Annotated in this window: 52 protein-coding genes (1 of these 52 running past the window's edge); 23 read left to right on the forward strand and 29 right to left on the reverse strand. The window is 72.9% G+C overall.

Going from position 1 to position 56,414, the window contains the following annotated elements; translation table 11 throughout:
• From ABT297_RS02070 to ABT297_RS02085, 4 genes are all read left to right on the forward strand, one after another.
• Positions 1-736, forward strand: a 736-nt coding sequence (locus ABT297_RS02070; protein ID WP_350543592.1) for an ABC transporter ATP-binding protein, incomplete at its 5' end; no start/stop codon positions are given.
• A gap of 11 nt (positions 737-747) precedes the next feature.
• Positions 748-1,449, forward strand: a complete 702-nt coding sequence (locus tag ABT297_RS02075; RefSeq protein ID WP_350543594.1) for an ABC transporter ATP-binding protein — start codon at positions 748-750, stop codon at positions 1,447-1,449.
• 142 nt (positions 1,450-1,591) lie between these two features.
• Complete coding sequence (locus ABT297_RS02080; protein ID WP_350543596.1) at positions 1,592-2,446, forward strand: helix-turn-helix domain-containing protein; 855 nt, start codon at positions 1,592-1,594, stop codon at positions 2,444-2,446.
• A 10-nt stretch (positions 2,447-2,456) separates the two neighbouring features.
• The gene (locus tag ABT297_RS02085) at positions 2,457-3,362 is read left to right on the forward strand and encodes a DMT family transporter (RefSeq protein WP_350543598.1); all 906 of its coding nucleotides are present in this window, start codon (positions 2,457-2,459) and stop codon (positions 3,360-3,362) included.
• A 33-nt stretch (positions 3,363-3,395) separates the two neighbouring features.
• On the opposite strand, the gene ABT297_RS02090 is transcribed toward ABT297_RS02085, so the two are convergent.
• Complete coding sequence (locus tag ABT297_RS02090) at positions 3,396-3,977, reverse strand: hypothetical protein (protein ID WP_350543600.1); 582 nt, start codon at positions 3,975-3,977, stop codon at positions 3,396-3,398.
• A 161-nt stretch (positions 3,978-4,138) separates the two neighbouring features.
• On the opposite strand from ABT297_RS02090, the gene ABT297_RS02095 reads away from it, so the two are divergent.
• Positions 4,139-4,492, forward strand: a complete 354-nt coding sequence (locus ABT297_RS02095; protein WP_350543602.1) for a DUF2795 domain-containing protein — start codon at positions 4,139-4,141, stop codon at positions 4,490-4,492.
• Between the two features lie 144 nt (positions 4,493-4,636).
• On the opposite strand, the gene ABT297_RS02100 is transcribed toward ABT297_RS02095, so the two are convergent.
• Together ABT297_RS02100 and ABT297_RS02105 are read right to left on the reverse strand one after the other, a co-directional pair.
• Positions 4,637-5,203: a PadR family transcriptional regulator gene (locus ABT297_RS02100; RefSeq protein WP_350543604.1), complete on the reverse strand. Its 567-nt coding sequence runs from the start codon at positions 5,201-5,203 to the stop codon at positions 4,637-4,639.
• 140 nt (positions 5,204-5,343) lie between these two features.
• Positions 5,344-6,432 carry an S-(hydroxymethyl)mycothiol dehydrogenase gene (locus ABT297_RS02105; protein WP_350543606.1) on the reverse strand — a complete coding sequence of 363 codons (1,089 nt, stop codon included), beginning with the start codon at positions 6,430-6,432 and terminating at the stop codon, positions 5,344-5,346.
• 167 nt (positions 6,433-6,599) lie between these two features.
• Between ABT297_RS02105 and ABT297_RS02110 the strand changes: the two genes are divergently transcribed.
• The 4 genes from ABT297_RS02110 to ABT297_RS02125 all read left to right on the forward strand — a co-directional run bounded on the left by ABT297_RS02110 (position 6,600) and on the right by ABT297_RS02125 (position 11,572).
• On the forward strand, positions 6,600-8,231 hold the full coding sequence (locus tag ABT297_RS02110) for a RecQ family ATP-dependent DNA helicase (protein WP_350543608.1): 1,632 nt from the start codon (positions 6,600-6,602) through the stop codon (positions 8,229-8,231).
• A gap of 92 nt (positions 8,232-8,323) precedes the next feature.
• Positions 8,324-9,325, forward strand: coding sequence for a glycosyltransferase family 4 protein (locus tag ABT297_RS02115; RefSeq protein WP_350543610.1), 1,002 nt, complete (start codon positions 8,324-8,326; stop codon positions 9,323-9,325).
• A 219-nt stretch (positions 9,326-9,544) separates the two neighbouring features.
• Entirely contained in the window at positions 9,545-10,912 is a 1,368-nt protein-coding gene (locus ABT297_RS02120; protein WP_350543612.1) for a tetratricopeptide repeat-containing protein, read from the forward strand.
• An 81-nt stretch (positions 10,913-10,993) separates the two neighbouring features.
• Entirely contained in the window at positions 10,994-11,572 is a 579-nt protein-coding gene (locus ABT297_RS02125) for a GtrA family protein (protein WP_350543614.1), read from the forward strand.
• 350 nt (positions 11,573-11,922) lie between these two features.
• Here ABT297_RS02125 and ABT297_RS02130 read toward each other — a convergent pair whose 3' ends face one another.
• Both ABT297_RS02130 and ABT297_RS02135 read right to left on the reverse strand, forming a co-directional pair.
• Positions 11,923-12,267 (reverse strand): STAS domain-containing protein, encoded by a 345-nt coding sequence (locus tag ABT297_RS02130; protein ID WP_350543616.1) that lies wholly within the window; start codon positions 12,265-12,267, stop codon positions 11,923-11,925.
• Positions 12,268-12,370: 103 nt separating this feature from the next.
• A complete protein-coding gene (locus ABT297_RS02135) occupies positions 12,371-12,976 on the reverse strand; it encodes a winged helix DNA-binding protein (RefSeq protein ID WP_350543618.1) in 606 nt (201 codons plus the stop codon).
• 202 nt (positions 12,977-13,178) lie between these two features.
• Here ABT297_RS02135 and ABT297_RS02140 point away from each other — a divergent pair, with 202 nt between their 5' ends.
• The gene (locus ABT297_RS02140) at positions 13,179-13,592 is read left to right on the forward strand and encodes a subtilase-type protease inhibitor (RefSeq protein ID WP_350543620.1); all 414 of its coding nucleotides are present in this window, start codon (positions 13,179-13,181) and stop codon (positions 13,590-13,592) included.
• On the opposite strand, the gene ABT297_RS02145 is transcribed toward ABT297_RS02140, so the two are convergent.
• The gene (locus tag ABT297_RS02145) at positions 13,582-14,976 is read right to left on the reverse strand and encodes a DUF1501 domain-containing protein (RefSeq protein WP_350543622.1); all 1,395 of its coding nucleotides are present in this window, start codon (positions 14,974-14,976) and stop codon (positions 13,582-13,584) included. The genes ABT297_RS02140 and ABT297_RS02145 overlap by 11 nt on opposite strands.
• 5 nt (positions 14,977-14,981) lie before the next feature.
• Positions 14,982-16,910, reverse strand: a complete 1,929-nt coding sequence (locus ABT297_RS02150) for a DUF1800 domain-containing protein (RefSeq protein WP_350543624.1) — start codon at positions 16,908-16,910, stop codon at positions 14,982-14,984.
• Between the two features lie 222 nt (positions 16,911-17,132).
• Between ABT297_RS02150 and ABT297_RS02155 the strand changes: the two genes are divergently transcribed.
• Entirely contained in the window at positions 17,133-19,088 is a 1,956-nt protein-coding gene (locus ABT297_RS02155; RefSeq protein ID WP_350543626.1) for a sensor histidine kinase, read from the forward strand.
• A 14-nt stretch (positions 19,089-19,102) separates the two neighbouring features.
• Here ABT297_RS02155 and ABT297_RS02160 read toward each other — a convergent pair whose 3' ends face one another.
• Positions 19,103-19,561, reverse strand: coding sequence for a helix-turn-helix domain-containing protein (locus ABT297_RS02160; protein ID WP_350543628.1), 459 nt, complete (start codon positions 19,559-19,561; stop codon positions 19,103-19,105).
• Between the two features lie 155 nt (positions 19,562-19,716).
• Between ABT297_RS02160 and ABT297_RS02165 the strand changes: the two genes are divergently transcribed.
• A complete protein-coding gene (locus tag ABT297_RS02165; protein ID WP_350543630.1) occupies positions 19,717-20,109 on the forward strand; it encodes a roadblock/LC7 domain-containing protein in 393 nt (130 codons plus the stop codon).
• A gap of 168 nt (positions 20,110-20,277) precedes the next feature.
• Here the strand turns inward: ABT297_RS02165 and ABT297_RS02170 are convergent, their stop codons facing one another.
• The 3 genes from ABT297_RS02170 to ABT297_RS02180 form a co-directional block, all read right to left on the reverse strand.
• On the reverse strand, positions 20,278-21,513 hold the full coding sequence (locus ABT297_RS02170) for an MFS transporter (protein ID WP_350543632.1): 1,236 nt from the start codon (positions 21,511-21,513) through the stop codon (positions 20,278-20,280).
• A 122-nt stretch (positions 21,514-21,635) separates the two neighbouring features.
• Complete coding sequence (locus ABT297_RS02175) at positions 21,636-23,486, reverse strand: anthranilate synthase family protein (RefSeq protein WP_350543634.1); 1,851 nt, start codon at positions 23,484-23,486, stop codon at positions 21,636-21,638.
• Between the two features lie 228 nt (positions 23,487-23,714).
• Positions 23,715-24,683, reverse strand: a complete 969-nt coding sequence (locus tag ABT297_RS02180) for an aldo/keto reductase (protein WP_350543636.1) — start codon at positions 24,681-24,683, stop codon at positions 23,715-23,717.
• 205 nt (positions 24,684-24,888) lie between these two features.
• Between ABT297_RS02180 and ABT297_RS02185 the strand changes: the two genes are divergently transcribed.
• The gene (locus ABT297_RS02185; protein ID WP_350543638.1) at positions 24,889-25,284 is read left to right on the forward strand and encodes a response regulator; all 396 of its coding nucleotides are present in this window, start codon (positions 24,889-24,891) and stop codon (positions 25,282-25,284) included.
• Positions 25,285-25,344: 60 nt separating this feature from the next.
• Positions 25,345-26,352, forward strand: a complete 1,008-nt coding sequence (locus ABT297_RS02190) for a YihY/virulence factor BrkB family protein (RefSeq protein WP_350543640.1) — start codon at positions 25,345-25,347, stop codon at positions 26,350-26,352.
• 7 nt (positions 26,353-26,359) lie between these two features.
• On the opposite strand, the gene ABT297_RS02195 is transcribed toward ABT297_RS02190, so the two are convergent.
• Complete coding sequence (locus ABT297_RS02195; RefSeq protein WP_350543642.1) at positions 26,360-27,358, reverse strand: GlxA family transcriptional regulator; 999 nt, start codon at positions 27,356-27,358, stop codon at positions 26,360-26,362.
• 71 nt (positions 27,359-27,429) lie between these two features.
• Here ABT297_RS02195 and ABT297_RS02200 point away from each other — a divergent pair, with 71 nt between their 5' ends.
• Positions 27,430-28,383 carry an NADP-dependent oxidoreductase gene (locus ABT297_RS02200; protein WP_350543644.1) on the forward strand — a complete coding sequence of 318 codons (954 nt, stop codon included), beginning with the start codon at positions 27,430-27,432 and terminating at the stop codon, positions 28,381-28,383.
• A gap of 47 nt (positions 28,384-28,430) precedes the next feature.
• Here ABT297_RS02200 and ABT297_RS02205 read toward each other — a convergent pair whose 3' ends face one another.
• From ABT297_RS02205 to ABT297_RS02215, 3 genes are all read right to left on the reverse strand, one after another.
• On the reverse strand, positions 28,431-29,720 hold the full coding sequence (locus ABT297_RS02205; protein ID WP_350543646.1) for a methyl-accepting chemotaxis protein: 1,290 nt from the start codon (positions 29,718-29,720) through the stop codon (positions 28,431-28,433).
• Between the two features lie 206 nt (positions 29,721-29,926).
• Complete coding sequence (locus ABT297_RS02210; RefSeq protein ID WP_350543648.1) at positions 29,927-31,471, reverse strand: MFS transporter; 1,545 nt, start codon at positions 31,469-31,471, stop codon at positions 29,927-29,929.
• Positions 31,472-31,573: 102 nt separating this feature from the next.
• Entirely contained in the window at positions 31,574-32,146 is a 573-nt protein-coding gene (locus tag ABT297_RS02215) for a TetR/AcrR family transcriptional regulator (RefSeq protein ID WP_350543650.1), read from the reverse strand.
• Between the two features lie 191 nt (positions 32,147-32,337).
• On the opposite strand from ABT297_RS02215, the gene ABT297_RS02220 reads away from it, so the two are divergent.
• Complete coding sequence (locus tag ABT297_RS02220; protein ID WP_350543652.1) at positions 32,338-33,204, forward strand: SCO6745 family protein; 867 nt, start codon at positions 32,338-32,340, stop codon at positions 33,202-33,204.
• On the opposite strand, the gene ABT297_RS02225 is transcribed toward ABT297_RS02220, so the two are convergent.
• The 7 genes from ABT297_RS02225 to ABT297_RS02255 all read right to left on the reverse strand — a co-directional run bounded on the left by ABT297_RS02225 (position 33,179) and on the right by ABT297_RS02255 (position 43,865).
• The gene (locus tag ABT297_RS02225; protein ID WP_350543654.1) at positions 33,179-33,463 is read right to left on the reverse strand and encodes a GNAT family N-acetyltransferase; all 285 of its coding nucleotides are present in this window, start codon (positions 33,461-33,463) and stop codon (positions 33,179-33,181) included. The genes ABT297_RS02220 and ABT297_RS02225 overlap by 26 nt on opposite strands.
• The gene (locus ABT297_RS02230; protein ID WP_350543656.1) at positions 33,464-34,444 is read right to left on the reverse strand and encodes a pirin family protein; all 981 of its coding nucleotides are present in this window, start codon (positions 34,442-34,444) and stop codon (positions 33,464-33,466) included. It lies immediately after the preceding gene.
• A 225-nt stretch (positions 34,445-34,669) separates the two neighbouring features.
• A complete protein-coding gene (locus tag ABT297_RS02235; protein ID WP_350543659.1) occupies positions 34,670-35,716 on the reverse strand; it encodes a LacI family DNA-binding transcriptional regulator in 1,047 nt (348 codons plus the stop codon).
• 48 nt (positions 35,717-35,764) lie between these two features.
• Positions 35,765-36,010 (reverse strand): hypothetical protein, encoded by a 246-nt coding sequence (locus ABT297_RS02240; RefSeq protein WP_350543661.1) that lies wholly within the window; start codon positions 36,008-36,010, stop codon positions 35,765-35,767.
• A 302-nt stretch (positions 36,011-36,312) separates the two neighbouring features.
• Positions 36,313-37,725 carry a sensor histidine kinase gene (locus ABT297_RS02245; RefSeq protein WP_350543663.1) on the reverse strand — a complete coding sequence of 471 codons (1,413 nt, stop codon included), beginning with the start codon at positions 37,723-37,725 and terminating at the stop codon, positions 36,313-36,315.
• A gap of 38 nt (positions 37,726-37,763) precedes the next feature.
• A complete protein-coding gene (locus ABT297_RS02250) occupies positions 37,764-38,450 on the reverse strand; it encodes a response regulator transcription factor (protein ID WP_350543665.1) in 687 nt (228 codons plus the stop codon).
• Positions 38,451-38,531: 81 nt separating this feature from the next.
• Positions 38,532-43,865 carry an AAA family ATPase gene (locus ABT297_RS02255; RefSeq protein ID WP_350543667.1) on the reverse strand — a complete coding sequence of 1,778 codons (5,334 nt, stop codon included), beginning with the start codon at positions 43,863-43,865 and terminating at the stop codon, positions 38,532-38,534.
• A gap of 311 nt (positions 43,866-44,176) precedes the next feature.
• Here ABT297_RS02255 and ABT297_RS02260 point away from each other — a divergent pair, with 311 nt between their 5' ends.
• The 3 genes from ABT297_RS02260 (at position 44,177) to ABT297_RS02270 (ending at position 47,118) form a co-directional block, all read left to right on the forward strand.
• Positions 44,177-44,941 (forward strand): crotonase/enoyl-CoA hydratase family protein, encoded by a 765-nt coding sequence (locus ABT297_RS02260; protein WP_350543669.1) that lies wholly within the window; start codon positions 44,177-44,179, stop codon positions 44,939-44,941.
• A gap of 5 nt (positions 44,942-44,946) precedes the next feature.
• Positions 44,947-45,837, forward strand: a complete 891-nt coding sequence (locus ABT297_RS02265) for a threonine/serine dehydratase (protein WP_350543671.1) — start codon at positions 44,947-44,949, stop codon at positions 45,835-45,837.
• Between the two features lie 96 nt (positions 45,838-45,933).
• Positions 45,934-47,118, forward strand: a complete 1,185-nt coding sequence (locus tag ABT297_RS02270) for an FAD-dependent oxidoreductase (RefSeq protein ID WP_350543673.1) — start codon at positions 45,934-45,936, stop codon at positions 47,116-47,118.
• Here the strand turns inward: ABT297_RS02270 and ABT297_RS02275 are convergent.
• The 4 genes from ABT297_RS02275 to ABT297_RS02290 all read right to left on the reverse strand — a co-directional run bounded on the left by ABT297_RS02275 (position 47,084) and on the right by ABT297_RS02290 (position 49,433).
• Positions 47,084-47,329: a hypothetical protein gene (locus tag ABT297_RS02275; RefSeq protein WP_350543675.1), complete on the reverse strand. Its 246-nt coding sequence runs from the start codon at positions 47,327-47,329 to the stop codon at positions 47,084-47,086. The two genes, ABT297_RS02270 and ABT297_RS02275, sit on opposite strands and share 35 nt — an antisense overlap.
• Before the next feature lie 90 nt (positions 47,330-47,419).
• On the reverse strand, positions 47,420-47,617 hold the full coding sequence (locus ABT297_RS02280) for a hypothetical protein (RefSeq protein WP_350543677.1): 198 nt from the start codon (positions 47,615-47,617) through the stop codon (positions 47,420-47,422).
• Between the two features lie 57 nt (positions 47,618-47,674).
• Positions 47,675-48,367: an ArsR/SmtB family transcription factor gene (locus ABT297_RS02285; RefSeq protein WP_350543679.1), complete on the reverse strand. Its 693-nt coding sequence runs from the start codon at positions 48,365-48,367 to the stop codon at positions 47,675-47,677.
• A 46-nt stretch (positions 48,368-48,413) separates the two neighbouring features.
• Complete coding sequence (locus tag ABT297_RS02290) at positions 48,414-49,433, reverse strand: LacI family DNA-binding transcriptional regulator (RefSeq protein WP_350543681.1); 1,020 nt, start codon at positions 49,431-49,433, stop codon at positions 48,414-48,416.
• 79 nt (positions 49,434-49,512) lie between these two features.
• Between ABT297_RS02290 and ABT297_RS02295 the strand changes: the two genes are divergently transcribed.
• The 3 genes from ABT297_RS02295 (at position 49,513) to ABT297_RS02305 (ending at position 52,227) form a co-directional block, all read left to right on the forward strand.
• Positions 49,513-50,211, forward strand: coding sequence for a cupin domain-containing protein (locus ABT297_RS02295; protein ID WP_350543683.1), 699 nt, complete (start codon positions 49,513-49,515; stop codon positions 50,209-50,211).
• A gap of 8 nt (positions 50,212-50,219) precedes the next feature.
• The gene (locus ABT297_RS02300; protein ID WP_350543685.1) at positions 50,220-51,371 is read left to right on the forward strand and encodes a Gfo/Idh/MocA family protein; all 1,152 of its coding nucleotides are present in this window, start codon (positions 50,220-50,222) and stop codon (positions 51,369-51,371) included.
• Positions 51,372-51,468: 97 nt separating this feature from the next.
• Complete coding sequence (locus ABT297_RS02305) at positions 51,469-52,227, forward strand: sugar phosphate isomerase/epimerase family protein (RefSeq protein ID WP_350544098.1); 759 nt, start codon at positions 51,469-51,471, stop codon at positions 52,225-52,227.
• Between the two features lie 7 nt (positions 52,228-52,234).
• On the opposite strand, the gene ABT297_RS02310 is transcribed toward ABT297_RS02305, so the two are convergent.
• The 3 genes from ABT297_RS02310 to ABT297_RS02320 form a co-directional block, all read right to left on the reverse strand.
• The gene (locus ABT297_RS02310; protein ID WP_350543687.1) at positions 52,235-53,620 is read right to left on the reverse strand and encodes a serine/threonine-protein kinase; all 1,386 of its coding nucleotides are present in this window, start codon (positions 53,618-53,620) and stop codon (positions 52,235-52,237) included.
• Positions 53,621-53,940: 320 nt separating this feature from the next.
• Positions 53,941-54,405, reverse strand: coding sequence for a MarR family winged helix-turn-helix transcriptional regulator (locus ABT297_RS02315; protein WP_350543689.1), 465 nt, complete (start codon positions 54,403-54,405; stop codon positions 53,941-53,943).
• 722 nt (positions 54,406-55,127) lie between these two features.
• The gene (locus tag ABT297_RS02320) at positions 55,128-55,895 is read right to left on the reverse strand and encodes a DUF72 domain-containing protein (protein ID WP_350543691.1); all 768 of its coding nucleotides are present in this window, start codon (positions 55,893-55,895) and stop codon (positions 55,128-55,130) included.
• A 496-nt stretch (positions 55,896-56,391) separates the two neighbouring features.
• Here ABT297_RS02320 and ABT297_RS02325 point away from each other — a divergent pair, with 496 nt between their 5' ends.
• Positions 56,392-56,414 carry the 5' end (the start) of a hypothetical protein gene (locus tag ABT297_RS02325; protein ID WP_350543693.1) on the forward strand. 109 nt of this gene lie beyond the right edge of the window, so the window shows 23 of its 132 coding nt (coding positions 1-23); the start codon lies at positions 56,392-56,394; its stop codon lies beyond the right edge, outside the window.

The raw sequence follows: 56,414 nt of genomic DNA on the forward strand, positions 1-56,414 counted from the left end.
ATTCCGGGCAGCATTCCGAGCGGGGAGCGGCGCGATGATCCTGCGCGTGCAGGGCCTCGGCCGCCGCTACGGCGACCTGGCCGCCCTCGACGGTGTCGGCCTGGAGCTCGCGCCCGGCGAGCGACGGGCCCTGATCGGCCCGAACGGCGCCGGCAAGACGACGCTGCTCAGCCTCGTCGCCGGCGCGCTGCGCCCGACCGCCGGGCGGATCCACTTCGCCGGACGCGACGTCACCCGCCTGTCCCCGGCGCGCCGGGCGCGGCTGGGCATCGGGCGCACCCACCAGCACCCGGCCGTCTGGCCGACGCTGTCCGCCCTCGACAACGTGCTCGTCGCGGCCCGCCGGCCGTGGGGCCGGCTGCGCGCGGGCGCCCGCGACCGCCTCGTCGCGGTCGGGCTCGCCGACCTGGCGGGCGTGCCGGCCGGCGCGCTGTCGCACGGCCAGCGCCGGCAGCTCGAGCTCGCGATGGCCCTGGCCGGCGAGCCGTCGCTGCTGCTGCTCGACGAGCCGGCCGCCGGCCTCGCCCCGCCGGAGGTCGAGCTGCTGGCCGGGCTGCTCGCCGAGCTGCCGGACGGGGTCGCCGTGCTGCTCGTGGAGCACCACCTGGACCTGGTGTACGGGTTCGCCGACCACGTGACGGTCCTGCACTCCGGCCGCCACGTCCACACCGGCACCGTGGCCGAGACGCGGCGCTCGCCCGAGGTCGCCGCCGCCTACGCGGGGGTGAAGCCTTGACCGGTTCCGGCATGACGCTCACGGTGGAGCGGCTGCAGGCCGGCTACGGCGGCGGGACCGTGCTGCACGGCGTCGACCTCACCGTGCCGGCCGGCACGGCGCTGGCCGTGCTCGGGCGCAACGGGGCCGGCAAGACCACGCTCGTGCACGCCGTCTGCGGGCTGCTCAAGCCGAAGGGCGGCAGCGTCCGCCTCGACGGCGAGGAGCTCGCGGGGCGGCCCGCGCACCGGGTGGCCCGCGCCGGGGTGGCGCTGGTGCCGCAGGGCCGCCGGGTGTTCCCGAGCCTGACCGTCGCCGAGCACCTGCGGCTGTCGCGGCGGCGGGGGGAGTGGACGGTACCGCGCGTCCTGGAGCTCCTGCCCCGCCTCGGCGAGCGCCGGCGCAACCGCGGCGACCAGCTCTCCGGCGGCGAGGCGCAGATGCTCGCCATCGCCCGGGCGCTGCTGACCCAGCCCCGGCTGCTGCTGCTCGACGAGCCGTGCGAGGGGCTGGCGGTCGGCCTGGCCGAGCGGGTCCGCGCGGTCGTCGCCGAGCTGACCCGCGGCGGGCTCACCGTGCTGCTCGTGGAGCAGCAGCCCGAGCACGCGCTGGCCGTGGCGGACCGGGTCGTCCTGCTCGCCGCGGGGGTCGTGGCCGGTACGCACACCGCGGACGAGCTGCGCGCCGACCCGTCGCTGACCGACCACGTGCTGCGGGTCGCCACCCACGCCTGACGTGACCGGTCCGGAGCGGAGCGGAGGGGCCGGTCACCATGGGCTCAGGTTCAAGTCATGCCGCTGCCGGAGCGAAGCGGAGGTTTCGGCGTGACCCAGCGGACGTTTCGGTCGCGGGTCCGGCCGGGTTACGTTTGCGCACATGGGGGAGTCGGCGGAATGGACGCGGTTCGACGACGGGCGGCACGCTCTCGACCTGCTGACCGCGAGCTATCGGCGGCACCAGTTCGCCCGGCACAGCCACGTCACCTACGCGATCGGCGTCGTCACCCGCGGGGAGGAGCAGTTCCACTACCGCGGCGAGCTGCGCCGGGCCGGCGTGGGCAGCCTCGCCATCCTCGAGCCGGGCGAGCCGCACGACGGCATGGCCGCGCGTCCCGAGGGCTGGGCCTACCGGGTGCTGTACCCCACCGAGGCCATGCTCTTCGACGGCCGCACCGACCGCGGCGGGTTCCGCGAGCCGATTGTCCAGGACCCGCGCACCGTGCAGCTGGTCCGCGCCGCCCACGAGGAGCTCACCGCCGGCCTCGACCCGCTCGCCGCGCACTCCCGGCTCGTCTGGGCGTTCGAGGCCATGATCCAGCGGCACGGCACGCGCACGCGCTCCCGGGATGCCGCGAGTTTGCGGCCCGGCGCCCCGCGCGCCTCCGACGCCGCGGCCGCGCGCAAGGTCGCCGAGATCCGCGACCGGCTGCTGGCCGACCTGCGCTGCGCCCCGAGCCTGCGCGAGCTCGCCGCCGGCGTGGAGCTGTCCCCGTTCCACCTGCTGCGCGTGTTCCGCGAGGCGACCGGCTTCCCGCCGCACGCCTGGCTGGTGCTCGAGCGGGTCTGCCACGCCCGGCACCTGCTCGCCGCGGGCCGCACCCCGGCCGAGGTGGCCGGCGCCGCCGGCTTCGCCGATCAGGCCCACCTCACCCGCTGGTTCAAGCGAGTGACGGGCGTCACCCCGGCCGCATTTCGCAACAGCGTTCAAGACGCCGCCCGCCAGCCGGCGTGAAATCGGGGGCATGAGTCGTCGTGGCTGGATCCTCTTCGGCGCCATGTGCGTGGTGTGGGGGATCCCCTATCTGCTGATCAAGGTCGCGGTCCGTGAGATCGGCCCCGCCGAGCTGGTGTTCCTCCGTACCGCCCTGGGCGCCGTCCTGCTGCTGCCGATCGCTCTCGCCCGCCGCGAGTTGCGCGCGTCGCTGCGCCCCTGGCTGCCCCTGCTCGTGTACACCGTCGTGGAGATCGGCCTGCCATGGCTGCTGCTCTCCGACGCCGAACGGCACGTCGACAGCTCGTTCACCGGTCTCGTCATCGCCGGCGTGCCGCTCGTCGCCGCCGTTCTGGCCCGGCTGACCAACCGCGACGAGCGGCTGACCGCCGCCCGAGTCGGCGGCCTGCTGGTCGGCTTTGCCGGCGTCGCCGTCCTGCTGGGCTTCCACGCGGGCGGCGGCGGCCTCGCGCCGATGCTCGAGCTCGGCGGAGTCGTCGTGTGCTACGCCGTCGGCCCGCTCATCATCGAGCGCTGGCTGTCCGACGTGCCCCGCTACGGCGTCGCGGCCGCGTCCCTGGTGGTCGGCGCGCTCATGTTCGCACCGGTCGTGGTGCCCGATCTGCCGAACCTGGCCCGGCGCGTGACCCTGGGCCCGGCGCTGGCCGCGCTCGGCCTGGCCGTCATCTGCACCGCGTTGGCGTTCGTGCTGTTCTTCGCGCTGATCGCCGAGGTCGGCGGGGTGCGCGCCACGGTCATCACGTTCGTCAACCCGGCGGTCGCGGTACTGCTCGGCGCGCTCGTGCTCGGCGAGGACGTGACGCCCCTGACCGGCGTGGCGTTCGCCCTGATCCTGGCGGGCTCGATCCTCTCGACGCGGCGCCGGGCCCCCGCCCCGGCCCCGCAGCCCGCGCCGGCGGAACCGGTCAGCTCATGATGACTCGGGATGAGTCGGACGGAGATTTCGCTGTCACCAGTCCTTCATCCAGGGCAACTGGGTGTCGAGCCAGTCCTTGAGGCGCGCGACCTGGTCGGTGTGGCTGTCGAGCCAGCTGACCTGCCCGGTCATCGCGAGGATGGCGAAGACGACGGCCGTACCGCTGAACAGCACGCCCAGCGTTCCCGGCCCGCGCCCGGCCACGTTGGGCCGCACGCCGGCGATGATCCCGCCGAACGAGAACAGCAGGCCGAGCGCGCCGATCGCGATCGCCCACGGCGCGAGCAGCCCGGTCAGCGCGACCGCGACGCCGGCGGCGCCGAGTATCAGGCCGAACATCGCGAGCAGGCTGACCCGGGCGGGTGCCTGGCGAACCGGCACCGGCGCGGTGACCGGCTCGGTGGCGGGCGGCGCAGGCGGGCTGATCGGCTCGTGGTCGATGGCGGGGCGCATGGTGGTCGCGTCACCGGCACCGTCGCGGACGGCGATCCGATCGGTGGTGCGTTCGTCGATCCCGCCACGGCTGTGGCCGGTCCGCTCGGTTCGGTCGTCGACGCCGTCGCCGTCGCGGTCGATCACGCCGCGACCGCCGAACAGTTGCCCGATGCGTGCCACTGTGTGCTCACCTCCTGCGGATCGCCCGGGCCGGCACGCCGGGGGACGGAGTGCGGTGAATCGGGCTGATGGCCATCTGCCTACCCGTGCGCGCGGGTTCTCAACCGCGGGTGAGCCGTTTGGGGGAGCTGTGGCCGGGTAACTCCGCGTTCATGGATGCCATGCAGCGAGGGAGCACCAAGCACGGGGCGGCCCTTGACGAGCGGCTGCGGATCGAGGCGAGGCTCGAGGCCCGCCAGGTCGATCTGGGGGGCGAGGGCGCGCGTCCGGGCGGCGCGCCGCTTGGCATGACCGCCGACGAGGTCGACGCGCGCAGCAATCTGGGCCGGTACATCCCGAAGGCGAGCCTGCCGGGCGACCGCGACGACCTGATCGCCGGGGCGTCCGAGATGAACGCGCCGGACGAGGTGCTCGATGCCCTGGAGGCACTGCCGGAGCACGTGGTGTTCGAGACCGTCAACCAGGTCTGGGCGGCGCTGGGCGGCCGGAACGAGGATCCGGCGCGGCGGCCGTAGCCGGCCGCGGGCCGGCCTCGGTCCCGGGCGGCGCCGGCGGCGGCGCGGGGCGAATGGTCCACCATCGCATGGCGGGTGCCTTCTGCTTCCTTCTGCGCGGCCGGTCCCGGGGCCGGACACCCCGGGACCGCGTCTGTGGGTGAGTCAGTCGGCCAGGATGGCGTACAGCTTGCGGCGGGTCTCGGTCAGCACCTCGAGCGCCTGTGCGCGCTGCTCGTTCGTGCCGTTGAAACCGACCTGCCGCAGCGCGTCCATGATCCCGAACGCGGCGTCGCGGAACTCCTGCGCCTGCGAGACGTTCTCGTCGTCGTACTCCTGCCAGGGCGCGTTCTGCGCCGCGGCCTCGGCCTCGGGCCGCCCGGTCTCGGTGAGCACGAACCGCTTGCGCCCCCCGCTCTCCTCGGCGGCGATGAGCCCCTCGTCCTCGAGCATCTGCAGGGTCGGGTAGACCGACCCGGGGCTGGGTCGCCAGATGCCGCCGGTGCGCTGCTCGATCTCCTGGATCATCTCGTATCCGTGCATGGGCCGCTCGTGCAGCAGCGCGAGGACGGCCTGGCGGACGTTCGGCCGGCCGCCGCGAGAGCGCCCCCGCCCGTGTCCGTGCCCTTGGTGACCCCAGCCGCGCCCGCCCCCGGGCGGAAACGGCGGGATGAAGCTGCCGAACCCGCGTTGCCACGCGCCGGCGTCAAAGAAACCGTGTCGCGACCTCATGATCGCATCCCCCATTCGTCGGACCATCGTTTGATAGTTCGACGATATATCGGAAACCTATCGCCGACAACCCCTCCCGATAGTCAAACGGACGTGGCGCGCCGCGTCGGTGGGGACGGGCGCGCCACGAAGGAGTGCTGTCAGCTCAGGACGATGACCGAGCGCAGCACCTCGCCGCGCTCCATCTTGTGGAAGGCCTCCTCCACGTCGCCGAGGTCGCCGGTCTCCGTCACGAACCTCTCCAGCGGCAGGCGGCCCCGCAGGTGCAGGTCGATGAGCATTGGAAAGTCGCGGCTGGGCAGGCAGTCGCCGTACCAGCTGGACTTGAGCGCGCCGCCACGGCCGAAGACCTCCAGGAACGGCAGCGTCAGCCGCATCTCCGGGCGGGGCACGCCGACGAGCACGAGCGTTCCGGCCAGGTCGCGGGCGTAGAACGCCTGCTCGTAGACCTCCGGCAGGCCCACCGCCTCGATGACCACGTCGGCGCCGAAGCCGCCGGTCAGGGCGCGGATCGCCTCGACCGGGTCGGTCTCGCGGGAGTTGACCACGTGGGTGGCGCCGAACTCGCCGGCCCAGGCCAGCTTGCGCACGTCCACGTCGACGCCGATGATCGTGGTCGCGCCGGCCAGGAGCGCGCCGGCGATGGCCGCGTTGCCGACGCCGCCGCAGCCGAAGACGGCCACGGAGTCGCCGCGGGTGACGTTGCCGGTGTTCACGGCGGCGCCGATGCCGGCCATCACTCCGCAGCCGAGCAGGCCGGCGACCGTGGCGGGGGCCTGCGGGTCAACCTTGGTGCACTGGCCGGCGGCGACCAGCGTGTGCTTGAGGAACGCGCCGATGCCCAGGGCGGGGGAGAGCGGGGTCCCGTCGGCGAGCGTCATCTTCTGTTTCGCGTTGTGGGTGTTGAAGCAGTACCACGGGCGCCCGCGCAGGCACGCCCGGCACCGGCCGCACACGGCGCGCCAGTTGAGGATCACGAAGTCACCGGGGGCCACCTCGGTGACGCCCGGGCCGACGGACTCCACGATGCCCGCCGCCTCGTGGCCGAGCAGGAACGGGAAGTCGTCGCTGATACCGCCCTCGCGGTAGTGCAGGTCGGTGTGGCAGACGCCGCACGCCTGGACCTCGACCCGGGCCTCGCCGGGGCCGGGCTCGGGTACGACGACGGTCTCGAGGCTGACTGGGCGGCCCTTGCCCAGTGCGACCACGCCTTGCGTCTCGATAGGCATACCTGTCGTCCTATCAGACAATCGGCCCGCGCCGACGCGGCTGCGCCGGTCCGGGTGCCGCCAATCTTCCGGCTCGCGAGGCGCGGCACCCGGCGGTACCGTTGCGGGCTCCTGGGATGCGCGACCGGCGATCCGCGTTCGTGGCCGAGGATGACAGGAGGGCGCGCATGACGACGGACGATCTGCGCCGGGTCGCGCGCGAACGCTTCGGCTGGGAGCGGCTGCGCGACGAGCAGCTGCGCGCGATGGAGGCGCTCATGGCCGGGCGCGACGCGCTGGCCGTGCTGCCGACCGGGGCCGGAAAGTCCGCGATCTACCAGGTGCCGGCGCCCTTGCTGCCCGGGCCGACCATCGTCGTGTCGCCGCTGCTGGCGCTGCAACGGGACCAGATCGCCTCGCTGACCGCCCGGCACCACGAGTCGCTGGTCGCGGTGCGGCTGTCCTCGGCGGAGGGCCGCGGCGAGCGCGAGGAGGCGCTGGAGGCACTGCGGGCCGGCGACGCCGAGTTCGTCTTCCTGACCCCCGAGCAGTTCGCCGACCCGGCCCGGGTGGCGCAGATCAAGGCGCTCGAGCCGAGCCTGGTCGCGGTCGACGAGGCGCACTGCGTCTCGGCGTGGGGCCACGACTTCCGCCCCGACTACCTGCAGCTGGGGCAGTTCATCCGTGAGCTGGGCCGCCCGCCGGTGGTGGCGCTGACCGCGACCGCCTCGCCGCCGGTGCGCGAGGACATCGTCGAGCGGCTCGGGATGCGCGATCCGGAGGTCGTGGTGACCGGCCTGGATCGGCCCAACCTGTACCTAGAGTCGGTGCACTGCCCGGACGAGGAGACCCGCTGGCGGCGCCTCGTCGCCCGGCTGCGCGAGTCGACGCCGCCCGGGATCGTGTACGCCCCGACCCGCCGCGCCACCGAGGAGCTCGCCGAGCGACTCGGGCGGGAGGGTTTCGACGCCGTCGTGTACCACGGCGGCTTGAGCGCCGGCGAGCGCGAGCGCGCCCACGAGGCGTTCCTCGCCGACGAGGTGCCGATCATGGTGGCCACCACGGCGTTCGGCATGGGCATCGACAAACCGAACATCCGCTGGGTCAACCACGTGTCGCTGCCCGACTCGCCCGACTCCTACCTGCAGGAGATCGGCCGTGCGGGCCGCGACGGGAAGCCGGCGAGCGTGCTGCTGCTGCACCGCACCGAGGACAGCGGCCTGCGCAAGTTCTTCACCAACGTCTCGGTCGACCGCGAGGAGGTCGCCTCCCTGGCCGCGCTGCTGCGCGCCGCGGAAAAGCCGCCGACCCGCGACGAGCTCGAGGAGCGCACGGGGCTGGGCAACCGCCGGCTGGGCCAGCTGCTGACGCTGCTGGAGGAGGTCGGCGGCGCGCGCATGCTCACCGGCGGCCGGGTGAAGGCGCCGCGTTGGGCCCCGACCCCGGCCCGGGCGGCCGAACTCGCCGAGGAGCAGGCCGAGCGGCAGCAGACCGTGTCCCGCTCGCGGCTGGACATGATGCGCAACTTCGCCGAGACCGAGCAGTGCCGCGGCCGGACGCTGCTGGCGTACTTCGGCGAGCACCTCGAGGGCACCTGCGGCCACTGCGACAACTGCTCCGACGGCAGCGCCGCCGCGGGCCTGGCCGCCGCCGCGGACGCGCCCTTCCCGGTGCACAGCGAGGTCCGCCACGGCGAGTGGGGCAAGGGCGTCGTGCTGTCCTACGCCGGTGAGCAGATGACGGTGCTGTTCGAGCAGGTGGGGTACAAGACCCTGTCCGTGCCGGTGGTCAGGCGGCACCGGCTGCTTCGCAAGGCGTAGCCCCGGAGGATCGCTGAATCGGCTGACCTCGTCGGCGGCCCGGCACCATGATGGGAGGGATTCGCGCGATGGCGCGTGGGTAGGGGGCTCCCATGAAGGTCGCACTGCTCGGCCCGATCGCCTGGCGCACGCCGCCGCGGGCGTACGGGCCGTGGGAACAGGTCGTGTCCCTGCTCGCCGAGGGGCTTGTCGCCCGCGGCGTGGACGTCACGCTCTTCGCCAGCCTCGACTCGATCACCTCCGCGCGCCTCGACGGCGTCGTGGAGCGCCCGTACAACGAGGACACGAGCTACGACGGCCGGGTCTGGGAGGCCATCCACGTCGCGCACTGCTACTCCCGCAGCGGCGAGTTCGACCTGGTGCACAACAACCTCGACTGGCTGCCGCTGGCGATGAGCGACTTCTGCCGCACCCGCCTGCTCACCACCGTGCACGGGTTCTGCTCGACGTCGATCCTGCCGGCCTACCAGCGGGCACGCTCGGCGTACGTGTCCATCTCCGATGCCGACCGCGGCCCGGGCCTCGACTACGCCGCGACGATCTACCACGGCATCGACGCGCGGCAGTTCCCGTTCCGCGGCGAGCCGGGGGAGTCGCTGGTCGCGTTCGGCCGCATCCACCCCGACAAGGGCACCGCGGAGGCGATCCGGATCGCTCGCGCGGCCGGCCGGCGGCTGCTCATCTGCGGGCCGGTGCACGACGAGCGGTACCACGCGGAGGAGGTCATGCCGCACGTCGACGGCGAGCAGATCGTCTACGCCGGCAACATCGGCCCCGCGCAGCGCGCCGAGGTCCTCGGCGGCGCGGCCGCGCTGCTGCACCCGATCGGGTTCGCCGAGCCGTTCGGGCTGTCCGTGGTTGAGGCGATGGCCTGCGGGACGCCCGTGATCGCCTATCCGCTGGGCTCGATGCCCGAGGTCGTCGACGAGGGCGTCACCGGCTACCTCGTGGCGAACGCCGCCGAGGCGGCCGGCGCGCTCGACGACGCGCTCAAGCTCGACCGCGTCCGGGTGCGCACCCGCGCGCTCGAACGCTTCTCCGCCGAGCGCATGGTGGACGACTATCTGCACCTGTACCGGCGAATCGTCGGCTGAATCCCTCAAGGCCCCTGGCGGTCGGCCGAACCTTCACAGTGTGCGGCGCCCGCGGCTTCTGACGCGGTAACGCGGACGGCTCGGCTCCGGCAGCGACGTGGCAGGCTGCCGGAGCCGACGCCATCTCCTGCCGCTTCTCCGGCGTGCCGCTCCTTTGCGTGACCGAAGTCTGGCGTTGCGTCATCGGCATCCCTAAGCTCGCAGGGCGGAGGGGATACTGTGAGTGCTGTCGATGTCACTGACCGGCTGGACGAGATCGGGCGCCGCATTGTGGGCTGGGACTTCCCGGGCGCCCGCGACGCGGCCCAGCGGCTGCTGGACGAGCCCGGCCTCTCCGACGACGACCGGCTCACCGCCCGGCGCCTGCTCGCCGAGGTGCTGCGCGAGCTCGGCGAGCTCGACGCGGCGTACGACCTGGCCGACGCCGTCGCCGTGCAGGCGGAGCGGCGCTACGGCCGGGCACACCGCGCGACCGTGCACGCCGTCGCGGTGCTGGCCGCGGTGCGCCACGACCACGACGAGTGGGACGAGGCCGAGCGGCTCTACCACCGGGTGCTGGACAGCGGCATCGACGAGGAGGGTGCCGAGCCGGTGTGCCGCGCGGTGCGCCTGGCCCGGGTCAACCTCGCCCTGCTGCAGCGCGACCGCGGCGCGACGCCGCTCGCGCTGAGCATGCTCAACGCCGCATATATCGTGCATCGTCGCGAGTACGGCGCGGACGACCTCGACACCATCAGGATCGCGGCGGAGCTGGCCGCGCTGCAGCACGCCGAGGGTGACGTCGCCGCCGCCCGGCGCCTGTTCACGCTGGCGCACGCCGCGGCCCGGGCGCGCCTGGGCACGCGGCACCCGTTCACCAAGGCCGTCGAGTGGGAGCTGGCGGCCGTCGAACCGCCGATGCCCTCCGCGCCGGTGTCGTCACCACCCGTCAGGGAACCGGCGCCCGTCATCGTTGATCAGGCGGTTGATCCGGTCGCGGATTCGGTCGCCGTTCCGGTTGTCGATCCGGTCGTTCCCGGGCCGTCTGTGCCGCCTGAGCACCCGCCGCCCGATTCGGAGCCTGCGCGACCTGCGCGGCCGGCGCGGTCCGTGTGGCCGCTGCTGTCCGTGGTGGTCGTCGTCCTGGGTGCGGCGGTACCCGCCGTGCTCCTCCCGTGGCACCGGCCCGCTCTGGCGCCGTCGCCACAGGCCGTGACCTCCCCGGTGGCCGACGGCGCCGCGGTGTCCCCGCCGGTGGTGACCGGTGCCGCGGGGAGCCCGTCGGCGGCGGTCGCCTCCCCGCCGTCGTCCTCCGCGGCGGGCGGTGCCCCGCCGGCGTCACCGGCCGCCGTCGTGGTGCGCGATCTGCGGCTGCGCGACGGGCGCACGGAGCTCACCGTCACCTGGACGGCGCTGCCGGCGACCGTGGTCGTCGCGCTGTCCCGCGCCGAGGCGCCCGCCGTGGTGGTCACCACCGTGCCGCCGGGCACCGCGCGGTACGTGATCCGCGGTGTGGACCCCGCAGTGCCTTACTGCGTCGTCGTGGGGCCGGTCGACGAGGTGGTCGCGGTCACGCCCGCTACGTCGGTGTGCACGGGCGATCGCTGAGAGTTCCGGCCGATCGCCACCCGCCGGTTTCCGGGGCCACGGGCCGGCATAGCGCAGGGTTCGCCGGGTATAGTCCGCCCGATGCGTTTTACCGAGCGTGCCCTCAATCGACTACCGCGGCCCCTCGCTGAGCTGTTGCTGAAGTATCGCGAGACGGTGAAGTTCGTCATCGTCGGCGGCCTCAGCTACGTGGTCAGCCTGACAATCAACTACACGCTGCGCCTGACGGTGTTCGACTCGAAGCCGGTCACCGCGCTGACGATCGCCAATGTCATCGGCACGGTGGTGTCATACTTCCTCAACCGCGAATGGTCCTTCCGCACCCGCGGCGGCCGGCGTCGCCATCACGAAATGCTGCTGTACTTGGTGGTGAACGGCATCGGCGTGGCCGTGAACTCGGCGCCGCTGTGGATCTCGCGGTATGTCTTCGGCCTGCACGTCCCGAACGTGAGCCGCACGGTCGAGGAGATCTCCGACTTCACCTTCGGCATGGTCGTCGGGGTGGCCCTCGCGATGGTCTTCCGCCTGTGGGCCTACCGCGTGTGGGTGTTCCCGCACGACGACGCGCGCCCCGCCCCGAATCGCCACGAGGTTCCGGCCCAGGCCGTGCTCCCGGCCCCGGCCCCGGCCCCGGTGGCGACCGACTCGCCCGGCGCCTGACCCTCGGCGCGGCGCGAAGCTGCCTGGCGCTTCCCCGTCTCCGCGAACGGCCACTGGTCGAAACGCGGCCAAGCGGTGGCCGCCTCGCCGGCGGGAACGCCTCCCGAACGCTGCCGACTGACCTGATCCGTGAGCGGCCATTGGTCGAAACGCGGCCCAGCGGCGGCCGGCTTGCCGGCGGGAACGCCTCCCGAACGCTGCCGACCAAACGCGGCCCAGCAGCGGCAGCAGGCTCGTCGGCGGGAACGCTTCCCGGAACGCCGCCGACCGACCTGAAATCCGGCGCTTCGCGCCGGATTTTTCGCCTGTGGGGCGAAATTTCGGGCGTAACAGCTCTGCGGTGGCAGTGGTCAGAACACGATGTGGCCGGTGTCGTTCTCGGTCGGGGCGCCGAGCATCTCGTGGACGCCGGCGATGCGCAGCTGGCGGTGGACGAACGGGCTGGCCCGCGAGACCACCAGGTGCACGCCCTCGGTGCCGCACTCGCGCTGCGCGCCTACCAGGGCTCCGACCGCGGCCGAGTCCAGGAACGTGACCAGGCCGAGGTCCACCCGCAGCACCCTCGGGCGGCGTTCGGTGGCGGCGGAGACGATCTCCTGGCGCAGCGTAGCCGCGTTGCTGTGGTCGATCTCACCACGCACGGAGAGTACCGTCGATCCGTCCATCATGACGTTGGTCGTCAACGACATGGTCATGGCGTGTTCCAGCTGCTCACGGGGAACAGCATAAGAGCACTTGAGGCGTGGCGCAGCGGGCAGTGTGCCCAGGTTCACCAGCGGGTGCGCGAGAGAGTGCGTGCTACGCCGCGCCCGGAGGCGGGTCGCCGGGGATGTGGTCCGGGCAGTGCAGGCGCAGTTCGCGGTAGCCGAACGGGGCGTCGACGAACCAGCAGTGGTGGGGGGTGTCCGTGCCCGGGTGGCGGTAGCCGTCGAAGAAGCGGCACGACAGACACATCCGGGTCACCGGGATGCTGCCCTGCTGCTGCATCAGGCCGATCTTCGCGGTGACCATGCGCAGCAGGCGCGCCTGCTCGTTGTCGGTCAGGGTTTCGACCTCGGACAGCAGCTCGTCGGCCCAGTTGGCCGGGGCCGGCGTGGTGGACAGGCCGCGGTCGGTGGCGGCGACGCGCATGTCGCGTGCGGCATACGACGGGGCGGGGCGCATCTCGACCAGGCCCTCCGCGATCAGCGGGGAGAGCAGCGCCATCGTCGCGGCGACCGAGGAGCCCAGTTCGCCCGCCAGGTCGGAGAGGCGATACTCGCGGTCGCGGCGTCCCAGCAGCAGCATGATCTGCCGATGGGCCGGTGGGAGTCCGTGGTCGGGCTCCGGGCCGTCGGCGGGCGCCATCACGGCCACCCTGAGCAGCCCGGCGACGAGCTTCTGGGCCCGCACTTCCTGCGTCACGGGGAACCTCCCAGTAAGGAGTGTCGTGTATGCACCCTAGTCCCGCGCATCGATCAACGGGGTCCATGACGCCACAGAATTCGGCCTCATGAGTACCGGATAAATTGCTTTTATCGGAAAAATCCGGCCAATCGCCGCCAGGCGGCGTACGCTCTGCGGGCTGAGCGAGGTGCGACGGGGGTCACGGATGGGTGCGACACGGTTGGTCACGGCGGCGGTGCTGCTGGCGGCGGTCGGTGCGGTGGAGGCGGCGGCCCCGGGCTCCGCGCTGGCGGCCAACGCTGCGACGGCGCGAGTCGCGACGGCGAAAGGGACGCAGCTCGTGCTCACCGTGGCCAAGGGCGATTCGAGCGGGCCCGCGCGGCGCCGCGCCGTGCTGATCTGCCAGCCCGCCGGCGGCACCCATCGTCAGGCCCGCGACGCGTGCACGCAGCTGGCCAAGGTTGGCGGCAAGTTCGACCGCCTGCGCCTCGACGGCGGGATGTGCACGATGCAGTGGGACCCGGTGACGGTGACCGCTACCGGGCGGTGGAAGGGGCGCAAGGTCGCGTATCGCCACACGTTCGGCAACGCGTGCACGCTGTCGACGACGACGGGAGCCGTGTTCAGCCTTTGAAGACGCCCAGCGTCTTGAAGTTGTGGTTGGGGAAGAGGGCCGCGGAGTCGCCGACGCCGAAACGCTTCTTGAGCATCTCGGCCAGGATGTCGCGGTAGTCGTTGGCGCCCGCCACGTCGCCCTGGTCGAGGGCGGACGGGGCCAGGCCCGGCCAGTTGCCGTGCACCTTGCCGCCGTTGAGGCCGCCGCCGAAGAGCAGCATCGCGTTGCCGTGGCCGTGGTCGACGCCGACGTTGCCGTTCTCCTGCACGCGGCGGCCGAACTCGCTCATCGTGATGACGGTCGTGTTCTCCAGCAGCGGCCCGATGTCCGTGCAGAACGCGCCGATCGCGTCGGAGAGGTTGGTCAGCGAGTTCTTCATGTCGCCGCCGTCGACACGGCCGAGGTTGGTGTGCATGTCCCAGCCGCCGACGTCGAGGGCGGCGACGCGCAGGCCGACACCGGCCTTGAGCAGCTGGGCGATGTCCTTGAGACGGTCGGCGAGGCCGCCGCCGGGGTACTGCACGCCCTCGGCCGGCCGGTACTGCGTCGTGGCGAGCTTCTGCGCCGTGCTGATGGCCTGCAGCGTGCTTGCCGCCGTGGTGGCGAGCGGGTGGTCCAGCCCGGTGTACAGCGTCTTGAGCGCGTCCATCGTCTGCGACCGCATGCTGTCGTTGTCGATGCGGAAGTCGCGTATGCCGTTGAGCACGATGGCCTGCTCGCCGCCGACGAGCGAGCGGGGCAGCGCCGAGCCCTGCGCGATGGCGCGGAACGTCGTGCCGGGTCCCATCTGCGCGAGCACCCGGTCGAGCCAGCCGCTGCGCACCGCGACCGAGGCGGCGCCGCGCTCCAGCGCGTCCTGGGCCTGGAAGTGGCTGCGGCTGGCGTCGGGCGAGGCGACGGCGTGGACCGCGGCCATTTTCCCGGACTGCCAGAGCGGGTAGAGGGCGGTCATCGCCGGGTTGAGGCCGAAGCCGCGCCCGGCCGGCAGCATCGCCGCCATCGGTACCGCGATGTTGGGCCGCATCTGCTTGTAGTTCGGGTCGTCACCGGGCACCACGACGGACAGCCCGTCCATCCCGCCGCGCAGGAAGATGACGATGAGCGTGTTCGTGTTGTCCTCAGGCGCGGCGAACGAGACACGGCTGGTCACCAGCTGTGTGCCGAGCGCGGCGACGCCGACGAAGCCCGCGCCCTGCACGAGCCGGCGGCGGGTGAAGCCCTTGCTCCACTTGTCGCGCTCGGCGGCGAGCTTGTCGGTGACCTGCTCCGCGTGCACGCGGATGGCGGCCTCGCACAGGTTGGGGCCGTGCCGCCGCAGCTCGCCGAGGTCGGCCGGCCGCCGTTCGCCGGGTGGCAGGCCCTCGCGGGGGTCGTCACCGGTTTCGTCGGGAAAGTCGCTCATCTGGCTCACCGCAGCGCGTGGTAGACGGAGTCGAGGATCAGCGGGGCCAGCAGGGGCAGCTTGCCGCCGAGGGTGCTGTCGGTGACGCGGGCGTCGGCCTTGGCGCCCAGGAACTTGATGAGCGCGTCCTTCTCGGGCTGCTGCATCGGCTGGAAGACCAGCCGGTTGGCCAGCACGTCGAGGTATGTGTCGAGCGTCGCGGCCGGCTGCGTGACCAGCATGTCGGCCTTGGGATTGTCCAGGCCCTTCCACTGGCCCTGGATGAACGCCCGGTGCGCGTTCCAGGTCTCCAGCATGCCGGCGGCCGAGCTCCACGCCGTGGCCACGTCGGGGTAGCCGTCCGGCGGCCCCCAGCCCAGCGGCGGCTGGCCGAGCTTGTTGGTGAAGTTGTAGAGGGCCTCGAGCGCCTTGGCCGTGTCGGAGCCGGGTTTGGTACCGACCACCCGCGCCGTGGCCACGAAGTTCTCCAGCGGCCGGCGCGTCTTGAGCCCTGTGGCGATCCAGAACTCCTGCGACCGGAACAGCACCTTGAGCACGGGCACGATCGCCGAGCCGCTCTCCTGGTAGGTCTTGGCCAGCCGGTCCACGAGCCCCTGCGGCGGGGTGTCGCACACGAAGCGGACGCAGAGCTTGCGGGCCACGTAGCGCGCGGTCGACGGGTGGGTGGCCAGGTACAGCAGGTAGGCGTCGCCGACGGCCAAGCCGTCGCCGGCGGACTTGTTGGCGTGCTGGAACCCCAGCACCTTCACCGCGCCCTTCCAGTGCTTGTTCTGGTCGTACCGGAACGTGCCGTCGCGCGTCGCGGTGCGCCCGGTCATCAGGTAGGCCGAGTTGCGCACGTCCTTCTCGTTGTACCCGCCGTCGATGCCGACGGTGTGCAGCTCCAGCAGTTCGCGCCCGTAGTTCTCGTTGACGTTGCGCTGGTCGGAGGAGGTGTTGTCGAGGTATCGCATCATGGCCGGATCGCGCGCGGACGCGATGAGCATGTCGGAGAACTTGCCCAGCGCGTGCTTGCGGATGACGCCCACGTCGTACGGCCCGCGCACGTCCCAGCCGCCGTCGAACGGGCTGGTCACGTTGAGGTGGTTGTTCCAGAAGTCGACCATCACCTCGAACAGTTGCCGACTGCTCCACATCTGGCGGGCGAGCACGGCGCGGGTCAGCTCGTACATCGGCTTGTTGTCGCCGTCCTTGACGGCGGCGCGGATGTCCGCGGTGGACATCGTCGCGGTCGGCACCGCCTTCAGCGCCGCGTCGGCGACCGGGTCCTCGATCTTGTCGGGCTCCAGCTGCTGGTCGATCCAGGCGTCGATGCCGAGCTGCTTCACCAGCGCGACGTCGGCCAGGGTCGGCCCGAAGGTCGCCCGGCGCAGCAGGTGCAGCACCGGGTCGCGGTTGAGCGGCGTGGGGAAGCGCGGCGTGGCGCGCATCGCGGCGACGGCGGCGGCCGAGGGCGTGTCGGAGGTGCCGGAGGCGCCAAGGTCGTTGAGGTCGCCCTGGCCGCTGGTGTAGCTCGAGTCGCGGTTGGAGAACGAGCCCGCGTCGCGCGGCGAGATGTTGCCGCCGCCGCTGCCCGTCTTGACGAACTCGTCGGGGTTGGCCGCCGACGGGCCGAACATCGCCGCCGCGCCCGAGCCGAGCGCGCCGAGGGCGACGGCGCCGCCGCCGAGGGCCATGAGCGCCTGGCGGCGATTGCGCGTCAGCTCGTGCAGGGCGGGCCGGCCGGTGCGCAGCCACGCGGGCACCGGGCCGCCGGCCTTGCGGCGGGCGGCGGGCGTGCCCGGGGCGGGCTGCTCGCCGGTGCCGTCGGCGGCGTCCGGTGGGGACCGCAGCACCCGCGGCATCGGGAACTCGCCGGTGTAGTCCGAGAAGAACGCGCCTTTCACCGTCTTGGGCGCGTCGCCCGGGTCATCCGAGAAGAGCCGTTCAGGCACGCATCGGAATCTAGTGAGCCGATGATCGCGCCTCAAGTCGGGCCGTGCGAGGAGGCCTCAACTTTGCCTTTGTTCTTGCTTAAGCCAACGGCCTTCTTCGCGAAACGGTGGAAAACCGGCGCGTCCACCGGCTTCGATGCCGATTACCAAAAGTCATCTCTACCGCACGGTGCGCTTAAGGTGTAGGTATTAGTGACCGGCCGAGGGCAGGGGGTAACGGTTGTGATCGATCCTGCACTCGTCCGCCGGCGTCGCCTCGCCGATCGTGCCGCCGGCGCCAAGGTCGGCCTTGTGCTGTTCGTCCCGCTGCTCGGCCTGCTCGGGCTGGCCGGCGTCGCCGCGTACGGGTACGGCAAGCAGGACGTGCTGACCGGCGACCTGCGCGCCGCGGTCGCGGCCGGCGTCGCCGCCGACCGGGCCGCCGCCGAGCTGAGCGGGGAGCGCTACGCCGCCGCCGTGCTCCTGCTGTCCGGCACCGACCTGGACCACCACACAGCACGCGCCGCGCTCGACGTCCACGTCGCGGGGGCCGATCCGGCGCTGAACGCGCTGCGCACCAAGGCCGCGCGCGCCGGGCTGCTCACCCCGGCGCTCTCCGCCGACCTGGACGGGCTGGGGCCGCTGCGCGCCGGGGCGGCCACGGGCCCGCAGGAGGTCGCAGTGGGGGAGTACCTCATGCGGTACACCAACATCGTGACCGACCTCGTGCGGCTGCGGCAGGCCGTCGCCGGGTCCGCCGGCCCCGGGGCGGTGGCCGACGCCGCCGGCGCGTCGGGCTGGCTTGCCGTGGCCCGCGAGGAACTGGCCCAGGTGCAGCTGCTCGACCTGCGTGGAGCCGACACGCCGGCCCGGCGGGAGAGCCTCGCCGCGCACCGGGCCGCCCACCTGGAGGCGCTGCGCCGCTTCACCGACGCCGCCCCGCCGGCATGGCGCGACCGCCTGAGCCGGATCCCCTCCGGCCTCGGCGGCGACGCCCAGCCCGCCCTCGACGCCCTCACCGCGCTCGCCGCCGCCGACGGCGCCGACGAGACCGCGCTGGCCGTCGCCGCCCGGGACGCGCAGCGGCGCACGATGGTCGCGGGCCTGGCGCTGCTGCTCGCGCTCGTGGCCGGCTCCATCGCCCTGGCGGCGCGGGTCGTGCCGGACTCGTCGAGGCGGCGTTCCGAGGAGGTACCGCCGCAGGCCGCCCCCGCCGACCCGACGGCCGCACTCGCCCGCCTCTTCGCCGGTCGAGCCCGGCGCAACCAGCGCCTGGCCGACACCCTGCTGCAGCGCTTCGACGCCGCCGAGCGCGACGAGGCCGACCCCGACCGCCTCGATCAGCTGTTCGCCTTCGACCACCTCGCGACCCGGATGCGCCACGACAACCAGAGCCTGCTCGTGCTCGCCGGCGCCGATACCGCCCCCGGCCGCCACGAGCCTGCGACGCTGCTGGACCTGCTGCGCGCGGCGCAGTCGCGGATCGAGGACTATCGCCGCATCGAGTACGGCCGGATCGCCCCCGACGTGCGGATCGTCCCCGAGGCCGTCGACGACGTCGCGCACCTGCTCGCCGAGCTCTTCGACAACGCCGCCCGCAGCGGCCCGCCCGACCGCCCAGTGCTCGTCGAGGGCCGCCGGAGCGGTGACGGCGTCGTCGTGGAGGTCACCGACCGCGGCCCGGGACTCGACCCGTCGCGCCTCTCGGAGCTCAACGCCCGCCTCACCACGGCATGCGCGCCGGACGCCGGCCCCGCCTCCTCGCGCGCGTCGGAGGCGGCCGGCCTGCCCCGCACCGGCCTCCTGGTCGTGGCCCGCCTCGCCGCCCGGCACGGCCTCGCGGTGACCCTGCTGGTCCCGCCGTCCGGCGAGGGCCTGCGCGCGGAGGTACAGCTGCCCGCCGAGCTCGTTCTCGCCGGCCCGGCCGCGCCCGGTGCCGAGGACGCCCCAGTGGTACGCCGCCTGAGCCCGCGGCCGATCGAGCGCAGCCCCGCGCTGCCCGGTGCCGAGCCGGTCGACATCCCGCACCCACGCTCGCCCCGCTTCCCGATCGTTCCGGGCCACGCGCGGACCTCGGATGGGCCTACGGTGGACGTCGAGCCCGAGGCTGTCCGTGATTTTCTGACCGGCTACCGGCACGCGATCACCCACCACCCGGTGAGCGCGGCGACCAAAACGGAAGGACGTTCTTCGACTTGACATCCTCCCCGTCCTCAAGGGACGGGGATTCCCTGGGTCGCCCCAGGGGGTTCCTGCTTCGCCGACGACTGCCCCGTCCGAGAGGACTCTCGTTGAGGTCTTACACCGCCTCCACAGGCAATCACGGAGAGCCCCTCCGCGAGGATGTTGCGGGCCGCGTTCACGTCACGGTCATGGACGCGCCCGCATCGGCACGTCCACGACCGTACGTGCAGCGGCATCCGTTCGGCGTGCGCACCGCAGGCCGAGCACAGCTTGGACGACGGGAACCAGCGGTCCACGACGACCAGGTTCCGGCCGTGCCATTCGGTCTTGTTGACCCGTTCCTGGCGCAGCGTCCACGCCTCGGTCCGGGCCTGCAACGCCATGTTGTAGACCAGCCGGACACACCCGAACGTCCGGGCAAGCTCGGACGCCTGCTCGACGTTGGGGTAGAAGCGGTACTTGAACGCCCGCTCCACACCCCTGGACACGGCTCACAATCTAGAACGCTCATCAGTGAACACTGCTGTGACGCGCCGGCACACGCCGATCCGCCTTGGCGGCGGATCGGCCTTCTCCGCCCTGCTCCGCAGGGGTTCCGTTTCCTCCCCGACCTGAAGGCCGGGGTATCCACGAAAGGAATCTGATGACATCGACCACGGGGCTGGACTGGCTGCTGAGCGGCTTCACGCAACGGGTCGTCGGCGTGCGGCACACGGTCGCCGTCTCGGGCGACGGCCTGCTCGTGGCCTCGTCGAACGAGCTGCCCCCGGAGCGGGCCGACCAGCTCGCCGCGATGGTGGCCGGCGTGGTGTCGCTTGCGCAGGGCGTGTCGGCGTGCACCGAGGCCGGCCCGGTGCTGCGCACCATTGTGGAGATGGGCCGCAGCCTGCTGTTCGTGATGGCGCTCGGCGAGGGTGACACGCTGGCGAGCCTGGCCGCGATCGTGCAGCCCGGCTGCGACGTGGGCCAGGTGGCGTTCGAGATGTCCGCCCTGGTCGACCAGGTGGGCGCCGCGCTGACCCCGGCCACGCGCTGACCCCGTCCACGCGGTCGCGCCGGCGTTCGCGGCACCTCGAATCCCGCCCGGTCGCGGCGCGCTGGGCGTGCTTCCACTGCGGCTCTGACCCGCCCGGTCCACGCCTGTCGGGGTATAAATCCAAAAAGTTCGAACAATTGGACTTTGGTCGACCCGCGATCGCCGGTGTCAGCCGGCCGGGGCGGCCTCCGCCGACGAGGGCGGCGAGGGCGGCGATGCGGGGGAGGGAGACCGGGTGGGTGACTCGGGGGCATGGGTGCGGAAGGCCGGCGCGAGCGCCACGATGCCGGCGACCAGCACCGCCGGGATGACGAACGCCCAGCGCAGCGACAGGCTCTCCGCCACCGCGCCGATCATGCCGGCGCCCACCACGAAGCCCACGTAGTTGAAGAGGTTGACGCGGGCGATCGCGATGCCCGTGCCGGCCGGGTCCAGGCGGCCGGCGGCCGAGAACGACTGCGGCACGACCAGCGACAGGCCCAGGCCCACGACGGCGAAGCCGGCGATGCTCAGCGCCGGGGTGCCGGAGGCGGCCACCAGGACCAGGCCCAGGCCGCCGACCACGCCGCCGACCGAGACAACGGCGGTGGGGCTGAAGCGGCTCACCAGGCGATCGCCGGCGGTACGGCCCAGGAGCATGGTGGTCTGATATGCGGCCAGGCCCAGCGCGGCCACGCTCGTGCTCGCGTGCAGGGCCTTCTCGATGAAGACGGAGCTCCAGTTCGACACGGCCGAGTCGGCGATGAACATGAGCATCATCGCGACGCCGATCAGGACGATCGGCCGCCACGGGATCCGGGTCTCGACGGCGGCCTGGGTGGCGGCCGGCATCTGGAGGGCCTCCTCGGCGCGGCGCAGCTGGCCGGGGCCCGCGAGCAGGGCCAGCGCGACGCCCGCGGCGGCGACCGCACCCAGCGACGCGCCGATCGACCAGCCGAGGTGAGCGGTGCCGGAGGTCGCCAGGGCGCCGAGGATCGCGCCCGCGCTCCACGCGGCATGGAAGGAGTTGAGCACCGGGCGGCGGTAGCGGCGCTCGACGCCGACGCCCTGCATGTTCATGGTCGCGTCGACGAGGCCGAGCATGAGGCCGACGAGGGCCAGCGCGACGTACAGCTGCCACCGCTGCGCGGCGAAGCCGGCGAGGGCGATCGCCAGGCACACGCCCGGGCCGCCCGCGCGGAGCACCGGTGAGCTGCCGAACCGGGCGCTGAGCAGGCCCGCCACCACGCTGCCGACGCCGGCGACGACGGGCACGGCCAGCAGGACCAGGGAAAGCTGGGTGTCGTCGAAGCCGAACTTCCGTTGCAGGGCGGCGACCTGCGTGAGGAGGCCCGCGAAGCAGAAGCCCTGGACGAAATAGGCGCCGGCGACGGCGACACGTGCCCGGCGGTCACGCTGATCCATTGGCCGGCTCCTCGATGAAGAGAAGTGAAATTCTTTCGGAAGCATTGTCGAGCGCGCGGCGGAACGCAAGAGGACTGTACGGCGCCCGCCGGGCCCGGCCTGGCCCGGCGAGCGCGCGGTGATCATTCCGAGGCGCTGCCCACCGGGGCGTCGAGCAGCACGGCCAGCAGGTCGCGCAGCACGCCGATGCCGTCCTGGCTGAGCACGGACTCGGGGTGGAACTGCAGGCCGGCGAAGGTCCGCCCGCGCAGCGCGTGGACGTCGCCGTTGGCCGGATCCCGGGCGAGCTCCACCGGGCCGTGCGGCGTGTCGAGCGCCGTGCCGTCGTGCGTGGCCGTGAACGTCGAGTAGAAACCGACCTTCGCCGGGCGGTCGAAGAGGTCGACGTCGCGCTGCATGCCCTGGTACGGCGACGCCTTGCGCCGCAGCGGCAGGCCCAGCAGCCCGGCGAGCAGCTGGTGGCTCAGGCAGATGGCGAGCATCGGCACGCCCGAGTCCAGCAGCCCCGCGACGATGCCGCGCATGCGAGCGATCTTCGGGTCGTCCAGCCGCCGCGGGTCGCCTGGGCCGGGCCCCGGCACCACCAGATCGAACCCGTCGGTCTCGACGTCGCCGTCGTACCGCACGAGCGTGGTCGACAGCCCCAGCGCCCGCAGCTGATGGACGAGCATGCCGGTGAACGTGTCCTCGGCGTCCACCACGAGCGCGCGCCGGCCGGCGAGCGCCGGTTCGGCGATCAGCCCGTCGCGCGGCTGCAGCCAGAACGGCGCCAGCGTGGCGTTGCGCGCGACGAGCGCGGCCCGCACCTCGGGGTCGGCGGCGAGCCGCACGTCGGGCGCGGCCGACGCGGCGGACCCCGTCGGGGAGGGCTGCGGGCCGAGACCGAGCGCCCGCAGTACCGCGGCCGCCTTCGTGTGGGTCTCGAGCACCTCGCCGGCGGGCGTGGAGTGGCGCACCAGCGTGGCGCCCACCGGCACCCGCAGCCGGCCGTCACGGTCGATGTCGGCGGTGCGGATGAGGATCGGCGCGTCCAGCGTCTGGCGGCCCTGTGCGTCGCGGCCGACGAGGGCGAGGACCGCGCCGTAGTAGCCGCGGCCGCGCCGCTCGTGCCGGGCGACGACCCGGCAGGCGTTCTCGATCGGGCTGCCGACCACGGTCGGCGCGAACATGGTCTCGCGCAGCACGTCGCGCACGTCCCGCGAGCCGTGCCCGGCCAGCAGGTACTCGGTGTGCACGAGGTGCGTCATCTCCTTGAGGTACGGGCCGATGACCTGGCCGCCGAGGTCGGCGACGGTGGCCATCATCTTGAGCTCCTCGTCGAGCACCATCGACAGTTCGTCGATCTCCTTGCGGTCGGCGAGGAACTCGAGCACGCCCGCCTTCGTCGGCGCGCCGCGCAGCGTGCCGCTGATCGGGTTCATCATCACGAGCCCGTCGTCGACGCTGACGTGGCGCTCGGGCGTGGCCCCGACGAGGGTGCGCTCGCCGGTGTGCACGACGAACGTCCAGTACGCGCCGCGCTCCCGGGTGAGCAGCCGGCGGAACACGGTGAGCGCGGCCGCGACCGGGTCGCCGCCGAGGTCGGCCTCGAACACGCGATGGATCACGAAGTTCGAGCCCTCGCCGCGCCCGATCTCCTCGCGCAGCACGGTGTCCACGATGGACGCGTACTCCTCGTCGTCCACGTCGAAGCCGGCGCCGGACAGCGCGATCGGTGCCTCGGGCAGCGCGGCGAGGACGTCGTCGACGGCCAGCTCGCGGCGTCGCTCGATGCGCAGCACGGACAGCGGCGTGCCGTCGTCGACGCAGTCGAAGCCGCGCTCGCGGACCTGGCGGAACGGCACGAGCGCGAGGCAGTCGTCCGGGACGGCGGCCAGGGTGTCCACCGTGGACACCGGGCCGGTGAACACCTCGACGGCGTCGCGGCTCTCGCGGCGCAGCAGGGCGAACGGGGCTTTCGGGTCGATCAGCATGGCTTCCCCTTCGGGTTCGGGTGCCGCGCTCGCGAGGCGGCCCCGGTCGTGCCCGGGAAGCAGAACGGCCGCCTCGTGGGGCGGCCGCGGTGTGGTGTCACGCGGAAGTGGGCCGCCTCGTCAGGCGGGCCACCACATGCTGTTCATCAGCGTGCTCAATCGCGTGGACACGCAGCAGAGCGTACGTGGGATCCCCGCCGGCGCCAAGACACCGGCGGGGATTCGCGCTTACCTGTTCAAGGAGCCCATCTCGGCGTAGCGATCGCCGGCGACGTCGCGGCCGATGGAGAGCTTCTCGATCGTGGCGAGGTCTTCGGCGGTGAGCTCGACGTCCAGCGCGGCGACGTTCTGCTCGAGGTACCCGCGCCGCTTGGTGCCCGGGATCGGCACCACGTCGTCGCCCTGGGCGAGCACCCAGGCGAGCGCGAGCTGCGCCGGGGTGACCCCCTTGGCCTCGGCCAGCTTGCGGACCTCGGCGACGAGGTCCAGGTTCTTGCGGAAGTTCTCGCCCTGGAAGCGCGGGTTGCCGGCCCGGAAGTCGCCGGGCGCGAACTGGTCGGGGCTGGTGATCTCGCCGCTGAGGAAGCCGCGGCCGAGCGGGCTGTAGGCGACCAGGCCGATGCCGAGCTCACGGAACAGCGGGAGGATCTCGTCCTCGGGGTCGCGGGTCCACAGCGAGTACTCGTACTGCCCGGCGGTCACCGGGTGCACGGCGTGCGCGCGGCGCACGGTCGCCGGGGCCGCCTCGGAGATGCCGAGGTGGCGCACCTTGCCTGCGGCGACGACCTCGGACAGTGCGCCCCAGGTCTCCTCGATCGGCACCGACGGGTCGACGCGGTGCTGGTAGTACAGGTCGATGTGCTCGACGCCGAGCCGCTCCAGCGACGCGTCGACGGCCTGCCGGACGTACTGCGGGCTGCCGTTGATCCGCCGGGTGCCGCCCTCGCGCTGGATGCCGAACTTCGTGGCGAGCACCACCTCGTCGCGCCGCCCGGCGATCGCGCGGCCGACGAGCCGCTCGTTGGTGAAGGGGCCGTACATGTCGGCGGTGTCCAGCAGGGTCAGCCCCAGGTCGACGGCGCGGTGGATGGTGGCGATGGACTCGGCGTCGTCGCCGGGGCCGTAGAACTCGCTCATCCCCATGCAGCCGAGGCCGAGTGCGGACGTGGTCAGTGCACCGAGGTTTCTCGTTCGCATGGCCTCCAGGTTCCCCCCTTGAGCGCGCTCGAAGTCAAGCCGGCGGGCAAGCAGCGGATGATGTGTAGGAAATGGCTGTCATGGCAGCCGTTTCCTACACATCATCCCCAGCAGCCGGCGAGCCCGCACGAGGTCCCCGAGCGAGCGCCCTTCGCCGTTCATGGAACGACACGCTAACGCCCCATATGCGGCATATCGTGGGGGCATGCTCGAGCACCTGCGCATCCTGGTCGTCGACGACGAGCCGGATCTGTGCGAGATCGTGCGCAGGGTACTCAGCCGTGCCGGAGCCGAGGTGCTGACCGCGTCCGGGCTCGCGGGGGCGGAGCGGTGCTGTGCGGAGCATCCCGGCGGCATCGACCTGGCGATCACCGACCTGAAGCTCAACGACGGCTCCGGCGTGCAGGTCGCCGAGGCGGTGCGCGCCAGCAGCCCCGACGCGATGATCATGTACATGTCCGGGCTGCCGTACTTCGATTCCGCCGTCATCGAGCTCGGGCCGGAGGCCTCCGTCATCGCTAAGCCGTTCCGGGCCACCGAACTGGTCGATACCGTGCAGACGGCGCTGATCAGGGCCGGAAGGGTCGCGCCGGAACGTTAACGGGAAGCGCTGCGGGGGCATACGTTGCGTACAGGAACCCGGCGGACGCGAGGTGGCGCGATGACTTCAGCACACCCCCCGGACTCCTCGGCCTCGTCGCCCGGCGACCCGGTCGACGGCGGTCCCGACAGCCCGACCGACCTGAGCAAGCGGTCCTGGACCGGCGTGCTCAAGCGGACGGTCAAGGAGTTCAACAACGACAACCTCGCCGACTGGGCCGCCGCGCTGACGTACTACGGGGTGCTGTCCCTCTTCCCCGGCATCCTGGTGCTGCTGGCGGTCTCCGGGCTGCTGCTCACGGACACCACGCAGGACGCGGTACTCAAGGACACCCGGGAGTTGCTCCCCGCCTCGATCGCGGGTCCGGTCACCGGCGCCATCGACGAGCTCAGGAGAGGCTCGCACGTGGCGGGTCTGCTCGCCGTCGTCGGCCTGCTCGGCGCGGTGTGGACGGCGTCGGGGTACGTCGGGGCGTTCATGCGCGCCTCGAACGCCATCTACGACGTGCCGGAGGGCCGCCCGATCTGGAAGGTGCTGCCGATCCGCGTCGGCATCACGATCGCGGTCGGCACCCTCATCGCCATCGCCGCGCTCAGCATCGTCTTCACGGGGCGGCTCGCGCAGCAGGCGGGCGGCTGGATCGGCCTGTCGAAACAGGCGGTGGCGATCTTCGACATCGTCAAGTGGCCGGTGCTGCTGCTCGTCGCGATGCTGATCCTGGCCATCCTGTACTGGGCGTCGCCGAACGCCCGCCAGCACGGCTTCCGCTGGATCACCCCCGGCGGCGCGTTGGCGGTGTTCATCTGGCTGGTCGCATCGGCGGGCTTCGCGATCTACGTGTCGAACTTCAGTTCCTACAACAAGACGTACGGCACGCTGGGCGGCATCATCGCCTTCCTCGTCTGGCTGTGGATCTCCAACATCGCGGTCCTGCTCGGCGCGGAGTTCGACGCCGAACTGGAGCGCGGTCGCGCGATCGAGGCCGGCCAGCACCCGGATGACGAGCCGTACGTCCCGCTGCGCGACGACAGCCACGTGAAGGACGACCACGACATCGGGCTGACCTGAGAACCTCTTACCGGCCGGCGCCGGCTGACGCGGACGAGTCCGGGCGGAACGTGTTGCGGTACGCGTTCGGGGAGACGCCGAGCGCCGCCGACAGGTGCTGGCGCAGCGACGCGCCGGTGCCGAAGCCCGCCGCCGTCGCCACGCGGTCCACCGGCAGGTCGGTCGTCTCCAGCAGGCGGCGCGCGTGCTCGACCCGCTGGTGGGTCAGCCACTGCAGCGGCGTCATGCCCGTCTCGTCGCGGAAGCGGCGGCGGAACGTGCGCACGCTCATCCGCCCCCGCGCGGCCAGCGCGGCCAGCGACAGCGGCTCGTGCAGCCGCTCCAGCGCCCAGGCCCGCACCGCGGCGGTGTTCGCCCCGACCGGCGGCGGGACCGGGCGCTCGACGTACTGTGCCTGACCGCCGTCGCGCCACGGCGGGACGATGCACAGCCGGGCCACCCGGTTGGCGACCTCGCTGCCGTGGTCGCGGCGCACCAGGTGCAGGCAAAGGTCCACGCCCGCGGCGACGCCGGCCGCGGTCAGCACGTCGCCGTCGTCCACGAACAGCACGTCCGGACGCAGCTCGACCGCCGGGAACGCGCGGCGGAACTGCTCGGAGCGGTTCCAGTGCGTGGTCGCCGGGCGGCCGTCGAGCAGGCCGGCGGCGGCCAGCGTGAACGCCGCCGTGCACAGCGACACGATCCGCGTGCCGGGCCGCACGGTGCGCAGCGCCGCGGCGAGGCGCTCGGGAAGCCACCTGGGGTCGGATTCGTCCGCGCAGGGCCCGAACGGCGGGATCACCACCGTGCCGGCGGTGGCCAGCAGCTCCGGGCCGTGCGCGACGGCCACGGCGAAGTCGGCCTCGGTGGTCACCGGGCCGCCGTCGAGGCTGCAGGTCAGCACCTCGTACAGCGGCTCACCATCCGGGCCCTCCGCGGTGCCGAAGATGCGCATGGGGATGCTCAGCTCGAAGGGGTGCACCCCGTCGAGCGCCAGGACGACCACGCGGTGCCGGGGCGCTGTCATGGCCAGATCCTTCCACATGTTGTCGATCCAGCCACTCGTATCGCCGATGGCCGCACAGCAGGATCGAGCGCATGAGAGCCATCACCCAGGATGTGTTCGGCGGCCCCGAGGTGCTGCGGCTGACCGAGATCGACCGGCCCGAGCCCGGGTTCGCGCAGGTGCTCGTGCGCGTCCACGCGGCCGGCGTGAACCCGACCGACTTCTGGCACCGGTCCAACGGCGGTCTGCGGGGCCGCATCGTGCCGCTGGGCTGGGACGTGTCCGGTGTGGTCGAGGCGGTCGGGCCCGGCGTCACGCTGTTCGAGCCCGGCGACGAGGTGTTCGGCATGCCGCGGCAGCCGGAGCCGGCCGGGGCGTACGCGGAGTACCTCGTCGCGCCGGCCCGCCACCTCGTCCGCAAGCCGGCCGGGATCTCCCACGCCGAGGCGGCCGCGCTGCCGCTGGTGTCGCTGACGGCGTGGCAGGCGCTCGTCGACGTGGCCCGGCTCCAGGCCGGGCAGCGGGTCCTCGTGCACGCGGCGGCCGGCGGCGTCGGGCACGTCGCGGTACAGATCGCGAAGGCCCTCGGCGCGGAGGTCGTCGGCACGGCGCGCGCCGCCAAGCACGGGTTCGTCCGCGCGCTGGGCGCCGACCGGGTCGTGGACCGCACCGCCGAGGACTTCGCCGAGGTCGTGTCGGACGTCGACGTTGTGCTGGACCCCATCGGCGGGGAGTACGGCCCGCGCTCGCTGCGCACCCTGCGCCCCGGCGGCATCGTCGTGTCGCTCGCGTCGCCGGCCGAGGCCGCGCTGACGCCGGTGGCGCGGGCGCAGGGCAAGCGGGCGGTGTTCATGGTCGTCGAGGCCGACCAGGCCGGCATGCGCGCCGTCGCGGACCTGGTCGAGCGCGGCCTGCTGCGCGCGACGCTGGACACGGTACTGCCGCTGGAGGACGCGGCGAAGGCGCACGAGCTCGGCGAGCGGCGCACCACCACCGGCAAGATCGTGCTCGCCGTGCGGGCCGACGCCTCCGGCGGCCAGGGCTGACGTTCCCTGCCGGGGGCATGGGACGTGCGGGCCGGCGCGTCGAGCGGTCAGGACCGCTGCGCGGTGGCGCTGACCTTGTCCACGGCCGCGGCGACCGAGCTGCGGGTGGTGGCGGCCAGGCTGGTCTGCTCGTTCAGGGAGGCGGCCACCTCGCGCTGCGCGGTGGCCACGGCCCCGAGCCGGTCCGCCACGCCGCCGACCGCACCGGCCGCCGCGGCCGCGCCCGCGGTCACCTGCCCGACCGTCGTCTCGATCCGGCCGGTGGCCGCGGCGGTCTGCGCGGCCAGCTCCTTGACCTCGTTCGCGACGACGCCGAAGCCCTTGCCGGCCTCACCCGCGCGGGCGGCCTCGATGGTGGCGTTGAGCGCGAGCAGCTTCGTCTGGTCGGCGACGGCCTGGATCAGCCCGGCGACGGTGGCGATGTCGGAGATCGCGGACTCCAGTTCGCCGATGACCGCGCGGGCGTGGTTGGAGTCGCTCAGCGCCGCCTCGACGTCGCGTACCGCACCCTGCACGGTGGTGTTCATCCCGGCCAGCGCTGACTGGAACGACTCCATCGCCGAGCCGGCCTCGGCGCCCAGCCGCACTCCGGTCTCGGCCACGTCGGCGAGCACCGTCTCCAGCCGGCGGCCCAGCTGCTCGCTGCGGGCGACCTGCTCGGCGGCGTTGCCGGCGGCCTTCTCCTCGCGCCGGGTGGCGGATTCGGCGGCGGCCCGCAGCTTGTCCTCGTTCTCCGCGGCCAGCCGCTCGCGCTCAGCCTCTGCCTCCGCCTCGGCATGCGCGGCGAAGCGCCAGTACGTCAGCTGCGTCAGGCACATCGCCAGCACGAACCCGGCGTGCATCAGCACGAACCAGACGGGGTGGTCGCGCGCCTGCGGGCTGGAGAACACCGTCTCCGGCATGCTCAGCCCGGTCACCAGGTGGTGTACGCCAACCAGCAGCACGCCCAGCGCGAACGGGATCCAGTCCTGATACAGGCTGACCAGCCCGATCACCACGAAGAAGTGGAAATGCAGGTCGGTGATGCCGTTGCCGGCGTGCACGAGCGCCATCGCGGCCAGCAACAAGCCGACCGAGACAGCGATCGAGCCGCCGCGGCGGGTCTGTGCGATCCCCGCGGCGATCGCGCTGAGCAGCACGCCGGCGTTGAACGACCAGATCAGCCACGCCGCGCCGTGCGCGTGCTGCCCGACCACGGCGTGGCCGTTGACCAGGCTGATCACCACGAGTGCCGGGATGTGCAGCCACAGCACGGCGGTCAGCGCCCGGTGCCGCGAGCGGAACGCGGCGTCGCTGAGCGTGACCTTCGGCATGAGCCAGGAGAGCGCTCCGGGCATGTTCGAGCTCCCTACGTACCGGTCGGAACTGATCGTTCCAATCGGCAGCGAAGGGCCGATCTGTAGCGTCGGCCGCGAGCGGTGCGCCCTTGTCCGGCGAACCGCGCGCCCAGCCACCGCTGCGATCGCCGGGCCGTTGCGATGGCGGCAGAGGGCCGCCGGGCGGGTGCCCGGGCGGCCCTCTGTGTTCGCCTGTGGCGGCCTCCTCAGCCGAAGTGCACCGGGGCGGCCTCGGCCGGTGCCGTGGCCGACGACGTGGTGCGGTCGGTCGTGGTGTTGCGGACCAGCGCGATGATCAGGATCGTCGCCACGGCCAGCAGGACGGCGCTCGCCGTGAAGGCCACGTTGTACCCGTGGATCGCCGCGTGCGCCTGCATGAGCTGGCCGGCCGCCGGACCGCGCGAGGCGGCCTCGACCGCGTGGCCGGTCACGTAGCCGGCGACCGCCGTGGTGAAGATGGTATTGAGCAGGGCCGTGCCCAGCGAGCCGCCGACCTGCTGGGTCGCGTTGACCATGGCGCTGGCCACGCCGGCGTCGTGGTTGGCCACGCCGGACAGCGCCAGGCTGCTCATCGGGACGAAGACCAGGCCCATGCCGAGGCTCATCGCGATGAACGACGGCAGGATGTCCGTCGCGTACGACGAGTCGAGGTCGAGCCGGGTCAGGTAGATCATCGACGCGGTGGCCAGGACGCCGCCGACCGACATCAGCAGCTTCGGGCCGGTGCGCGGCAGCAGCCGGGAGGCGATGACCGCGGCCGCGATGATGCCGCCCGAGAACGGCAGGTAGGCCACGCCGCTCCTCATCGCCGACCAGCCGAGCGTCTGCTGCAGGTAGAACGTCATGAACAGGAACATGCCGAGCATGCCCGCGCCGAGCAGGATCGAGACCAGGTAGGACGCGCCGCGGTTGCGGTCGAACAGCACGCGCAGCGGCAGCAGCGGGTGGGCGGTGCGCGACTCCCAGACCCCGAACGCGCCCAGGAGCACGACCGCCGAGGCCAGCCAGGTGATGGTGACGGCCGAGCTCCAGCCGTCGGTGGCCGCCTTGGTGAAGCCGTAGACCAGGGCCACCTGGCCCGCGGTCGCCAGCACCGCACCCGGGATGTCGTAGCGGGTGTCGCCCTGCGCCTTGCTCTCGCGCACCAGCGGGACGGCTGCGGCGAACGCGAGGACCGCGATGGGGATGTTCACCAGCAGGCACCAGCGCCAGTCCGCGTATTCGGTCAGCACGCCGCCGGCCAGCAGGCCGATGGCCGCGCCGCCGCCGGAGATGCCGCCGAACACGCCGAACGCCTTCGCGCGCTCCCTGGCCTCGGTGAACGTCACCGTGATCAGGGAGAGGGCGGCCGGGGCGAGCAGGGCGGCGAAGATGCCCTGCAGGCCGCGGGCGGCGAACAGGGTGCCGGCGTTGACCGCGGCGCCGCCCAGCGCCGACGCGCCGGCGAAGCCCAGCAGGCCGATGAGGAAGGTGCGCTTGCGGCCGAAGTAGTCGGCGATGCGCCCGCCGAGCAGCAGCAGGCCGCCGAAGGTGAGCGTGTAGGCGGTGACGATCCACTGCCGGTCGGCGGTGGAGATGTCCAGCGCCTTCTGGGCCGAGGGCAGCGCGATGTTCACGATCGTGCCGTCGAGCACCACCATGAGCTGCGCGACGGCGATGACGGCGAGGGCGAGCCAGCGCCGGGGATCAGGAGGAACGTCAGGAGATGATGTAACCGATATGTCGGGCGCGACGACCGCGTCGTTCGCCATGTGCCAGCCTCCAGGGCATGGGGAACTTTCCGTCCGCACACTACGGACGGGGTACGACACTTTTCTGATTCGTTCGGGTGCCGCCGGGCGCCAGGCGCGGCGTCAGCAGCCCTGCCGCAGGATCGGCAGCAGGACGCCGTCGACCAGTCGCGCGACGAAGGCGTCGTCGAACGGGCCGGTCCGCCACAGCCGCCGGCTCATTACCATGGCGTGCAGCACCTCGTGCAGCAGCTCGGCGCTGGCGCCCTCGGGCAGCTCGCCGCGCTCGACCGCACGCTTGATCATCGACTCGTACATGTCGTGCTTGGTCTCGTAGACGCAGCGGTACATGACCTCGGACAGCTCCGCGTTGTGCGTGGCCGCCGTCAGAAGCCCCGTGATGATCGCCCCGTCCGCCCCGGCGGCCACCTCGCACACGGTGGTCAGCTGGGCGTTCAGGTCGCCACGCAGCGAGCCGGTGTCGGGCGGTTCGGCGCGCCCGCCGTAGCGGTGCTCGATCGCCTCCATCACCAGCTCGGGCTTGTTGGGCCAGCCCCGGTAGATGGTCGCCTTGCTGGCGCGGGCCCGCGCCGCAACGGCGTCCATCGACATCCGGTCGTAGCCCACCTCGCTGAGCAGCTCGAAGACCGCTTCGCAGATCGCCTCGCGACGGTCCGGTTTGGTCGGCGTCGCCATGGTGACCTCCTTCCGCGGCAGGTGTACGGAACCGTTCCGTCTCGAAACTAGCTCAGTCCGGGATGTGAAACGAAACGGTTCCGTATTCCCGCTCTGTGAGGGGCGCCACACCGAGTGATGTAAGAAGTTGCACTGCACGGGGCAGGTTTCGGCGGTACTACCCGGGTCCGCTCCGTCCTATCGTCAGGTCCATGACTGAGCTGTCGACCGAGCGGTACATGTGGTCGCTCTACGAGCCCGTGCACGCCATCACCTACTTCGCCCCGCAGACGCGGCAGGCGTTCGAGGAGGCGGGCCTGCGCGGGTTCTGGCGCGCGTACTTCGCCGGCCGCAGCGCTCCGCTCGGCGCCGTCGGCCCCGCGCCGGTCATCGCCGCGTTCTACGGCTTCGCCCCCAGCATGGTCACCCAGGCCCTGCCCGACATCTGGACCCGCATCACCCCGCAGGCGGCGCTGGAGGCCCGCCGCTCGGGCGCGCGCCGGGTGCTGGAAGACGCCGCCGAGGGCTTGGAGGGCGTCGAGGAGGCCGCCGCCCTGCTCAGGCAGGCCGCTCAGGAGGCCGAGTGCTACGGCCGGGTGCTCGGCGCCGCCAACGCCGCGCTCCCGTGGCCGGAGGACCCGTTCGACGTGCTGTGGCAGGCCTCCACCGTGCTGCGCGAGCACCGCGGCGACGGGCACGTCGCGGCGCTGCTGGTCGAGGGCATCGAGGGCTGCGAGTCGATGGTCTGGCGGATCGCGGTGAACAACGGGCGCGGGCGCGACATGGGGCAGGCGGGCCGCGGCTGGAGCGACGAGGAGTGGGAGGACGCCCGCCAGCGGCTGCGCCAGCGGGGCTACCTCGACGGCGAGGGCGGGGCGACGGAGAAGGCGATCGCCGCATACCGCATGATCGAGGAAATCACCGATCAGCTGGCCGCTCGCCCGTGGCAGGCCCTCGGACCCGACGCGACCGAGCGGTGCGCCAAGCTGCTCCGCCCGATCGCGGCCCGGGCCTTCGAGGTGCTGACCTACTACCCGACCTGGATCGGTCTTCCTACGCCAGCTCGGGATGCTTCTTGAGATAGGCGGCGATGAACGGGCACTGCGCGACGATCTGCAGCCCCCGGTCCTTGGCCAGCGTCAGCGCGCCACCGGCCAGCCGGCTGCCCACGCCCTTGCCCTCGAACCGCGGCTCGACCTCGGTGTGCGTGAAGACGAGCCGCTCCGGCTCGCCGGCGTCGGCGGGGTGCAGGCGGTAATACGCCGCCCCCGCCGACTCGCCGTCGACCTGGATCTCGAACCGGTGCTGCTCCGCGTTGTCAACGACCTCGAAGTCCACTCAGGACGCCTCTCCCCGAACGTCCGCATGCGCCGCGGGGATGCTGCCGAGCCGACCGGCCTGGTAGTCCTCGAACGCCTGCACGACCTCGGCCTTGGTGTTCATGACGAACGGACCATACGCCACGACGGGCTCCCGGATCGGCTGTCCGCCCAGGAACAGGACGTCCATCGCCGGGTGCTGCGGGTCCTGCTTCGCGTCGGCGCTCACCGTGATGCTGTCCCCGTCCCCGAACACGGCCAGCTGCCCGCTGTCCAGCGGACGCCCCTTCGCCCCGACGGTGCCGTTGCCGGCCAGCACGTACGCCAGCGCGTTGAAGTCCTTGCGCCACGGCAGCGTCAGCGAGGCGCCGGGGGAGATGGTGGCGTGCACGAGGGTGATCGGCGTGTAGGTGATGCCGGGGCCGGCGTGCCCGTCGAGCTCGCCCGCGATGACCCGCAGCAGGGCGCCCCCGTCGGGCGAGGTCAGCAGCGACACCTGCCGGCCGCGGATGTCCTGGTAGCGCGGCTGGGCGAACTTGTCGGCCCGCGGCAGGTTCACCCACAGCTGGATGCCGTGGAACAGCCCGCCGCTGACCACCAGGTGCTCCGGCGGCGTCTCGATGTGCAGCAGACCGCTTCCTGCAGTCATCCATTGAGTGTCGCCGTTGGTGATGACGCCACCGCCGCCGTTGGAGTCCTGGTGGACGAACTCGCCGTCGATGATGTAGGTGACGGTCTCGAAGCCGCGGTGCGGGTGCCACGGGGTGCCCTTGGGCTCGCCCGGCCCGTAGTCCACCTCGCCCATCTGGTCCATGTGGATGAACGGGTCGAGCGTGCGCAGGTCCACGCCGGCGAAGGCGCGCCGGACCGGGAAGCCCTCGCCCTCATAGCCCTTCGGCGCCGTGGTCACGGAGACCACCGGCCGCGGCCGCGCCGCGACGGGGTCGGGCGTGGACACGCGCGGGAGCGCGAGAACGTTTTCGACGGTGATCGCGGGCATTGGAGCCTCCAGTGGTGCGTTTGCCGGCTGAACTTGTCGCCTGCAGCAACAGTACTTGCCAAGCAAGTATTCCGCAAGTCAACAATCTCCACCGCCGGCAAGGTCAGTCGAGGAGCGCGATCGGACTTATACCCCTACAGGCGAAAAGTCCGATATGTCTGGCGCGTCAGCGCCGGATATATCGGATGTCAGGCGAGGCCCGCGGTGAATGAGGTAGCGCGAGGATCAGGCGCGCGGCGGCGCGGTGCTCGCGCGGACGATCAGCTCCGCCGGCAGGCACAGGTGCTCCGCCGGGCCCGGCGTGCCCGCCTTCGCCGCCTCGATGGCCTGGGTCAGCGCCGCCGCGGCGGCATGGCCCTTCGCGTGGATGTCCTGGCGCACGGTCGTCAGCGGCGGGCGCATCCGGGCCGCCGCCGGGCTGTCGTCGAAGCCGACCACCGACAGGTCCTCCGGCACGCTCAGACCCGCGTCCACCGCCGCCGACACGACGCCCTGGGCCAGGGCGTCCGAGAAGCACAGGATCGCCGTCGGCGGCTCGGGGGCGGACAGCAGCAGGCGGGCCGCCTGGTAGCCGGACTCGGGGTCGCCGTGCGGCTCGCGGGCGATCGCGGGGGACACGCCGGCCGGGGTCAGCGCGTCCAGCCAGCCGGACAGGCGTTGCGAGCCGACGTAGCCGTCGATCATGTCGCCGGGGCTGACCATGCCGTGGCGGCCGCGGACGCCGGAAGTGACGATGCCGACGCGGCGGTGGCCGAGGTCGACGAGGTGCTGGGCGGCGGTGCGGGCGCCCGCGCGGTCGGCGACGTTGACGGCCGGCACGCCGTCGGCCGGGACCTGGTCGATGAAGACGAGCGGCATCTTGCGGCGCAGCAGCCAGTCCACGGCCGTGGACTCGGGGTCGCAGGAATACACCAGCGCACCGTCCATCGCCACGTCGCGGGCCGGGACGACGCCGCCCGCGGTGTCGGTGCTCAGCAGCGTCAGGCCCAGGCCGGTCGGGGCGAGCTCGTCGGCGATCGCGCCGAGGAAGGTGGTGGCGACCTCGTCGGCGAAGGCGCCGCTCAGCGACTCGGTGAGCAGGATGCCCACGGCGCCGGTGCTGCCCCGGGCCAGGGCCCTGGCGGCCGGGTCGGGCCCTACGTAGCCGAGCTCGTCCGCGATCGCCAGGATCCGGTCGCGCAACGTGGGTGAGAGCTGGTCGGGGCGGGAGAACGCATTGGAGACCGTCATCCTGCTCACGCCGACCCGGTCGGCGATCGTCTGCAGGGTCACCCTCCCCACCGCAACGCCTCCCATGTCGTCGGTTCTCCCCTCGAGACCTTAACGCGCCAGCTTTGAGCGCACCGCCGGGGCGGGGGCGACGGCCTCCGCCGCGCGGCGCAGGGTCGCGGCCAGGGCCGTTCGAGTGCGGTACCCCCGGGGTGGGCTCACCGGCGCATCGTGGTCGACGACCGGGGCGTTCGGCAGGGCGCTCGCGTACTCGAAGCGCTCGCCGTTCCATCTGCTGCCGAACTGCTCCGACAGCGCCGACTGCGACACGACCATGGCGAACGGGAACGTGCTCATCGGGATCTCCGTCTGTACCGGTACAGCTTGTATACCGGTACAGTAAACGGCAGCGCTGTACCGGTCAAGTCTATATCGGTAAAGAGACGGGAAGTCCGGGGAGGGGATGGGCGCGCGGCGAGGGCCGGTACAGGGCAGAGGTACCGCCCCTCGCCGCGCGCGCGGGACGCCGGCCTCAGAGGGGGTGGCGGGTGAAGGCCGGGCGTCCACGTGGGAACGCGCTGACCATAGCCATCCGCCGGGTGTCCGTTCCAGCGGGAACGGCCCAGTTAAGGCACTTCTAATCGAGACTTGTTCCGGCGCTATGCACGCCCGTCCGTCTGGGCCTTCCCGCGGCGCGAGCGCCGCTCGTTGGGCTCGCGCGACAGCCGGCCGACCAGCCATCGGCTCGTCGGCGGCGCCTCTTGCGGTGCGGGATCGGCGTCCGCCATGACGATCACCACGCTGGCCCCGCCGAGGGCGCCGGTGCCGATGTTGACGGTGCCGTTGCCCGCGATCGCGACCCGGCGCACGATGTCCAGCCCGAGGCCGGTCGAGCCCTGGTCGCTCTCGCCGCGCTGCAGGGCCCGCTCCGGGTCGGGGATGCCGGGGCCGCCGTCCTCGACGCGCAGCACCACGTAACCGTCCCCGCGCCGGGTCACCGCCACCTCGAACGGCACGCCCTGCGGCGTGTACCGGATGACGTTGCCGATCAGCGCGTCCAGCGCCGCGGCCAGCTCGCTCTTGGGCACCGTGACCGGGGCCGGCTGGTCGACGCCGAGCGCCTTGCACTCGCGCTCCTGGTCGCTGGCGACCGCGGACCAGAACATCATCCGGTCCCGCACGATCTCGGCCACGTCGCAGCCCTCCTCGCCGGTCGAGGCGGCGGCGCCGTCGGCCCGCTCGCCGCGGTCCGGGGTGGGGGAGTGCGCGTCGATCGGCTCGCGCATCGCCCGGATCAGCTTGTCGATCTCGACCTCGAGCGCGGCGATCGCGTCGCGGATGCGCTCGGCGTCCTGGGAGTCGTCGAGCGTCTCCGCGTCCAGCCGCAGCGCGGTCAGCGGGGTGCGCAGCCGGTGCGACAGGTCGGCGACCAGCTCGCGCTCGTTGGACAGCAGCGCCATGATCCGGTCGGCCATGACGTTGAGCGCGAAGCTCGCCTCGGACAGCTCCCGGGGGCCCTGCGGATCGATGCGTACGTCGAGATACCCCTCGCTGAGCGCACCCGCGGCCCCGGCCAGCTGCCGCGCCGACAGGATGATCCTCGCCGCCAGCCGGTCGGCGACCCAGACCGAGGCGATGACCAGGCCGAGCGCGACCGCGCCGAGCGCCCACCACGCGCCGCTGACCCCGTTCTCCAGCTCGGCGGTCGGGATGAACACCTCGACCACGGCGGTGTGCCCGGAGCCGAGGTCGACCGGCTCCAGGTACGACTCGCCGCCGGGCACGTCGGCGATGACCGGCGCGGCCTGGTCGGCGGCGCGGCTGAGGTCGCCGGGCGCGGCATGGCCGGTGCCGATCTCGGTGCCGTCGTCGTCGAGGTTGTGCACGGCGACGCGCGTGACCGCCGGGCCGCCGGTGCTGGCGATCGCCCGCTCGATGCTCAGCGGGTCGGTGGTCACGGTGAGGACCGCCACGACCACGGCGGTCTGGCGTTCGGCGTCGGCGAGCGCGCGTTCGCGGGCGAGCTGCTGGACGACGAGACCCAGTGGGACCAGGAAGGCGAGCGCCACCATCGTGGTGACCGCCGCGGAGACGTAGGCGAGGGTCCGCCTCAGCCCGGGGCTGCGAACCTGAAGCCCACGCCCCGCACGGTGTGCAGGTATTTGGGCGCTGACGCGCTCTCGCCAAGTTTCCGGCGTAGCCAGTACAGATGCACGTCGATCGTCTGGTCCTCGCCCACTGAGGGTTGCCGCCATACCTCCTCCAACAGCTCACGGCGTGAGACCACCCGGCCGGGTCGGGCGGCGAGGTACGCCAGCAGGTCGAACTCCTTGCGGGTCAGGGTCAGCGGCTCGCCGTGCAGATATGCCTGGCGCTGGCCGATGTCCACCCGCAAGCCTCCCACCTCGATGGCGGTGGGCTCCTCGCGGCTCGCCCGTCCGGTGCGGCGCAGCACAGAGGTCATCCGGGCGTCCAGGTGGGCCGAGGTGAACGGCTTGATCATGTAGTCGTCGGCGCCCGCCTTGAGTAGCCGGACGATCTCCGCCTCGTCGTCGCGGGCGGTGGCGATGATGATGGGTGTGTCCGCGATGCCGCGCAGCATGCGCAGCGCGTCGGCGCCGTCCAGGTCGGGCAGTCCGAGATCGAGCACGACCAGGTCGGGGGTCTCGGCGGCGAAGCGGCGCAGCGCCTCCAGGGCCGTGCCGACCGCGTGCACCGTGTGACCCCGGTCGGTCAGGGAGCGCAGCAGGGCGCCCCGCACGACATGGTCGTCCTCAACCAGCAGCACCGTGGCCATGCGAAGAAGGTACTGCCTGTGGCAAGCCCGGGTCCCGTCGGTCGATGGATGAATCCGACATGTCCGTTCTTTCGTTCACGGTCATCGCAGCGGGAGCTCCACGCGCAGGCTGGTGCCCGCCCCGCGCGGGCTGTGGAGCACGATCCGGCCGCCCAGCGCCTCGACGCGGTCCTTGAGGCCGACCAGGCCGGTGCCGCGGACGAAGTCGGCGCCGCCGACGCCGTCGTCGCGGACCGCGAGGCGTAGCACGGCGCCGGCCTCGACGGTGACGGTGGCGGCCGACGCGTGCGCGTGTTTGGCCGCGTTGGTCAGCGCCTCGGCGACGACGTAGTACGCGCTGACCTCGACCTGCTCGGGCAGCCGCCGCTCCGCGCGCATGTCGAGGTCGACCGGGATCGGCGAGCGGCGGGCAAGGGAGCGCAGCGCCGGGCCGAGACCGCCTTCGGACAGGATGGCCGGGTGGATACCGCGCGAGATCTCGCGGAGCTCGTCCAGGGCGCCAGCCGCCCCGGTGACGGCGCGGTCGAGTTCGGTGGCGAGCGCGTCGAGCTCCGGTGGCAGCGCCGCCTGCGCCGCGCGCAGTTGCAGCGCCAGCGCGACCAGCCGCTGCTGGGCGCCGTCGTGCAGGTCCCGCTCGATGCGCCGGCGGATCTGGTCGGCGGTGGCGACGAGCCGCGCGCGGGAGGTGGTGAGTTCGGCCCGGCTCTCGGCGTTGGCGATCGCGGTCGCGATGAGCTCGGTGAAGTCGGCCAGCCGTTGTTCGGTGTCCTGGGGCAGCCGTTCGCGGCGAGACCCGACGTCCATGGCGCCCCAGACCCGGCCCTCGACCAGGATCGGGCTGGCGACCGCGGAGCACAGCCCCGGGAGGGTGGCGTCGAGCAGGCTGTGCGACGCGGGGTCGTCCACGTCGCGGCGAGCCGCGCGGCCGGTGGCCTGGACCGCCGCCATGGCCGAGCCGGGACAGGGCTTGCCGCGCGCCCCCGGCCGGCTGCACTCGAACCCGTAGTCTCCCATCATCGTGGCGTCCCCGTCGGGCTCGAACCGCGCGATCGCCGTTCCGTCGGCGTCGAAGAGCGTGGCGACCTCCTCGGCCACCCTGGCGAACATGGGATCTGGGCCCACCCCGCGGGCGACCAGGGTCGCCACCCGCCGCAACGCCGCCTGCTCGTCGGCGATCCGGCGGAACTCGGCGTACAGCTGGGCGTTGTCGAGGGAGACGGCGAGCTGTCCGGCGATGAGCTTGACACCGTCGAGCCGTTCGGTCGTGAAGGCGCCGCGGATGAGCCGGTTCTCCAGCAGCAGCATCGCCTGCAGCGTGCCGCGGCTGAGGATGGGCACGGCCAGCAGCGAGCAGCAGGTGACGCCGGTGAAGTAGGGGTCGCGGGCGAAGCGGTCGTCGCGGGTGGCGTCGGGCACGACGAGCGGTTCGCGCATTCGCTGGGCGTATCGCAGCACGGACATCGGGACCACGGGTTCTTGGCCCGTTGCGCGGAGCCGGGCGATGCCGCCGCTGCCCGGGGCCGGCAGCAGCCAGTGTTGCCGATCGTCGCTCCACAGCGGCAGGTGGACGGCGGTGGCGCCGGTCATCGCGCTGAGCAACTGGGCCACGCGGGTGTGCAGCCGTTCGATGCTGGTCTCGGAGCTCAGCGCCTGCGACGCGGACAGGATGCCGAGCAGGTCGAGCGTGCCGGTGGCGACGGTGGCCCGTTGATGCCGCGCGTCATCGGGCTGGCCGCCGCTAGGGTCGCCGCCCGGCGCGGTGGTCGCGTCGGGCTCCGGCCGCAGGGTCGGGTAGGCGCGGTCGAGTTGGCGGACTTTCGCGGTCGCGCCCCAGGCGAGATAGTTCTCGCGCGCTTCCATGAGCAGGCTGTAGCCGCCGTGTTCGAGGCCATGGGCGAGATAGAAGCGGGCTGCGCGTTCCGTGATCAGGGCCCGGTGCCAGGGCCGCTGGCGCTGGGCGGCCTCGCGCCGGGCGGCGTCGAAGGCGAGGGCGGCGGCGCGGAAGTCGCCGACCGCCCAGGCCCGCTCGGCCTCGAGCAGCCGTAGCAGGGGCTGGAAGTTCGCCGGCGCGTCCGCGGCGCGGGCGGCCAGCCACCGCGTCATCTCGTCCAGTTCCGACAGCGGATCGTCGCGTTCGTCATCGTGGCTGTCCCGGGCCTGCGCGGCGAGGGCCAGCCCGCGCAGCAGGTGGGCCAGGGCGGTCGGGTACAGGCCCAGCGCGGTCGGCAGCAGCGGCATCGCCGCCGCGGCGTGCCGGGCCAGGGCGACCGGGTCATCGAGGATGGCGGCGGAGAGCGCACGGTTGACATGTGCGTGGAACCGCGCGAACGGGTCGACGTGACCGTCGGCTGCCGCCCCGTCGGCTGCCGCCGCACCTTCGCCGCGCAGCACGCCGGCCAGCCATCGGTAGCTCTCCAGCCACTGACCGACCCGCTCGCTGCCGGTACGCCGCACGAAGGTCAACCCTGTCTCCACCTCGGCGACGAAGCTGTCCAGGGTCGGCGTGCTGTCCAGCAGGCCGACCGCGACCGTGTAGTAGGTGTAGGCGGCGCGGCCCAGGTCACCCGCCGCGATCAGCCCCTCCCGGGCACGCAGGCCCGCTCGGACAGCGTTTTCGACCGGCTCGAACCAGCAACAGGAGTAGGCGAACCGGTAGCCCGTCTGCGATGTGTCGGGCTCGTAGCCACGGGCCTCGGCCAGCGCCAGGCTCCGCCGCAACGCCCGATACCCGGCACCGTAGTCGCCCAGCATCACGACCTCGGAAGCGACGTGGCTGGCGGTCGCGAGCAGGGTGGGGCACAGGCCGTGATTGAGCCAGATCTCCAGCGCTTCCAGGCTCAGCCAGCGGCACAAGGCGAAGTCAGGGGCGACGTAGGCCGCCGGCAGGATCGTGTTGAGCAGACGGGCCGTGGCGAGCAGCGTCGGATCGGTGATCTCGGGGCCCATCTCGTCGCTGCTGTCGGTGTCGTCCAGCCACCGGTGCAGTTGACGGAGCGAATGATCCAACCGGTGGTCGAGCTCGGCCTGGAGCCGGTCCGCCGCCGGCACGGTGACCCCGAGCTCCCGCAGCGACTCGATACCGAGCCCGATAGCCTCGGCAATCCGGTTGCGGTGGGTCAGGCTGCGTATTTGCACCACCGTGGCGTCGACTCGATCGGTGGCGTCGGTACACAACCCCGTGATCGTCTGGTACTCCTCGTCCGCCTCGTCCAGGCGGCCCAGGCCGTACAGTGCGGCGTGCCGGCCGGTGTGCACCTCGATCAGCGTGGCGGTCTCACCCGGGTCGATGAGCTGCAGCGCCGCGGCCAGCAGCGCGTTCACCAGTGCGTGGTCCCCGACCAACGCCGCCTGATCGACCGCGCGCCGCAACAGTCGCACCACCCGGCGCCGCTCCGCCGGGTCGCGGACCGCGTCGACCACCGGCAGGTACTGCTCCGCCGCGACCGCGAACCACTTCGGCACCTCGGCCAGCCGCCGCGCCATGGCCAGCTGCAGGCCGCGGCGCCGCTGCCGGTCCAGCCCGTGCAGGACGGCCTCGCGGATCCGGTCGTGGCGAAACCGCACCGCCTCCCGCGCTCCGGCCTCCACCAGCAGCAGGCCCTCGTCGAGGGCGGGCGCCAGCCGCTGTTCCACCACGTTCGCCGGCACGGCGGTCGCGGTCCCCAGCAGGCGCAGCTCGGCTCGCCCGCCAAGGCACGCCATCGCCTCCACCAGCTGCCACGACGGCGCCGGGACGGACTCAACCCGCGCCCCCGGCAACCCGGCCACCTCCGGCCGGCCCAGGTACGCGCGCACGGCCGCCGCGTCCCACCGCCATCCGCCGGCCGCCGCCGTCAGCGCGCCGTCGCGGCGCAGGGCGTTGAGCAGCTCCACCGTCTCATACGGGTTCCCGGACGTATGCGGACTGATCATCCCGGCCAGGTCCGCCGCCGCGGTCTTGTCCGCGTGCAGCATCTCGGCAACCATGGTGGCAAGATGCGCCACCGGCAGGTTGCCCAGCCGCAGGTGCCGCACCGCGGGCTGTTCCCGCCACCGCGGCAGCGCCGCCGCCAGCGAATGGGCCGTGTCCGCGTCGCCCTCACGGTAGACACCCACCAGCAACAGACCTTCGATCGACTCCTCGCTGAGCACCACATCGACGAAGCCCAGCGGCGTGCGACCCGCCCACTGCAGGTCGTCGACGAACACCACCACCGGCCGTTGCGGCGAGGCGATCGCGCGCAGCACCTGTATCGCCGCGCGCTGCGTGCGCACCTGCGCGGTCAGCGGATCGCCCGGATGCGGCGGCACCTCGAGCAGCGCCGCGAACTCCGGCACCACCGCGGTCAGCAGGCCCGCGTTCGGGCCGACCGCCGTCAGGATCCGCTCGCGTATCCTGGCCAGCTCACACTCCGGCTCGGCGAGCAGCAGCCGGCCCAACGCGCGGAACACCTGATGCATCGCGTCGAACTCCAGATCCCGCCGGCACTGGTCGAACTTGCCCACGAGGAACCAGCCGTCCCGGCGCGTCACCACCGGCCGCAGCTCGTCGACGAGCGCTGTCTTGCCCACTCCCGCCGCTCCGCCAATGAGCACCCCGCGACACCGGCCCGCCAGCGCGTCCTCGAACGCCGCGCGCAGCGCCGCCACCTCCGCGTCGCGGCCAGCCAGCCGCGACGGCGGCGACAACCGCGGCGGAACGTCGCGCTCACCCACCCGCAGCTCGGCACCCGCCCGCGGACCCGCGTCGCGCAACCGCTCGAGGTCGTGGAGCACGCCGTCGGCGGTCTGGTAGCGGTTGTCCGGCTCCTTCTCCAGCAGGTGCATGATGATGTCGGACAACGGCCCCGGCACGGCCGGGTTGACCGCCGCCGGCGGCACCGGCACCCGAGCCAGATGGTCGTGCGTGAGCCGCAACGGGTCGCCGGAACCGAACGGCGGCGCGCCCGTCGCCAGCTCGTACAGCGTCGCGCCCAACGAGTACAGGTCGGCCCGTTGGTCCACCGGCCGGCCGGTGCGGCCGGTCTGCTCCGGCGCCAGGTACGCCAGCGTGCCGACGATCTCGGTGTGATGGGTGAACTCGGGACGAATCTCGGCCAGCGACGTCGCCAACGCGAAGTCCACGAGGCACGGCACGCCGTCGCGGGAGATCACGACGTTCGCCGGGGCGATGTCCCGGTGCAGCACGCCCCGCCGGTGCATCCCCGCCACCGCCCGGGCCAGCTCCACCGCCAGCCCGATCAGATCACCGAACGCCAGCGGCTTGGCCAGCCCGGCGAGGGTCGTGTCACCGGCATCCGCCAACACGATAGACCCCGCATACCGCGGCGCCTCCACCAGCCGCGCCACGCCGTCGACGCCGCGCAACCGCTCGAGGATCGTCAGCTCGTGCCGTAGGCGCCGCGAAGCATTCGGCCCCAATGGCTCCTTGCGCACAACGGCGCTCCCGGCCGAGGCGAGGCGGGCGACACGCGTCCGTTCGCTCTCATGGACTATCTCGCCGCGCCACATCTCGCCTCGCCGGCCCTCATCCGACAAGTCCCTACACGCTGCCGGACACGCCTCATGTCCTACCTACACCTATTTGCGCGCAACGGCGAGCGGCACGGTCGGCCGGGAGAAGCCGAAGCCTCCTCGCGGCTCGGCCAGCTGGCGGAGTTCCTGCCGTCATGACGATGCGGCCGCGATGGCGAGCAGGCCGCCGACGCCCGGGCCCCGGCCGTGGTCCCGCGTACGACACTGGCCTCATGACTGTTCGAGTTGAGCGCCGCGACGCGGTGTGGACCGTCGTGCTGGACCGGCCGGAGACCCGCAACGCCGTGGACCGGCCGACGGCCGAGGCCCTCGCGGAGGCGTTCCGCGCCTTCGACGCCGACCCCGCCGCGGCCGTCGCCGTGCTCTGGGGCGCCGGGGGTACCTTCTGCTCGGGCGCCGACCTCAAGGCGGTTGCCGGCGGGCGGGGCAACCGCGTCGAGCCCGACGGCGACGGGCCGCTCGGGCCGACCCGGATGCGGCTGGGCAAGCCGGTGATCGCGGCCGTGTCCGGGCACGCCGTCGCCGGCGGCCTGGAGCTGGCGATCTGGTGCGACCTGCGGGTCGTGGAGGAGGACGCGGTCTTTGGCGTGTACTGCCGGCGCTGGGGCGTCCCGCTCGTCGACGGCGGCAGCGTGCGGCTGCCCCGGCTGATCGGCACCGGCCGGGCCCTCGACCTCATCCTGACCGGCCGGCCCGTCGACGCCGCCGAGGCGCACCGCATCGGCCTCGCCGACCGGGTCGTGCCCGCCGGCACCGCGCGCGCCGCGGCCGAGGAGCTCGCCGCGCAGCTGGCCGCCCTGCCCCAGGTCTGCCTGCGCAACGACCGCCTGTCGGTGTACGACTCCCTCGGTCGCGACATCGAGGACGGCCTGGCGGTCGAGTACCGCCACGGCGCGGACTCTCTGGCCCGCGGCGCGCGCGAGGGCGCGGCCCGGTTCGCGGCCGGCGAGGGGCGCCACGGCGCTGGATTAGGCTGATCGGCGTGGTGGACACGACTGACATCAAGGCGGCCGCGGCGCGCATCGGCGGCCACATCCGGCACACCCCGTCGTACGAGGTGCGCCCGGGCCTGTCGTTCAAGCTGGAACTGCTGCAGCACAGCGGGTCGTTCAAGGCGCGCGGCGCGTTCAACCGGATCCTCGCCGCGGCCGAGGCGGGCGCGCTGCCCGAGGCCGGGGTCGTGGTCGCGTCCGGTGGCAACGCCGGACTCGGCGTCGCCTACGCGGCCGCCCGGCTCGGGGTGCGGGCCGAGGTCTTCGTGCCGCTCACCGCGCCCGCGACGAAGGTGGCGAAGCTGCGCGGGTACGGGGCGGAGGTGCACCAGCACGGCCGGGAGTACGCCGAGGCGAACGCCGCGTCGGCGATCCGCGTCGCGGAGACCGGCGCGCTGCTCGTGCACGCCTACGACCAGCCCGAGATCGTCGCCGGGCAGGGCACCCTCGGGCTGGAGCTGCCGGCCGCCGACACGGTGCTCGTCGCGGTCGGCGGCGGCGGGCTCGTCGGTGGGATCGCGGCCGCGGCCGGCGACCGGGCGCGGATCGTGGCCGTCGAGCCGGCCGGCGCCCCGACCCTGCACGCCGCGCTCGCCGCCGGCCGGCCGGTGGACGTGCCCGTCGACAGCGTCGCCGCGGACTCTCTCGGCGCCCGGCGGATCGGCACGATCGCGTTCGATCTCGCCGTACGCCACCGGGTGGAAAGCCTGCTCGTGTCCGACGAGGCGATCGTCGAGGCCCGCCGCCGGCTGTGGCACGAGCACCGCCTGGCCGTGGAGCACGGCGCCGCGACGGCCTTCGCCGGGCTCGGCCTCGTCGAGGACCCCGGCACGGCCGTGGTCGTGCTGTGCGGGGCGAACACCGACCCCGCGACCCTGTAGCCGAGCCGGCCCTGCGCAATCTCACCTCGAAGCGGGGCGCCGCGCGGCGCCGCGTGGTAGACCTTTGGAGGGACTGCCTGTTGGAGGGCTGAACCGATGATCGTCAAGGCTGACGTGTGCATCGTGGGCGGCGGGCCGGCCGGGCTGGTCCTGGCGTTGCTGCTGGGCCGCCGGGGCGTGGACGCCGTGGTGCTGGAGAAGCACGAGACGTTTCTGCGCGACTTCCGCGGGGACACCGTGCATCCCTCGACGCTGCAGCTCATGGACGAGCTCGGCCTTGGCGAGGAGCTGGAGCGCCTGCCGCACCGGATCCTGCGCCAAATCCAGATCACGTACGACGGCGGGACGTTCCGGCCGGTCGACTTCGCGCGGCTGCGGGCGCCGCACCCGTACGTGATGATGCTGCCGCAGTCGGACTTCCTGGAGCTGCTGGCCGAGCACGGCAACTTCGCCCTCTATCGCGGCGCCGACGTCGTCGAGGTGCGCCGCCGGGACCGCCGGGTGGTCGGGGTGACTGCCCGGACCGCGCAGGGCCCGGTCACGGTGGACGCCCCGCTGACCGTCGCCTGTGACGGGAGACATTCGACGGTACGCCGGGAGCTCGGCCTCAAGTCGAAGGTCTTCGGCGCACCGATGGACGTGCTGTGGTTCCGGCTGCCCCGTGAGCCCGGCGACCCCGAGGGCCTGGCCGGCCGCGTCGACGAGGGCCGCCTGTTCATCGGCATCGACCGCGGCGACTACTGGCAGATGGGCTTCGTGGTGCCCAAGGGCGGCGACGAGCAGGTCCGCGCGGCCGGCCTGCCCGCGTTCCGGGCGGCGATCGCGGACAGCGTGCCCTATCTGGCCGGCCGCGTCGCCGACATCCAGGACTGGGACCAGGTGCGGACGCTGACCGTGCGAATGGACCGGCTCTTCCGCTGGCACGTCCCCGGCGCCCTGCTGATCGGCGACGCCGCGCACGCGATGTCCCCGGTCGGCGGCGTGGGCATCAACCTGGCGATCCAGGACGCTGTCGCCGCGGCCCGGGTCATCGGCGCGGCGTTCGAGCGGGGCCGCCCGCCGACGGAGCGGGAGCTGGCGACGGTACAGCGGCGCCGGTCGCTGCCGACCGCCGGCACCCAGCTGGTCCAGCGTGCCCTGCAGCGGGGCATGCTGTCCGACGCGCTGACCGGGCACCCGACGACCCCGCCGCTGCCGGTGCGCCTGCTGGACCGCTACCCGACGCTGGGCGCGATCCCGGCCCGGGTCATCGGGGTCGGTCTGCGCCCCGAGCACGTCTGAGCGGGTCACCGGGCGACGGGGTGGTGCGTTGCACCTGCGCCTGGATCTCGACGCGGGAGCGCCTGGCCGACGGCAGGTAGATCTCCTCGGCCACGTTCATCAGGCCGCCGCCGAGGCCACGCCGGCGGATGCGGCGGGCCAGCAGCACACAGGAGCCGAGGATGACCGCCAGCACGGCGCCGACGAACAGCATTGCCCGTAGACCGTCCACGGCGACCAGGCTACGGCAGGACGGGTGCCGGAGACGGCCGGCGACGACGTCCCGGGCCGTTGTCCAGAGCGACCGTGGACGGCGGGCGGTTCAGCGGCGGACGTAACGGCGCCGGCGCGCACCGAAGCGGCCGGCCGTCCAGGCGCCCGCGCCGGCCATGTGCAGGGCGATGCACAGGAAGCCGGCCAGGCTCAGCGTCCCGACGTCGAGAACCGGGCCGGTGCCGGCGCCGAGCAGGTCGATCAGCAGGGCGACCGCGAACAGGATCGCGGCGATCACAGCGAACATGTCAGCCTCCGGGGAGCGGCGATGCGTTGAGCGCTGTCTACCCAATGGCGGCGAAAGCTACTCGATGCCCAGCAGGTCGTGCAGGCCGGACCGGCCCGCCGGGGTGACCTTCACGGCCCGGCCGGTGCCGACGCGCACCACCCAGCCCTGCGCCATGAACCGCTCGCACAGCCGGGCGCCGGCCACGCCGGCGAGGTGGGGGCGGCGCTCGGTCCAGTCCAGGCAGCCGCGGGCGAGCGGGCGGCGCTGGCGCCGCAGCCCCGCCGGGTCGATGCCGGCCTCGGCGGTCAGCCAGGCCAGGCCCCGGTCGGTCAGCGCGAAGCCGGCGCGCTGGTCGAGCAGGCCGCGCGCGGTCATCGCGTCGGTCACCGCGACGCCGAGTTCGCCGGCGAGGTGGTCGTAGCAGGTCCGGGCGCGTCGCATGGCCGCGGCCGCGGTCGCCTGACGCAGCCCGCTCGCCGGCGTGCGGGCCGGCTCGAGGTGCGCGGAGAGGTCCTCGATGAGGTGCGCGACGGAGGCGTCGGCGAGCCGGACGTACCGGTGGCGGCCCTGACGCTCCTCGGCGAGCAGCCCGCCGCCGATCAGCCGGTGCAGGTGCTCGGTCGCGGTGGAGCGCGCGACGCCGGCGTGCGCGGCCAGCTCGCCCGCGGTCCAGGCGCGCCCGTCGAGCAGCGCCAGGCACATCGCGGCCCGCGTCTCGTCGGCGAGCAGGTTCGCCAGCGCGGCCAGGCCGGCGGCCTCCGTGGTCATGCCGCCATTCTTCCCCGCGGACGGTTCGGCCCCGCCCGAACGGAGATCAGCGGCTGACCGCCGGCTGGCTGCTGGCCCGGCGCACCAGGACGGCCGGGACCGGCTCGGTGCGCGAGGCCCCGCCGCCGTTGTCGAGGGCGAGGGACATCGCGCGGGCGCCCATCTCGGTCAGCGGCAGCCGCACGGTGCTCAGCGCCGGCGTGACGTCGCGGGCGATCGGCATGTCGTCGAACCCGATCAGCGAGATCCGCTCCGGTACGGCGATCCCGCGCTCGCGCAGCGTGCTCAGCGCGCCGACGGCCATCGAGTCGTTGAGCGCCACGATCGCGGTCAGGTCGGGGGAGGCGTCCAGCAGCGCGGCGGTGGCCTCGGCGCCGCCGTCGCGGTCGAACCCGGCGTACGCGATGCGCCGCGCCGGCACCGTCCGGCCGAACTCGCGGGCCGCTCGGCGCAGCCCGGCGAGGCGGTCCGTGGTCGTGGTCAGCACCCGGGGGCCGGCGATCACCCCGACCTTGCGGTGCCCGCCGCCGAACAGCTCGGCGCCGGCGAGGTACCCGCCCTCCTCGTTGGCCGGCATGACCGCGTCGCCGGGCAGCTCGTGCCGGCCGATGACGCTGACCCGGCCGCCGGTGCGCGTGTACGCGGCGAGCTTGCCCTTGAGCGCCTTGGTGAACGCCGCGTCGTGGTAGCCCGAGCCGGCCAGCACGATCGCGGCGACCTGCTGCGCGCGCAGCAGCTCCACGTACTCCAGCTCGCGCGCCGGGTCTCGGTAGCTGTTGCAGATGATCACGAGCCGTCCGTGCGCGGTCGCCACCTGCTGCAGCCCGCGGGTGATCTCGGCGAAGTAGGGGTCGGAGACGTCGTGCACGATCACGCCCACGGCGGTGCGCTGCGCCCGCGCCAGCAGCTGGGCGTGCGCGTTCGGCACGTACTGCAGCTCGTCGACGGCCCGCAGCACCCGCGCGCGGAGCTCGTCGGTGACCAGCTTCGTGCTGCCGCTGATGATCCGGGATGCGGTGGCCGGCGACACGCCCGCGCGGCGGGCGACATCGGCGAGCGTCGCCATCGTGTGCTCCTCTCCATTGACCCGCGCTCAGCGTACCGGTTAGCCTCAGGAAAGCGTTTTCCTGAACCCGGGGGTTGCCATGAGGTCCCATCTGCCCGGCGCTGTCGGCGTGTCGCGCCTGTCGGTGTACGACACCACCGCACCCGACGGGCTGCACGGGGGCACGCCGCACATGCACCTGACATGCTCGGAGGGGTACGTCGTGCTGGCCGGCTCGGGGCACGTCCAGACCCTGTCCGGGGAGGGATACCGCGAGACCTCGCTGACGCCGGGAACGGTCGCCTGGTTCCGGCCGGGCACCGTCCACCGGCTCGTCAACGACGGCGGCCTGCAGCTGGTGGTGCTGATGCAGAACAGCGGGCTGCCCGAGGCCGGCGACGCGGTGCTGACGTTCCCGGCCGGCATGCTCGGCGACCCGGAGGTGTACCGGGCGGCGGCCACGCTGCCCGGCGGGCCGGACCTGGCGCCCGCCTACCGCCGCCGCGACCTGGCCGTCGCCGGGTTCCTGGCGATGCGCGCGGCCGGACCGGGGGCGTTCGAGGACTTCTGCCGCGCCGCGGCCGCGCTCGTCGCACCCCGGCTGGCGGACTGGCGGCGGCGCTGGGAGGCCGGCGCGCTCGAGGCCGCCCTGGAGACCGGACGTCAGCTGGACGCCCTGGAGAAAGCAGAGATCTCGTACCTGGCGCACGGCGGCGTGTCCGTGCTGTCCGAGCCCACCGAGCGGGGCAAGCACGGCATGTGCGGCCTGCTCGAGACCTACATCCCGGCTTCCGTGTGAGGAGACCTGTGAACCGCGTTCCGATCGGCATCGCGCTCAACGGCGTGACCGGCCGCATGGGGTACCGTCAGCATCTCGTCCGCTCGCTGCTGGCCATCCGCGACGAGGGCGGGCTGCCCACCGCCGACGGCCGGCGCATCTGGCCGGAGCCGATCCTGGTCGGCCGCAACCCGGCCAAGCTGCGGGAGATCGCCGAGCGGCACGGCCTCACCGACTGGACGACCGACCTCGACGCCGTGCTCGCCCGCGACGACGTGCTTATCTACTTCGACGCGCAGGTGACCCAGCAGCGCGAGAAGGCGATCCGCGCCGCGATCGAGGCTGGCAAGCACGTGTACACCGAGAAGCCCCTCGCCGACGACACCGCCGCGGCCGTCGAGCTGTACCGGGCCGCGCGCGCCGCCGGCGTCAAGCACGGGGTGGTACAGGACAAGCTCTTCCTGCCCGGCCTGCGCAAGCTGCGGCGCCTCGTCGAGGGCGGCTTCTTCGGCCGCATCCTGTCGGTGCGCGGCGAGTTCGGCTACTGGGTCTTCGAGGGCGACTGGCAGGCCGCGCAGCGCCCGTCGTGGAACTACCGGGCCGCCGACGGCGGCGGGATCGTGGTCGACATGTTCCCGCACTGGCAATATGTGCTGGAGCGCCTCTTCGGCCCGATCCGCTCGGTGCAGGCGACGGTGGCCACGCACATCCCGTCGCGCGTGGACGAGTCCGGCACCACCTACGAGGCGACCGCCGACGACGCCGCGTACGGCACGTTCGAGCTCGAGGGCGGCATCGTGGCGCAGATCAACTCGAGCTGGGCCGTCCGCGTGCACCGCGACGAGCTCGTGGAGTTCCAGGTCGACGGCACGCACGGCAGCGCGGTGGCGGGCCTGCGCGAGTGCCGCATCCAGCACCGCGGCGCCACCCCGAAGCCGGTGTGGAACCCGGACCTGCCGGCGACCGAGCGCTTCCGCGAGCAGTGGCAACTCGTGCCCGACAACGAGACGTTCGACAACGGCTTCAAGGTCCAGTGGGAGCGGTACCTCCACCACGTCGTCGACGGCGCCGCCTTCCCGTGGGACTTCGCGGCCGGCGCGCGGGGCGTGCAGCTGGCCGAGCTCGGCCTGGAGTCGGCCCGCACCGGCCGCCGCATCGCGATTCCGGCCCTCGATCTGTGAGTGGTGCGCACCCGGCATTTCGGCGATTTGGCCAGGAGGCTACGTGAGTGACCTTTCGCGGTTCTCGCTGAACCAGGCGACCACCAAGCGATGGCCGATGGAGGACACGGTCAAGGGCTGCGTCGCGGCCGGCGTGCCCGGCATCGGGCTGTGGCGCGACCAGGTCGCCGCGTACGGCGTCGAGCGCACCGCCGCCCTCGTGCGGGCCGCCGGGCTCGACGTCACCACGCTGTGCCGGGGCGGCTTCTTCACCGCCGGCGACTGGCGCGACGACAACCTGTGCGCCATCGACGAGGCCGTCGTGCTCGGCGCGCCGGTGCTCGTGCTCGTCAGCGGCGGCCTGCCGGAGGGCAGCCGGGACGTCGACGGGGCGCGACGACGCATCGCCGACGCGATCGGTGAGCTCGTGCCACACGCCCGAGCGGCCGGGGTACGACTGGCGATCGAACCTCTGCATCCGATGTTCGCGTCGGACCGTTGCGTGATCGCCACGCTCGGCAACGCCCTCGACATCGCCGAGCCGTACCCAGCGCAGACGGTCGGCGTGGCCGTCGACACGTACCACCTGTGGTGGGACGACCAGGTCTGGGCGCAGCTGGCCCGGGCCGGCGCGGCCGGGAGGATCGCGTGCTTCCAGGTCGCCGACTGGATCACGCCGCTGCCGGCGGGGGTCCTGCTCGGCCGCGGGCTGCCGGGCACCGGCTGTGTGCAACTGCGCCGGTTTCGCGAGGCCGTCGACGCGGCCGGCTACGCCGGGCCGATCGAGGTCGAGGTGTTTCACGAGGACGTCTGGTCACGTCCCGGTGAGGAAGTGCTCCAGGAGACCATTCGCCGATACCTGGAGCACGTCGTCTGACCCGCTGCTAACCACCGAACGGCAGGTTCACGACCGGCGGGGCGGAGCTCTCCGCCGGCGGGGTCGTCGGCGGGGTGCTGCTCGGCGACGTCACCGGGTCCGTCGTCGTGGTGGTGGGGGACGGGCTCGTCACCGGCGGTGTCGTCGTCACCCCGGTGTGGGTCGTCTGAGCCGGGGTCGGCGTCTCCACCGCGGTGGTCGGGTTGCCGATCAGCGTCTGGGTCGCGCCCCCGCCCAGCCGGCCGCCGCCGCCCACGGACGCGTGCGGGCCGGGCGGCGGGGATAGGTTGGTGGTGACCTTGTCGCCGCCCGTGGTGCCGTGGTGGGAGTCGGTGCCCGGGTTGCCGCCCATCAGGTCCGAGGTGGTCTCGGCGGCCGCGAAGACGAGGGCCAGCGCCATCGGTACCGCGATCGCCATCGACGTCACGCGCCGGCGCGACATCTGCGACGGGCCGCGCAGCCAGCGGCGCTGCACCGGGACCGTGACGGACTCGAGGTCGTCGATCGCGAGGCCGAGCAGCAGCTGGCGGGCGTCGGGGCGGTCGGCCGGGTCGCGGCTCAGGGCGGCGGCGACGAGGTCGTGCACCGGGTCGGGCACTCCGCTCAGGTCGGGGTCGCCCTCGAGGATCTTCCAGGCGCGGGCGGCCGCCTCCTCCCCGCCGTAGGGGTGGCGGCCGGTGGCGGCGAAGGCGACCAGGCAGCCCCAGCCGAAGATGTCCATCGCCGCCGTGGGCTCCTCGGCGCGCAGCTGCTCGGGGGAGGCCCAGCCGAGGCTGCCGACGATGTTGCCGGTGCCGGTGATGTCGCTGGCGGCGTCGAGCGCCCGGGCGATGCCGAAGTCGATGATCCGGACGCCGCCGAGCGTGACCATGAGGTTGCTGGGCTTCAGATCCCGGTGCACCAGACCGACGTTGTGAATCGCGGCGAGCGAGGCCGCAACGCCGAGCGCCACGCTGTGCAGCATCGCCGGGTCGAGCGGGCCGTCGTCGGCGACGAGCCGGGACAGCGGGATGCCCTCCAGGTATTCGGTGACGAGGAAGGGGCGCTCCTCGTGCACGCCGGAGTCGAGCACCCGGGCCGTGCAGAACCCCGGCACCCGCTGCGCGGCGCGCACCTCGCCGGCGAAGCGCACCCGGAAGCGGGGGTCGCGGGCCAGGTGGGCGTGGACCAGCTTGACCGCCACCCGGGTGCCCTCCGGGGACTGCGCCAGGTAGACCGTGCCCATGCCGCCGACGCCCAGCTGGCCGAGCAGCCGATATTCGCCGATGCGGACCGGGTCGTTGTGGGTGAGGTCGCCCACGGTGGCGCGCCTGGCGGGCGCGGCCGAGCGCAGCGGCGGCAGGTCCGGCGTGCCGGGCTTGCCGGCGTCGTCGTTCTTGCCTGCCTCGGTCATCGGGGGTCCTTCCACGGTCTTTCGTCGCTTTCCGGGGGTGTGCGGTGGGTCTCGGGCGGCCCCCGGATCGCTGTTCACGTGCAGTTTGGCCCCTTCACCCCGAGATGAAAAGACCGCGCTGGATGCGACCGTGGTGCCCGCCGGGACACCATTGTGCGTTGTGGCACGCCTTGCCGCTGCCCCGACAGTAGTCCAGGAAACGCCGTTCGTCCGCGCCGGAGGTCACACCTGTTATGGCACTGTTTCGCTCTTCTACCAACGAGCGCGGCGGCCAGAAATGACGCTTCTCCCCTTAACGGGGCCATTTGGACAACGCCTGCTCAGCGTGATCGCTCAAGGTGATCGACCAGTCCACGCAACGCAGCCGTGACCAGGGTGAGCTGAGCCGGCTCCAGGTAGGACAGCGCGAACGCCTCGGCGGTCTGCGACTCGGGCAGCAGCTCGCGGATCAGCCGGTGCCCCTTCCGAGTGAGCTGCAGCAACACCAGGCGCCCGTCGTCGGGGTGGCCGGCACGCCGCATCAGGCCACGCCCGGACAGCGTGTCGACCACGCCCGTGAGCGTCGCCTTCGAGATGCCGGCCTGCTCGGCGACGTGCCGGGTCTCGATCCGCCGCGCCGCCCAGACCGTGCGGAGCACCACGAAGCCGGTCCAGGTGAGCTGCCGCGGTCGGAGCACCTCCTGCTCGACGTGCTGCCGCACAGCGTTGGCGGCGCGATGCAGGTGCAGCACGGCCTCGGTCGCCCCGGTGAACGCGCCGCCGTCCCGGCCCACCGTTGCGGTCATCGTGTCGTGCGCCGTAGCGCTCGACCCGACACAACCCCGTGCTTGCCCATATGGGCGGCCCCCCTCCGGTCCCACATCGAGCACACAGAATATCGGGAACGTGCCGGTTTCGTTGTCCCGTGATCACGCTGAGCGATCTTCCGGCGACCCTCCGGGTATGCTTTCGCGGCATTTACCGCCTTTGTCCGGTGATTCTGCCGGATATACGATGAATTGAAACTTTTTATGTCCTTGAGGGACTGGTCGGCATGCGTCCGAGGTTGTGGACGGCCACAGGGCTTCTCCGTCTTCACTGGAGGAGAGCCGGGGTCGGTCCCGCCTGATACATCGGTCCCACTCGGCACGGTGCGGGCCGCGGTCCTCACCCTCTACCGGTGCCGGGCTTCCCGGACGGCATCAACGGGTCCGAGCCCGGTTCCGGCGGCACCTCGTCCGCCCGCGCGCAGCCCATCCGGCGGGGTGCCCCGCCAGTTCTGTCTGTGCTTTCGCCGCTTCTGCCCGTGCTTTCGCCGCCGGTTCGCCGGTTCACGGTGGCGCTCCGTAGCGGCATGCCCCGGCGCGCGGCCAGGGCGACCGCGGCGATCGGCGGGGCGTCTTGGCGGCGGTCAGCGGCGCCGGTCCTCGGGGCCGCGGCCGAGCAGCCGGCGGCGTTGCCACACCAGGAGCGCGAGGGACGCGGCGATCAGGAAGATCACGCAGCAGAACTTGGCCACGGTCGAAGACTACGACCAGTGGGGCACGCGGGCCGGGGCGCGGCCGACCGTGAGCCCTCGCCGCTCGGCCAGGTGCGCGAAGGCCACGGCGTCGGCGACGGCCGCGCAGCCTTGGTCGTTGTTGAAGTACACGTAGGTGGAATGCTCCTGGAAAGCCTCGGCGAGGCGGGCGGTCCAGGTGTCCAGCGCCGCGCGGCCGTATCGGGGCCAAGGGGTACCGCGGCCCTCGTGCAGGCGCAGGTAGCCCCAGCCGGCGGTGCGCCACAGCGGGGACTGCGGGCGGGCCTTGCGATCCGACCAGCACAGTGTGGCGTCGTGTGACCGCAGAACGTCACGGACCTCGCCGTTCCACCAGGATTCGTGGCGCGGTTCGACGGCCACGCGGACGTCGCGCGGGAAGGCCTCCAGGGTGGCGTCGAGCGCCGCCGGGTCGGCCGGCAGCGTCGGCGGCAGCTGCAGCAGGATCGGCCCGAGCTTGCGGCCCAGGCCGGCGGCCCGATCGAGCAGGCGGGCGACCGGCTCTCGTGGCTCATGCAGGCGCTTGATGTGGGTGAGGTACCGGCTCCCCTTGACCGTGACCACGAAGTCCGCGGGCGTACGCGTGCGCCAGTCCTCGAACGTGGAGCGCTCGGGCAGCCGGTAGAACGCGTTGTTCACCTCGACGGTGTCGAACGCCGCCGCGTAGTGCTCCAGCCACAGACGGTGCGGCACGTCGTGCGGGTAGAAGCGGCCACGCCAGTCCTTGTACTGCCAGCCGGAGGTGCCGATACGCATCATGTATCGACCCGTTCCCCGGTGAGGACGGCCGTAACCTGCGGCGATGTGGGATGACTAGACGGGTCTGGGGATACGTAGACGCGTCGAGTGGCCGACTACGTATGCCGGCCCGGCTGGATTACATAGGCGCTACCGATGGAACGCGGGCCCTTCTTCGACAGGATTGCCGCACATGCTCGGACGCCGAGCGCGACGTGATGTGATGTGACGTGACGTGACGGCGTAGCCGTCTGGCCGGCAGCCCGCGACCCACGCGACCCGAACCGCGGGGAGCGCAGCCCCGATGTGCGTGCGGACCACCCCCCTCCTGGTGGTCCGCTCGGCACGTCGGGGCTGCGCCGGTTTCGGCATTTCCGCAGCCGTCCCTGACATGCCCGGCCGACGGCATGACTAGGCCGGGTCGGCGCCCAAGATACGTAACAGGTGCGGATGGCATCGGCTCCTTACGCCGACAGGATTGGGTCACAACCCCGAACCATCCGGTCAAGGAGTCGAGATGATGCACACCGTTTTCCTGTA

Source organism: Dactylosporangium sp. NPDC000555 (genome assembly GCF_040300025.1).
Taxonomy (GTDB): Bacteria; Actinomycetota; Actinomycetes; order Mycobacteriales; family Micromonosporaceae; genus Dactylosporangium.

Coding starts and splice junctions, on each gene's coding strand:
- ABT297_RS02075 (WP_350543594.1), top strand. CDS start 748: ATGACGCTCACGGTGGAGCGGCTGCAGGCCGGCTACGGCGGCGGGACC.
- ABT297_RS02080 (WP_350543596.1), top strand. CDS start 1,592: ATGGGGGAGTCGGCGGAATGGACGCGGTTCGACGACGGGCGGCACGCT.
- ABT297_RS02085 (WP_350543598.1), top strand. CDS start 2,457: ATGAGTCGTCGTGGCTGGATCCTCTTCGGCGCCATGTGCGTGGTGTGG.
- ABT297_RS02095 (WP_350543602.1), top strand. CDS start 4,139: ATGCAGCGAGGGAGCACCAAGCACGGGGCGGCCCTTGACGAGCGGCTG.
- ABT297_RS02100 (WP_350543604.1), bottom strand. CDS start 5,203: ATGAGGTCGCGACACGGTTTCTTTGACGCCGGCGCGTGGCAACGCGGG.
- ABT297_RS02105 (WP_350543606.1), bottom strand. CDS start 6,432: ATGCCTATCGAGACGCAAGGCGTGGTCGCACTGGGCAAGGGCCGCCCA.
- ABT297_RS02110 (WP_350543608.1), top strand. CDS start 6,600: ATGACGACGGACGATCTGCGCCGGGTCGCGCGCGAACGCTTCGGCTGG.
- ABT297_RS02115 (WP_350543610.1), top strand. CDS start 8,324: ATGAAGGTCGCACTGCTCGGCCCGATCGCCTGGCGCACGCCGCCGCGG.
- ABT297_RS02125 (WP_350543614.1), top strand. CDS start 10,994: ATGCGTTTTACCGAGCGTGCCCTCAATCGACTACCGCGGCCCCTCGCT.
- ABT297_RS02130 (WP_350543616.1), bottom strand. CDS start 12,267: ATGACCATGTCGTTGACGACCAACGTCATGATGGACGGATCGACGGTA.
- ABT297_RS02145 (WP_350543622.1), bottom strand. CDS start 14,976: ATGAGCGACTTTCCCGACGAAACCGGTGACGACCCCCGCGAGGGCCTG.
- ABT297_RS02165 (WP_350543630.1), top strand. CDS start 19,717: ATGACATCGACCACGGGGCTGGACTGGCTGCTGAGCGGCTTCACGCAA.
- ABT297_RS02170 (WP_350543632.1), bottom strand. CDS start 21,513: ATGGATCAGCGTGACCGCCGGGCACGTGTCGCCGTCGCCGGCGCCTAT.
- ABT297_RS02175 (WP_350543634.1), bottom strand. CDS start 23,486: ATGCTGATCGACCCGAAAGCCCCGTTCGCCCTGCTGCGCCGCGAGAGC.
- ABT297_RS02180 (WP_350543636.1), bottom strand. CDS start 24,683: ATGCGAACGAGAAACCTCGGTGCACTGACCACGTCCGCACTCGGCCTC.
- ABT297_RS02185 (WP_350543638.1), top strand. CDS start 24,889: ATGCTCGAGCACCTGCGCATCCTGGTCGTCGACGACGAGCCGGATCTG.
- ABT297_RS02190 (WP_350543640.1), top strand. CDS start 25,345: ATGACTTCAGCACACCCCCCGGACTCCTCGGCCTCGTCGCCCGGCGAC.
- ABT297_RS02195 (WP_350543642.1), bottom strand. CDS start 27,358: ATGACAGCGCCCCGGCACCGCGTGGTCGTCCTGGCGCTCGACGGGGTG.
- ABT297_RS02200 (WP_350543644.1), top strand. CDS start 27,430: ATGAGAGCCATCACCCAGGATGTGTTCGGCGGCCCCGAGGTGCTGCGG.
- ABT297_RS02205 (WP_350543646.1), bottom strand. CDS start 29,720: ATGCCCGGAGCGCTCTCCTGGCTCATGCCGAAGGTCACGCTCAGCGAC.
- ABT297_RS02210 (WP_350543648.1), bottom strand. CDS start 31,471: ATGGCGAACGACGCGGTCGTCGCGCCCGACATATCGGTTACATCATCT.
- ABT297_RS02215 (WP_350543650.1), bottom strand. CDS start 32,146: ATGGCGACGCCGACCAAACCGGACCGTCGCGAGGCGATCTGCGAAGCG.
- ABT297_RS02220 (WP_350543652.1), top strand. CDS start 32,338: ATGACTGAGCTGTCGACCGAGCGGTACATGTGGTCGCTCTACGAGCCC.
- ABT297_RS02230 (WP_350543656.1), bottom strand. CDS start 34,444: ATGCCCGCGATCACCGTCGAAAACGTTCTCGCGCTCCCGCGCGTGTCC.
- ABT297_RS02240 (WP_350543661.1), bottom strand. CDS start 36,010: ATGAGCACGTTCCCGTTCGCCATGGTCGTGTCGCAGTCGGCGCTGTCG.
- ABT297_RS02245 (WP_350543663.1), bottom strand. CDS start 37,725: ATGGTGGCGCTCGCCTTCCTGGTCCCACTGGGTCTCGTCGTCCAGCAG.
- ABT297_RS02250 (WP_350543665.1), bottom strand. CDS start 38,450: ATGGCCACGGTGCTGCTGGTTGAGGACGACCATGTCGTGCGGGGCGCC.
- ABT297_RS02260 (WP_350543669.1), top strand. CDS start 44,177: ATGACTGTTCGAGTTGAGCGCCGCGACGCGGTGTGGACCGTCGTGCTG.
- ABT297_RS02270 (WP_350543673.1), top strand. CDS start 45,934: ATGATCGTCAAGGCTGACGTGTGCATCGTGGGCGGCGGGCCGGCCGGG.
- ABT297_RS02280 (WP_350543677.1), bottom strand. CDS start 47,617: ATGTTCGCTGTGATCGCCGCGATCCTGTTCGCGGTCGCCCTGCTGATC.
- ABT297_RS02285 (WP_350543679.1), bottom strand. CDS start 48,367: ATGACCACGGAGGCCGCCGGCCTGGCCGCGCTGGCGAACCTGCTCGCC.
- ABT297_RS02290 (WP_350543681.1), bottom strand. CDS start 49,433: ATGGCGACGCTCGCCGATGTCGCCCGCCGCGCGGGCGTGTCGCCGGCC.
- ABT297_RS02295 (WP_350543683.1), top strand. CDS start 49,513: ATGAGGTCCCATCTGCCCGGCGCTGTCGGCGTGTCGCGCCTGTCGGTG.
- ABT297_RS02305 (WP_350544098.1), top strand. CDS start 51,469: ATGGAGGACACGGTCAAGGGCTGCGTCGCGGCCGGCGTGCCCGGCATC.
- ABT297_RS02310 (WP_350543687.1), bottom strand. CDS start 53,620: ATGACCGAGGCAGGCAAGAACGACGACGCCGGCAAGCCCGGCACGCCG.
- ABT297_RS02315 (WP_350543689.1), bottom strand. CDS start 54,405: ATGACCGCAACGGTGGGCCGGGACGGCGGCGCGTTCACCGGGGCGACC.
- ABT297_RS02320 (WP_350543691.1), bottom strand. CDS start 55,895: ATGATGCGTATCGGCACCTCCGGCTGGCAGTACAAGGACTGGCGTGGC.